This is a genomic window from Streptomyces sp. NPDC023541 (genome assembly GCF_055559995.1).
The window spans coordinates 30,011-86,639 of record NZ_JBVHJO010000007.1 but is presented as its reverse complement, the minus strand read 5'-3'; the positions used below and the strand labels follow the sequence as shown (position 1 = coordinate 86,639).

At 72.0% G+C, this 56,629-nt stretch carries 48 protein-coding genes, 1 tRNA gene, 1 pseudogene and 1 riboswitch (1 of these 51 only partly in view); of the genes and pseudogenes, 35 read left to right on the top strand and 15 right to left on the bottom strand.

The window, feature by feature from the left end:
* Both ACZ3X1_RS18960 and ACZ3X1_RS18955 read left to right on the top strand, forming a co-directional pair.
* Positions 1–519 carry the 3' portion of a SurA N-terminal domain-containing protein gene (locus ACZ3X1_RS18960; protein WP_362625433.1) on the top strand. 102 nt of this gene lie to the left of the window's left edge, so the window shows 519 of its 621 coding nt (coding positions 103–621); the start codon falls outside the window, past its left edge; its stop codon occupies positions 517–519.
* Positions 520–547: 28 nt separating this feature from the next.
* Positions 548–1,609 (top strand): nucleoside triphosphate pyrophosphohydrolase, encoded by a 1,062-nt coding sequence (locus tag ACZ3X1_RS18955; protein ID WP_467280347.1) that lies wholly within the window; start codon positions 548–550, stop codon positions 1,607–1,609.
* A gap of 57 nt (positions 1,610–1,666) precedes the next feature.
* Here ACZ3X1_RS18955 and ACZ3X1_RS18950 read toward each other — a convergent pair whose 3' ends face one another.
* Complete coding sequence (locus ACZ3X1_RS18950) at positions 1,667–2,857, bottom strand: globin domain-containing protein (RefSeq protein ID WP_467280346.1); 1,191 nt, start codon at positions 2,855–2,857, stop codon at positions 1,667–1,669.
* Positions 2,858–3,038: 181 nt separating this feature from the next.
* Here ACZ3X1_RS18950 and ACZ3X1_RS18945 point away from each other — a divergent pair, with 181 nt between their 5' ends.
* The 7 genes from ACZ3X1_RS18945 (at position 3,039) to ACZ3X1_RS18915 (ending at position 10,310) form a co-directional block, all read left to right on the top strand.
* Entirely contained in the window at positions 3,039–4,301 is a 1,263-nt protein-coding gene (locus ACZ3X1_RS18945; RefSeq protein ID WP_356813471.1) for a cytochrome P450 family protein, read from the top strand.
* A gap of 190 nt (positions 4,302–4,491) precedes the next feature.
* Positions 4,492–5,454 carry a transglycosylase family protein gene (locus ACZ3X1_RS18940; protein ID WP_467280345.1) on the top strand — a complete coding sequence of 321 codons (963 nt, stop codon included), beginning with the start codon at positions 4,492–4,494 and terminating at the stop codon, positions 5,452–5,454.
* A 280-nt stretch (positions 5,455–5,734) separates the two neighbouring features.
* Positions 5,735–5,906: riboswitch (cyclic di-AMP (ydaO/yuaA leader) on the top strand.
* Between the two features lie 3 nt (positions 5,907–5,909).
* Positions 5,910–6,614 carry a transglycosylase family protein gene (locus tag ACZ3X1_RS18935; protein ID WP_356813469.1) on the top strand — a complete coding sequence of 235 codons (705 nt, stop codon included), beginning with the start codon at positions 5,910–5,912 and terminating at the stop codon, positions 6,612–6,614.
* A gap of 272 nt (positions 6,615–6,886) precedes the next feature.
* On the top strand, positions 6,887–8,173 hold the full coding sequence (gene eno / locus ACZ3X1_RS18930; protein WP_031150828.1) for a phosphopyruvate hydratase: 1,287 nt from the start codon (positions 6,887–6,889) through the stop codon (positions 8,171–8,173).
* Positions 8,174–8,262: 89 nt separating this feature from the next.
* Positions 8,263–8,751 (top strand): FtsB family cell division protein, encoded by a 489-nt coding sequence (locus ACZ3X1_RS18925; protein WP_356813467.1) that lies wholly within the window; start codon positions 8,263–8,265, stop codon positions 8,749–8,751.
* 69 nt (positions 8,752–8,820) lie between these two features.
* Positions 8,821–9,360 carry a DUF501 domain-containing protein gene (locus ACZ3X1_RS18920; RefSeq protein WP_356813465.1) on the top strand — a complete coding sequence of 180 codons (540 nt, stop codon included), beginning with the start codon at positions 8,821–8,823 and terminating at the stop codon, positions 9,358–9,360.
* The gene (locus ACZ3X1_RS18915) at positions 9,357–10,310 is read left to right on the top strand and encodes a Ppx/GppA phosphatase family protein (RefSeq protein ID WP_467280344.1); all 954 of its coding nucleotides are present in this window, start codon (positions 9,357–9,359) and stop codon (positions 10,308–10,310) included. Before ACZ3X1_RS18920 ends, ACZ3X1_RS18915 begins: the two co-directional genes overlap by 4 nt.
* Positions 10,311–10,378: 68 nt before the next feature.
* Here the strand turns inward: ACZ3X1_RS18915 and ACZ3X1_RS18910 are convergent.
* Positions 10,379–10,498: pseudogene (locus tag ACZ3X1_RS18910) on the bottom strand (type II toxin-antitoxin system RelE family toxin); the annotation flags it as partial.
* Between the two features lie 521 nt (positions 10,499–11,019).
* Here ACZ3X1_RS18910 and ACZ3X1_RS18905 point away from each other — a divergent pair.
* Both ACZ3X1_RS18905 and ACZ3X1_RS18900 read left to right on the top strand, forming a co-directional pair.
* Positions 11,020–12,405 carry an NAD(P)/FAD-dependent oxidoreductase gene (locus tag ACZ3X1_RS18905; RefSeq protein WP_356813463.1) on the top strand — a complete coding sequence of 462 codons (1,386 nt, stop codon included), beginning with the start codon at positions 11,020–11,022 and terminating at the stop codon, positions 12,403–12,405.
* 146 nt (positions 12,406–12,551) lie between these two features.
* Entirely contained in the window at positions 12,552–13,940 is a 1,389-nt protein-coding gene (locus ACZ3X1_RS18900; RefSeq protein ID WP_467280343.1) for a class I SAM-dependent methyltransferase, read from the top strand.
* A gap of 88 nt (positions 13,941–14,028) precedes the next feature.
* Here ACZ3X1_RS18900 and ACZ3X1_RS18895 read toward each other — a convergent pair whose 3' ends face one another.
* On the bottom strand, positions 14,029–16,581 hold the full coding sequence (locus ACZ3X1_RS18895) for an ABC transporter permease (RefSeq protein WP_467280342.1): 2,553 nt from the start codon (positions 16,579–16,581) through the stop codon (positions 14,029–14,031).
* A gap of 58 nt (positions 16,582–16,639) precedes the next feature.
* Positions 16,640–17,404, bottom strand: coding sequence for an ABC transporter ATP-binding protein (locus tag ACZ3X1_RS18890; RefSeq protein ID WP_467280554.1), 765 nt, complete (start codon positions 17,402–17,404; stop codon positions 16,640–16,642).
* Between the two features lie 420 nt (positions 17,405–17,824).
* Here ACZ3X1_RS18890 and ACZ3X1_RS18885 point away from each other — a divergent pair.
* Together ACZ3X1_RS18885 and ACZ3X1_RS18880 are read left to right on the top strand one after the other, a co-directional pair.
* Positions 17,825–17,906: transfer RNA gene (locus tag ACZ3X1_RS18885), tRNA-Leu, on the top strand.
* Between the two features lie 170 nt (positions 17,907–18,076).
* Positions 18,077–18,925, top strand: coding sequence for a Bax inhibitor-1/YccA family protein (locus ACZ3X1_RS18880; RefSeq protein WP_356813460.1), 849 nt, complete (start codon positions 18,077–18,079; stop codon positions 18,923–18,925).
* 127 nt (positions 18,926–19,052) lie between these two features.
* Here ACZ3X1_RS18880 and ACZ3X1_RS18875 read toward each other — a convergent pair whose 3' ends face one another.
* A complete protein-coding gene (locus tag ACZ3X1_RS18875) occupies positions 19,053–19,283 on the bottom strand; it encodes a DUF4287 domain-containing protein (RefSeq protein ID WP_356813459.1) in 231 nt (76 codons plus the stop codon).
* Between the two features lie 101 nt (positions 19,284–19,384).
* Between ACZ3X1_RS18875 and ACZ3X1_RS18870 the strand changes: the two genes are divergently transcribed.
* The gene (locus tag ACZ3X1_RS18870) at positions 19,385–19,729 is read left to right on the top strand and encodes a hypothetical protein (protein WP_356813458.1); all 345 of its coding nucleotides are present in this window, start codon (positions 19,385–19,387) and stop codon (positions 19,727–19,729) included.
* Here the strand turns inward: ACZ3X1_RS18870 and ACZ3X1_RS18865 are convergent.
* The 3 genes from ACZ3X1_RS18865 to ACZ3X1_RS18855 all read right to left on the bottom strand — a co-directional run bounded on the left by ACZ3X1_RS18865 (position 19,713) and on the right by ACZ3X1_RS18855 (position 23,610).
* Complete coding sequence (locus ACZ3X1_RS18865; protein ID WP_356813496.1) at positions 19,713–20,528, bottom strand: hypothetical protein; 816 nt, start codon at positions 20,526–20,528, stop codon at positions 19,713–19,715. The two genes, ACZ3X1_RS18870 and ACZ3X1_RS18865, sit on opposite strands and share 17 nt — an antisense overlap.
* 534 nt (positions 20,529–21,062) lie before the next feature.
* Positions 21,063–22,283, bottom strand: a complete 1,221-nt coding sequence (locus tag ACZ3X1_RS18860; protein ID WP_356813457.1) for an acetyl-CoA C-acetyltransferase — start codon at positions 22,281–22,283, stop codon at positions 21,063–21,065.
* Positions 22,284–22,593: 310 nt separating this feature from the next.
* Positions 22,594–23,610 (bottom strand): SGNH/GDSL hydrolase family protein, encoded by a 1,017-nt coding sequence (locus ACZ3X1_RS18855; protein ID WP_390076513.1) that lies wholly within the window; start codon positions 23,608–23,610, stop codon positions 22,594–22,596.
* 128 nt (positions 23,611–23,738) lie between these two features.
* Here ACZ3X1_RS18855 and ACZ3X1_RS18850 point away from each other — a divergent pair, with 128 nt between their 5' ends.
* Entirely contained in the window at positions 23,739–25,124 is a 1,386-nt protein-coding gene (locus ACZ3X1_RS18850) for a cystathionine beta-synthase (RefSeq protein WP_356812536.1), read from the top strand.
* 361 nt (positions 25,125–25,485) lie between these two features.
* Here the strand turns inward: ACZ3X1_RS18850 and ACZ3X1_RS18845 are convergent, their stop codons facing one another.
* Positions 25,486–25,869 (bottom strand): hypothetical protein, encoded by a 384-nt coding sequence (locus ACZ3X1_RS18845; protein WP_390076514.1) that lies wholly within the window; start codon positions 25,867–25,869, stop codon positions 25,486–25,488.
* Positions 25,870–26,011: 142 nt separating this feature from the next.
* On the opposite strand from ACZ3X1_RS18845, the gene ACZ3X1_RS18840 reads away from it, so the two are divergent.
* On the top strand, positions 26,012–26,854 hold the full coding sequence (locus ACZ3X1_RS18840; RefSeq protein WP_356812492.1) for a MurR/RpiR family transcriptional regulator: 843 nt from the start codon (positions 26,012–26,014) through the stop codon (positions 26,852–26,854).
* A gap of 43 nt (positions 26,855–26,897) precedes the next feature.
* Here the strand turns inward: ACZ3X1_RS18840 and ACZ3X1_RS18835 are convergent, their stop codons facing one another.
* Entirely contained in the window at positions 26,898–28,250 is a 1,353-nt protein-coding gene (locus tag ACZ3X1_RS18835; protein WP_356812493.1) for a type III PLP-dependent enzyme domain-containing protein, read from the bottom strand.
* Between the two features lie 106 nt (positions 28,251–28,356).
* On the opposite strand from ACZ3X1_RS18835, the gene hutU reads away from it, so the two are divergent.
* The 8 genes from hutU (at position 28,357) to ACZ3X1_RS18795 (ending at position 38,211) form a co-directional block, all read left to right on the top strand.
* A complete protein-coding gene (hutU, locus tag ACZ3X1_RS18830) occupies positions 28,357–30,021 on the top strand; it encodes a urocanate hydratase (RefSeq protein WP_467280341.1) in 1,665 nt (554 codons plus the stop codon).
* 68 nt (positions 30,022–30,089) lie between these two features.
* Positions 30,090–31,280: an allantoate amidohydrolase gene (locus tag ACZ3X1_RS18825; protein WP_356812537.1), complete on the top strand. Its 1,191-nt coding sequence runs from the start codon at positions 30,090–30,092 to the stop codon at positions 31,278–31,280.
* The gene (locus ACZ3X1_RS18820) at positions 31,271–32,611 is read left to right on the top strand and encodes a formimidoylglutamate deiminase (protein ID WP_356812496.1); all 1,341 of its coding nucleotides are present in this window, start codon (positions 31,271–31,273) and stop codon (positions 32,609–32,611) included. Before ACZ3X1_RS18825 ends, ACZ3X1_RS18820 begins: the two co-directional genes overlap by 10 nt.
* 98 nt (positions 32,612–32,709) lie before the next feature.
* A complete protein-coding gene (gene hutI / locus ACZ3X1_RS18815; protein WP_467280340.1) occupies positions 32,710–33,888 on the top strand; it encodes an imidazolonepropionase in 1,179 nt (392 codons plus the stop codon).
* A 112-nt stretch (positions 33,889–34,000) separates the two neighbouring features.
* Complete coding sequence (locus tag ACZ3X1_RS18810; RefSeq protein WP_356812499.1) at positions 34,001–34,687, top strand: LPXTG cell wall anchor domain-containing protein; 687 nt, start codon at positions 34,001–34,003, stop codon at positions 34,685–34,687.
* Between the two features lie 16 nt (positions 34,688–34,703).
* Complete coding sequence (locus ACZ3X1_RS18805; RefSeq protein ID WP_467280339.1) at positions 34,704–35,738, top strand: COG1470 family protein; 1,035 nt, start codon at positions 34,704–34,706, stop codon at positions 35,736–35,738.
* Complete coding sequence (locus ACZ3X1_RS18800; RefSeq protein WP_356812501.1) at positions 35,735–36,916, top strand: hypothetical protein; 1,182 nt, start codon at positions 35,735–35,737, stop codon at positions 36,914–36,916. Before ACZ3X1_RS18805 ends, ACZ3X1_RS18800 begins: the two co-directional genes overlap by 4 nt.
* Positions 36,913–38,211, top strand: coding sequence for a hypothetical protein (locus ACZ3X1_RS18795; RefSeq protein ID WP_467280338.1), 1,299 nt, complete (start codon positions 36,913–36,915; stop codon positions 38,209–38,211). Before ACZ3X1_RS18800 ends, ACZ3X1_RS18795 begins: the two co-directional genes overlap by 4 nt.
* Positions 38,212–38,274: 63 nt before the next feature.
* Here the strand turns inward: ACZ3X1_RS18795 and ACZ3X1_RS18790 are convergent, their stop codons facing one another.
* Positions 38,275–39,795, bottom strand: a complete 1,521-nt coding sequence (locus ACZ3X1_RS18790) for a peptide MFS transporter (RefSeq protein WP_356812503.1) — start codon at positions 39,793–39,795, stop codon at positions 38,275–38,277.
* Between the two features lie 497 nt (positions 39,796–40,292).
* On the opposite strand from ACZ3X1_RS18790, the gene ACZ3X1_RS18785 reads away from it, so the two are divergent.
* Together ACZ3X1_RS18785 and ACZ3X1_RS18780 are read left to right on the top strand one after the other, a co-directional pair.
* Positions 40,293–40,970, top strand: coding sequence for a response regulator transcription factor (locus ACZ3X1_RS18785; RefSeq protein ID WP_030961403.1), 678 nt, complete (start codon positions 40,293–40,295; stop codon positions 40,968–40,970).
* A 169-nt stretch (positions 40,971–41,139) separates the two neighbouring features.
* Complete coding sequence (locus ACZ3X1_RS18780; RefSeq protein ID WP_356812504.1) at positions 41,140–42,405, top strand: ATP-binding protein; 1,266 nt, start codon at positions 41,140–41,142, stop codon at positions 42,403–42,405.
* A gap of 7 nt (positions 42,406–42,412) precedes the next feature.
* Here the strand turns inward: ACZ3X1_RS18780 and ACZ3X1_RS18775 are convergent, their stop codons facing one another.
* Entirely contained in the window at positions 42,413–42,913 is a 501-nt protein-coding gene (locus tag ACZ3X1_RS18775; RefSeq protein ID WP_390076524.1) for a GtrA family protein, read from the bottom strand.
* Between the two features lie 218 nt (positions 42,914–43,131).
* On the opposite strand from ACZ3X1_RS18775, the gene ACZ3X1_RS18770 reads away from it, so the two are divergent.
* From ACZ3X1_RS18770 to ACZ3X1_RS18755, 4 genes are all read left to right on the top strand, one after another.
* Positions 43,132–44,250 carry a 5-(carboxyamino)imidazole ribonucleotide synthase gene (locus ACZ3X1_RS18770; protein ID WP_467280553.1) on the top strand — a complete coding sequence of 373 codons (1,119 nt, stop codon included), beginning with the start codon at positions 43,132–43,134 and terminating at the stop codon, positions 44,248–44,250.
* On the top strand, positions 44,247–44,783 hold the full coding sequence (purE, locus tag ACZ3X1_RS18765) for a 5-(carboxyamino)imidazole ribonucleotide mutase (protein WP_356812506.1): 537 nt from the start codon (positions 44,247–44,249) through the stop codon (positions 44,781–44,783). The genes ACZ3X1_RS18770 and purE overlap by 4 nt, the downstream gene beginning before the upstream one ends.
* Positions 44,780–45,976 carry a dipeptidase gene (locus ACZ3X1_RS18760; RefSeq protein WP_356812507.1) on the top strand — a complete coding sequence of 399 codons (1,197 nt, stop codon included), beginning with the start codon at positions 44,780–44,782 and terminating at the stop codon, positions 45,974–45,976. Before purE ends, ACZ3X1_RS18760 begins: the two co-directional genes overlap by 4 nt.
* Positions 45,977–46,104: 128 nt before the next feature.
* Positions 46,105–47,172 (top strand): membrane dipeptidase, encoded by a 1,068-nt coding sequence (locus ACZ3X1_RS18755; protein ID WP_467280337.1) that lies wholly within the window; start codon positions 46,105–46,107, stop codon positions 47,170–47,172.
* Between the two features lie 94 nt (positions 47,173–47,266).
* On the opposite strand, the gene ACZ3X1_RS18750 is transcribed toward ACZ3X1_RS18755, so the two are convergent.
* Entirely contained in the window at positions 47,267–48,610 is a 1,344-nt protein-coding gene (locus ACZ3X1_RS18750) for a UDP-glucose dehydrogenase family protein (RefSeq protein WP_467280336.1), read from the bottom strand.
* A 213-nt stretch (positions 48,611–48,823) separates the two neighbouring features.
* On the opposite strand from ACZ3X1_RS18750, the gene ACZ3X1_RS18745 reads away from it, so the two are divergent.
* The 3 genes from ACZ3X1_RS18745 to manB all read left to right on the top strand — a co-directional run bounded on the left by ACZ3X1_RS18745 (position 48,824) and on the right by manB (position 51,793).
* A complete protein-coding gene (locus ACZ3X1_RS18745) occupies positions 48,824–49,996 on the top strand; it encodes an acyl-CoA dehydrogenase family protein (RefSeq protein ID WP_356812510.1) in 1,173 nt (390 codons plus the stop codon).
* A 61-nt stretch (positions 49,997–50,057) separates the two neighbouring features.
* Positions 50,058–50,561 carry a hypothetical protein gene (locus ACZ3X1_RS18740; protein WP_467280335.1) on the top strand — a complete coding sequence of 168 codons (504 nt, stop codon included), beginning with the start codon at positions 50,058–50,060 and terminating at the stop codon, positions 50,559–50,561.
* Positions 50,562–50,710: 149 nt separating this feature from the next.
* Positions 50,711–51,793 (top strand): mannose-1-phosphate guanylyltransferase, encoded by a 1,083-nt coding sequence (manB, locus tag ACZ3X1_RS18735; protein ID WP_467280334.1) that lies wholly within the window; start codon positions 50,711–50,713, stop codon positions 51,791–51,793.
* A 37-nt stretch (positions 51,794–51,830) separates the two neighbouring features.
* On the opposite strand, the gene ACZ3X1_RS18730 is transcribed toward manB, so the two are convergent.
* On the bottom strand, positions 51,831–53,126 hold the full coding sequence (locus ACZ3X1_RS18730) for an LCP family protein (RefSeq protein ID WP_356812513.1): 1,296 nt from the start codon (positions 53,124–53,126) through the stop codon (positions 51,831–51,833).
* A 106-nt stretch (positions 53,127–53,232) separates the two neighbouring features.
* On the opposite strand from ACZ3X1_RS18730, the gene ACZ3X1_RS18725 reads away from it, so the two are divergent.
* Entirely contained in the window at positions 53,233–53,769 is a 537-nt protein-coding gene (locus tag ACZ3X1_RS18725) for an acyl-CoA thioesterase (RefSeq protein WP_030659854.1), read from the top strand.
* A 53-nt stretch (positions 53,770–53,822) separates the two neighbouring features.
* Here ACZ3X1_RS18725 and ACZ3X1_RS18720 read toward each other — a convergent pair whose 3' ends face one another.
* The gene (locus ACZ3X1_RS18720; protein WP_436842059.1) at positions 53,823–55,319 is read right to left on the bottom strand and encodes an LCP family protein; all 1,497 of its coding nucleotides are present in this window, start codon (positions 55,317–55,319) and stop codon (positions 53,823–53,825) included.
* 187 nt (positions 55,320–55,506) lie between these two features.
* Between ACZ3X1_RS18720 and ACZ3X1_RS18715 the strand changes: the two genes are divergently transcribed.
* Entirely contained in the window at positions 55,507–56,532 is a 1,026-nt protein-coding gene (locus ACZ3X1_RS18715; RefSeq protein WP_356812514.1) for a glycosyltransferase family 2 protein, read from the top strand.
* The last annotated feature ends 97 nt before the right edge of the window (positions 56,533–56,629 follow it).

Sequence of the window (56,629 nt, the reverse complement as noted above, 5' to 3'; positions counted from 1 at the left end):
GTCGGCGGTGAACGGATCACCACCTCCGCGCTCCAGGCCCAGGTGGGCGACGTCCGCGCCGCACAGAACCGTTCCGAGCACGCCGCGACGCTCATCTCCAACACCCCGCAGCTGGACCGGATCAAGCTCGGCAAGATGATCCAGCTCCGGGTGCTGGAGCGGGCCGCGAAGGACGCGGGCATTTCGGTCACGACCAAGGAGGTCGAGGACGCCCGCAAGGCCCAGGAGGGCGGCAAGGGCGCGGCGGCTCTGGAGCAGGCGGCCCTCCAGGGCCGCGTCCCGCTCGCCGCCGGGCAGATCGACGAGGAGGTGCGCTTCCAGCTGCTGCTCGGCAAGCTGAGCGAGCGCTACGGCGAGGACAAGATCATCGAGCCGCTCGCCAAGGCCTCGCAGGCACTCCACATCGAGGTGAACCCGCGCTACGGGGCCTGGGACGCCCAGCAGGTCGGACTCGGCCCGGTGGAGACCTCCTGGATCACCCAGCGGACGCGCCCCGAGCAGGCACCCGCCGGAGCCTGACGTCCCGCGGCGGGGGTAGGTTCGGAGGGTGACCGACCACTCCCAGCCCACCGCCGCCCCCGAGCCCACCGGCCGTATCGTCCTGCTGACCACCAGCCACCGGGTCGCCCCCGGGGTGCTGTCCTGGCCGGCGTGGCAGACCCTGCACGCCGCGGACCGGGTGCTGTGCGCCGACCCCGGCCACCCGCAGCTGCCGTACCTGCGGGAGGCGGGCGTCGAGGTCGAGTACACGGCCCCGGACGCGCACGAGCTGGTCGAGGCCTGCGCCGGCGGCCGTACGGTCGTGGTGCTCCCGGCCGGGGAGGGCGACCGGCGGCTCACCGACGGGCTGGCCGGGCTGGCCGGCTCCGGCCGGGTCTCCATGCCCGACCTGGAACTGCTGCCCGGCTCGTACGACCTGCCGGGCGCGCGCCTGCTCGACCTGGTCCAGGTGATGGACCGGGTCCGGCGCGAGTGCCCGTGGACCTCCCGGCAGACCCACCGGGGCCTGGCCAAGTACGCGATCGAGGAGGCGTACGAGCTCGTCGAGGCGATCGAGGACGGCGACCGGGAGGAGCTGCGCGAGGAACTCGGCGACGTCCTGCTCCAGGTGGTCTTCCACGCCCGGATCGCCGAGGAGGGGGTCCCCGGCGGGGAGGACGAGAACGAGAACGAGGACGAGGACGACGGGGACGGCGACGGGGAGGGCCTCGGGGCCTTCTCCATCGACGACGTGGCCGGAGCCCTCGTGCAGAAGCTGATCCACCGGCACCCGCACGTCTTCGGCGACGCGGAGGCCGAGACCCCGGAGGACGTTCACGCGCACTGGCAGCGCACCAAGGCGGTCGAGAAGCGGCGCGAGTCGGTCACCGACGGGATCCCGGTGGGCCAGCCGGGCCTGGCGCTCGCTGCCAAGCTCGCGGGCCGGGTCCGTACGGGCGGGGTGGCCGTCGAGCTGCCCCGCGGCGACGGCATCGGCTACGAGCTGCTGCGACTGGCGGCGCGCGCCGAGGCGGAGGGGGTGGACCCCGAGACCGCGCTGCGTGCGGCGGCCCGCGTCTACCGCGACGCGATCCGGGCGGCCGAGGGCGTCGGAGCCGCCACGGAGTAGCCCTGCCACGGAGTGGCCCCGCACGGCGTGGCCCCGTACCCCTCCTCGGTTCCTACCTCAGTACTCCCTCGGGGCGCGGGCCGAGGGGTTGTGCCAGTGCGGGGCCGGGCGGTTCAGGAGCCACTCGGCGAAGCCCAGCGGGCGGCCGCCCTGTGCGGGGTCGGCGGCTCCGGCGGGCACGGAGTCGTGGAAGAGGCGGGAGGGGAGGGCGCCGAGCTCCTCCAGGAGCCGGGCGGTCTCGTCGATGAACTGCGCCGGCCCGCTGAGGTAGACGTCCTGGTCGGGCCACAGGCCACGGTTGCTCAGGGCGGTCGCGAGCCGCTCGGTGGCCTCGTTGCGGGGCCGGCCGGGGGCGGGCGTGATGTAGGTGACGTCGAGCCAGCCGCAGGAGGTGCCGTACGCGTCGATGAGCGGCCGGTCGTAGAGGTGCGCGCAGTCCCGGGCCACCACGAAGAGCCGTACGTCCTGATCGGGGGGCCGGTCCGCCAGTTCCTCCAGCATGGCCCGGATCGGGGCCCAGCCGGTGCCCGCGGCGATCAGGCTGACCGGTCGGTCGGAGCGGCGGAAGGTCAGGTGCCCGCCGGGGGCGCCGAGTCGCAGGACCTCGCCCGGCCGGGTCTCGCGGACCAGGGCGGTGCTGAGCCGCCCGTGGTCGATCCGGCTGACGTGCAGGTCGACGGTGCCGTCGGGGCGGGGGGCGTTGCCGATGGAGTAGGTGCGCCAGGTCCGGGGGACCCGGTCGCTGCTCACGCTCGTGTACTGGCCGGGGAGATAGGGGAAGGGGGCGTGCGGCCGCAGGGTGAGCACGCCGATGTCCTGCCCGTACTGGAGGTGGCGCACGACCTCCGCGTCCCACCACGGCGGGTCCTGGCTCGCGCCGGCCCCGGCGAGCATGGCGTCGGCGATCACCTGGTAGGCCTCGGTCCAGGCCTTCTCCACCTGCGGGGTCCAGGCTTCGCCGGAGGTCGCGGCGAGTGCGGCGAGCAGGCTGGAGCCGACGACCGCGTAGTGCTCGGGGCGGACCAGGAACTTGCGGTGGTCGCGGCCCAGGTCGCGCAGGTAGGGGCCGAGGGTCTCGTCGTCGTCGCCGAGACGGGATATGACGTGGGTGAGCGCCGCGAAGAGCCGGTCGCGCTGGCGTTCCATGTCCTCGGAGGAGACCGGGAAGAGGTCACGGACTCCGGGGTTGTGCCAGAACAGGTGTGAGTAGAAGAACTTGACCGCGTGCTCGGCCCGTCTCTCCACCACCGCGAAACTGCTTTTCAAGATCCTCACATCCACACGACCGAAAGTAGGAGTGCCGGACGGGGCGAGGTCAAGCGTTGTCCGATCTACGGACAGCCTCGACGAAGCAGTCATATGGGATGACCGGTCGGGTGGGCCGCGGCCCGCGCGGGTCCGCCCGTGCGCGGCGGCTACTGTCGGGGACATGCACGATCAGTCGTCCACTCCCTCCGTCGGCGCGGCGCCCGAACTCTTCACGTGGGAGTTCGCGACCGACCCCTACCCGGCTTACGCATGGCTGCGCGAGCACTCCCCGGTGCACCGCACGAAGCTCCCCAGCGGGGTCGAGGCATGGCTCGTCACCCGCTACGCGGACGCCCGCCAGGCCCTCGCCGACCAGCGGCTCAGCAAGAATCCGGCACACCACGCGGAGCCCGCGCACGCCAGGGGCAAGACCGGGATCCCGGGGGAGCGCAAGGCGGAGCTGATGACGCATCTGCTGAACATCGACCCGCCGGACCACACGCGGCTGCGGCGCCTGGTGTCGAAGGCGTTCACGCCGCGCAGGGTCGCCGAGTTCACCCCGCGGGTGCAGGCGCTCACCGATCATCTGATCGACGGGTTCGCGGGGAGGGGGGAGGCGGACCTCATCCACGAGTTCGCGTTCCCGCTCCCCATCTACGCCATCTGCGAGATGCTCGGGGTACCGCGCGAGGACCAGGACGACTTCCGTGACTGGGCCGGGATGATGATCCGCCACGGCGGCGGTCCGCGGGGCGGAGTCGCCCGGTCGGTGAAGCAGATGCGGACCTATCTCGGTGAGCTCATCCATCGCAAAAGGGATGACCTGGGCGACGATCTGATCTCCGACCTGATCCGGGCGAGCGACCACGGCGACCATCTGACGGAGGGTGAGGCCACCGCGATGGCCTTCATCCTGCTCTTCGCCGGTTTCGAGACGACCGTGAACCTCATCGGCAACGGCGTCCACTCCCTCTTCATGAACCCCGTCCAGCGCGAGCGCCTGCAGAGCTCCCTGGCCGCCGGGGAGAGCGGGCTGCTGGCCACCGGCGTCGAGGAACTCCTGCGCTACGACGGCCCCGTGGAGCTTGCGACGTGGCGGTTCGCCACCGAGCCGTTGACCCTCGGCGGCGAGCGCGTCGAGACCGGCGATCCCGTCCTGGTCGTCCTCGCGGCCGCCGACCGGGACCCCGAGCGGTTCACCGACCCGGACACCCTCGACCTCTCCCGGGCCGACAACCAGCACCTCGGGTACGGCCACGGCATCCACTACTGCCTGGGCGCGCCGCTGGCCCGGCTCGAAGGACAGACCGCGCTCGCGACCCTGCTGACGCGCCTGCCCGACCTGGAACTCGCCGTTCCGCCCCAAGACCTGCGCTGGCGTGGGGGGTTGATCATGCGAGGGCTTCGTACTCTTCCCGTTCGCTTCACGGCTCAAAACACTTGAGCGGGATCTGATCAAAAGTCAGATCCTGCTTGAACTTGTGACAATCGTTCGAAGGCCGCTAGGTTCTGCCGTTACCCCGCTGTTATGCGAAAGGTGATCCCTCATGCTCTCCGGGAACGGCCGTCACAGACGCCCCCGCCAGGTCCCCGCGCTGGTAGTCACAGCCGGAGTCACTGGCTCTGCGCTGGCCATGCCGCTGCTTGCCGCCACCAGTGCCACCGCTGCCGACACCGCCACCTGGGACAAGGTGGCCGAGTGCGAGAGCGGCGGCGCGTGGAGCGCCAACTTCGGCAGTGGCGCGTACGGCGGCCTCCAGTTCACCCAGGAGCAGTGGCAGAACGCCGGCGGTCTGGACTTCGCCGAGCGGGCCGACCTCGCGAGCCGCTCGCAGCAGATAGCGGTGGCCGAGCGCGTGCTGGCCTCCCAGGGCCCGCAGGCCTGGCCGCTGTGCGCGGCCTCCGCCGGACTGGACCGGCAGGGTCCGGCCGCGGTCGTCGACCCCGGCCTGCCCGGCAGCCCCACCGCGGTGGGACCCGCGCCGTCCCGCCCCGACGACACCGTGCCCTCCGCCAAGGGCGGCAAGCCGGCCACGGACTTCGGACTCTCGACCGCGGAGACCCCGAGCCCTTCGGGCACCCCCTTCCTGATCCCCGACGCGCCGTCCCTCGGACTGCCCGTCATGCCCGCGCCCGACGTTCCGACGACGCCCCCGGCCGACCCGGGCACCCCGGGCGCCCCGGTCCTCCCGACCGACCCGGCGACCCCGCCGGTGAGCCCCACCGACCCCACGGCCCCGGTCCTCCCGACGGACCCGACGGCTCCGACGGCGCCGACGACCCCGCCGGTCACCCCGGGTCCGTCCCCGACGGACCCGACGGCCCCCGCGGCACCGGCGGCCCCGGCGACCCCGGGCGCCACTCCGGCCGAGGGCAACGGCAAGCACCGCGGTGCGCCCTCCCCCGAGGAGGGCGCCCCGTCCGATGCCGCGCCGGACCCCGTCTACACCGTGCAGGCGGGCGACAGCCTGGCGACCATCGCGGTTGCCAAGGGCGTGAAGGGCGGCTGGAGCGGCCTCTACGAGGCCAACGAGCAGGTCATCGGCGAGGACGCCGATCTGATCAAGCCCGGGCAGAACCTGGATCTAACCACGTAATAAGGACAGTTGGTTCGCCCGGAAAGACCTTGATTGTCTGTTTTCGGCAAGTGAGACATGTGTCTCTTCCGGTCAACTGGCGTGTCCCGCCCGGGGCCTTGCGCAAACCCCGGTCTCACCTGCGCAAACACCTCTGCGGAGAGCGCAAGTAGGGCCCCTTTCTCCCCGATGTTCCTCGTTGAACATCGGGGAGAGCTGTGTCTACCTTCTGAATCGCTCGCCACCGCGAGCTCCTTCGACCGCATCGCCGAGTCCTGCCGGCGGACGGGGGGAACAGTCGTCGCGTAAAGCGCCGAAGGCAGGAGCGGGGGACCCAAGGTAGGCGCCGCGAGCGTCCGTTGAGAGACGGTCACGCAAGCGGCTTGGGGTTAAGCGGTGCGCTAGGTCGCGCCGCCGGGCACTCACAGGCCCGAACCCGACAGCTCACCTCGTAGGCGTCGGTGAGGAGAAACCTCATGCTGCTTTCCGGCAAGGGCAAGCACCGTCGCGCCTCCAAGGCCGTCCGCATCGTCACGCTCGCCGGTGTCGCCGGTGTGGCCGTCGCCGCCCCCCTGATGACCGCGGGCGCCGCCAGTGCCGCCACCGCGTCCGAGTGGGACAAGGTCGCGCAGTGCGAGTCCGGTGGCAACTGGGCCATCAACACGGGCAACGGCTACTACGGCGGACTGCAGTTCTCGTCCTCCACGTGGGCGGCGTTCGGCGGCAAGTCGTACGCCTCACAGGCCAACCAGGCCTCGAAGGCGCAGCAGATAGCCGTGGCCGAGAAGGTCCTGAAGAAGCAGGGCAAGGGCGCCTGGCCGCACTGCGGCAAGGGCCTGTCGAACTCCTCGTACACGGGCGGCTCCTCCGAGACCCCGGCCTCCACCAAGCCGAAGGCCGAGACGAAGAAGACCGAGACCAAGAAGACCGAGACCAAGGCCGCGCCGAAGAAGGACACCAAGCGCGCCGAGGCCCCGGTCACCCGCTCCGAGCGGACCGAGGCCCCTGCCGCGCCGAAGACCGGCAACGGCTCGTACGAGGTCAAGCCGGGCGACACCCTGGGCACCATCGCCGAGGCCAACGGCGTCAAGGGCGGCTGGCAGCAGCTGTTCGAGCTGAACAAGGACATCGTCTCGGACGCCGACCTGATCTTCCCGGGTCAGAAGCTGAAGCTCAGCTGACCGCTGCGGCAATAGCCGCAAAAGCGTACGCAACGCGCAGAATTCCCACCGCCCGGCGCCCTTCCCCCCACGCGCCGGGCGGCGGTGTGTGCGGCAGCGGAACCCCCGTCATGCGGGGCCCTATGTCCGGGAAGAGGGGTATTCGGGCCCTTTTTCGTCCCAGGACCCGGGCGGTCGGCAGGGTGAGTGCCCGGATCCGGTTAGGCTCTAGTCGGCCAGGCCGTCCCACGGCCTGACGCCACCGCACACCCAGCGTCACATCCCAGAAGGAGATGCTCGTGCCGTCCATCGACGTCGTCGTAGCCCGGGAAATCCTGGACTCCCGAGGCAACCCCACGGTCGAGGTCGAGGTGGGCCTCGACGACGGCAGCACCGGCCGTGCTGCCGTTCCGTCCGGCGCCTCCACCGGTGCCTTCGAGGCCATCGAGCTCCGTGACGGTGACCCCAACCGTTACTTCGGCAAGGGTGTCGAGAAGGCCGTCCTCGCCGTCATCGAGCAGATCGGCCCGGAGCTCGTCGGCTACGACGCCACCGAGCAGCGCCTGATCGACCAGGCCATGTTCGACCTGGACGCCACCGACAACAAGGGCTCGCTCGGCGCCAACGCCATCCTCGGCGTCTCGCTCGCCGTCGCCCACGCCGCGTCCGAGGCCTCGGACCTCCCGCTCTTCCGCTACCTCGGCGGTCCGAACGCGCACCTGCTGCCCGTTCCGATGATGAACATCCTCAACGGTGGGTCGCACGCCGACTCCAACGTCGACATCCAGGAGTTCATGATCGCCCCGATCGGCGCGGAGTCCTTCTCCGAGGCGCTGCGCTGGGGTGCCGAGGTCTACCACACCCTCAAGAAGGTCCTGCACACCAAGGGCCTGTCCACCGGTCTCGGCGACGAGGGCGGCTTCGCCCCGAACCTGGAGTCCAACCGCGCCGCGCTCGACCTCATCATCGAGGCCGTCAAGCAGGCCGGCTACACCCCGGGCAAGGACATCGCGCTCGCGCTCGACGTCGCCGCGTCCGAGTTCTACAAGGACGGCAAGTACGAGTTCGAGGGCCAGTCCCGCTCGGCCGCCGAGATGACCGACTACTACGCCGAGCTCGTCGAGGCGTACCCGCTCGTCTCCATCGAGGACCCGCTGTTCGAGGACGACTGGGCCGGCTGGAAGACCATCACCGACCGCCTGGGCGCCAAGGTCCAGATCGTCGGCGACGACCTCTTCGTCACCAACCCCGAGCGCCTGGCCCGCGGCATCGAGGAGGGCTCCGCGAACGCCCTCCTCGTGAAGGTGAACCAGATCGGCTCGCTGACCGAGACCCTCGACGCCGTCGAGATGGCCCAGCGCAACGGCTTCAAGTGCATGATGTCGCACCGCTCCGGCGAGACCGAGGACGTCACCATCGCCGACCTCGCCGTCGCCGTGAACTGCGGTCAGATCAAGACCGGCGCCCCGGCCCGCTCGGACCGCGTCGCCAAGTACAACCAGCTGCTGCGCATCGAGGAGATCCTCGACGACGCCGCGGTGTACGCGGGCCGCAGCGCCTTCCCGCGCTTCAAGGGCTAATCACGCTCTGCCTCCGTACGTCCCCGCACTCGGTCCCGTACCGTGTGCGGGGACGTATTGCGTAGTGCGTACAAAGGGGAGGCGGACCAATGGCCGGGAACCGGGATCGGTTCTCCACCTTCTCCACGGCGACGCGGCTCAAGCAGCTCGGTGAGCGGACCGCGGCCCACGTCTACCGCTCGCAGTCGCGTCGGCAGGTGCGCCGCAGCCGCCTCACCGGCAGGGCCGCGCTCCTGGTGCTCGTGCTCTGTACGCTGGTGGTCGCCCTCGCGTATCCGATGCGCCAGTACGTCTCCCAGCGCTCGGAGATCGCGGAGCAGCAGCGGGCCGCCGCCGCCGCGCGGGACCGCCTGGAGCGGCTCCGCGACGAGAAGGCCCGCTGGCAGGACGACGCGTACGCGGAGCAGCAGGCGCGCAAGCACCTGCACTTCCTGCGCCCGGGGGAGGTCGGCTACATCATGAGCGACCCCGGGTCCCAGCCCCCGGAGCCGCACCGGACCGGCCAGGCCGGGTCGGACCGCCCCTGGTACTCCAACGTCTGGGACGGCGTCGACAAGGCCGACCGCCCCGGCGAATGAGCACGGCGGTACCGGAGTACCGCAGTACCGCAGCACCCATCCACGAGAACGAAGAGACTTCCTCCAGGCATGCAGACGCCCCCGCCCCAGACCGACCGGACCGAGCCGACCGACGCGGACATCGAGGCGTTCGAGCAGCAGCTCGGCCGCCCGCCGCGCGGGCTGCGCGCCATCGCGCACCGCTGCCCCTGCGGTCAGCCCGACGTGGTGGAGACCGCGCCGCGGCTTCCCGACGGCACCCCCTTCCCGACGCTGTACTACTTGACGTGCCCGCGCGCGGCCTCCGCCATCGGCACGCTGGAGGCCAACGGCGTGATGAAGGAGATGCAGGCGCGGCTCGCCGAGGACCCGGAACTCGCCGCCGCCTACCGGGCCGCGCACGAGGACTACATCCGCCGCCGCGACGCCATCGAGGTGCTCCAGGGCTTCCCGAGCGCCGGCGGGATGCCGGACCGGGTCAAGTGCCTGCACGTGCTCGTCGGCCATTCCCTGGCCGCCGGCCCCGGGGTGAACCCGTTCGGCGACGAGGCCCTCGCGATGCTGCCGGAGTGGTGGGCCAAGGGCGCCTGCGTCACCCCGTGCGGCGAGAAGGCCGAGGAGTCCGAGTGACCCGGGTCGCGGCCATCGACTGCGGTACGAACTCCATCCGGCTGCTCGTGGCGGACTGCGACCCCGCTACGGGCGAGCTGACCGAGCTGGACCGGCGGATGATCGTCGTCCGGCTCGGCCAGGGCGTGGACAAGACCGGGCGCCTGGCCCCGGAGGCGCTGGAGCGCACCTTCGCCGCCTGCCGTGAATACGCGGCGGTCATCAAGGAGTTCGGCGCCGAGCGGGTGCGCTTCGTGGCGACGTCCGCCTCCCGCGACGCCGAGAACCGCGACGACTTCGTCCGTGGCGTCGTGGAGATCCTGGGCGTCGAGCCCGAGGTGATCTCCGGCGACCAGGAGGCCGAGTTCTCCTTCACCGGCGCCACCAAGGAGCTGACCGCGCACGAGCACCTGGAGCGGCCGTTCCTGGTGGTCGACATCGGCGGCGGCTCCACCGAGTTCGTGGTCGGCGACGACCACGTACGGGCCGCCCGCTCCGTGGACGTCGGCTGCGTCCGGATGACCGAGCGCCACCTGGTGGTGGACGGGGTCGTCACCGACCCGCCGACGCAGGAGCAGGTCGCCGCCGTCCGCGCCGACATCGAGGCCGCGCTGGACCTGGCGTCCGAGACGGTCCCGCTGGCCGAGGCGCGCACCCTGGTGGGACTGGCGGGCTCGGTGACCACCGTCGCCGGGATCGCCCTCGGCCTGCCCGAATACCGGTCGTCGGCGATCCACCACTCCCGGATCTCCTACGGGCAGGTCCGCGCGATCACCGAGCGGATGCTGACGGCCACGCACGCCGAGCGCGCGGCGATCCCCGTGATGCACCCGGGGCGGGTGGACGTGATCGGCGCGGGCGCGCTGGTCCTGCTGGCCGTCATGGAGCGCACGGGCGCCGAGGAGGTCGTCGTCTCAGAGCACGACATCCTCGACGGCATCGCCTGGAGCGCGGCGGCCGCCACCGCGTGACGGCCTGAAACGCCGGACGACGACGGCGTTCCGGGTCGCAGAACGGAGCGCCCCCGTCCTGGCCGCCGTCAGATGCCGCGGAGGACGTCGCGCCGATCGCCGACCTTGACGACGAGGACGACGAGCTCGCCGTCCAGGACCTGATGGGCGATCCGGTAGCCGTCCACGCGGAGCCGGTAGAGGCCGGCGCGGTTTGGTTGTGTACACGCGCCTGGCGAGGCCGGTGCCAGGGGATGGAAGGTCATCGCGCGTTCTGACCCCGTGGATCCCACACGCAGCACCTCCGGGACGGATGAACCGTGGGGTGCTGCGTGCGTTTCGGGCCTTCGCAACGGCCTTACGGGGGTCCGGGGTCGCCGCGCGCGGAAGAAGTTCGTGAAGTTCTTCACAAGGAAAAGTTCGCGATGGCGCACTGGAGGGCCGCTTCGGGCGGTTCCGGGGCTCCGCGGAGGCGTCGGGAGTGGGCGTTCGTGCGATGCGAGGAGGCCGACGAGTGGTGTCGGTAGGTATCCACGAACCCGGTGGTCTACTCCGGTTTCGGCCTTGGAGGCCAGTTCAGGACGGGTGAACAACGACTCCCGTAACCCCTTGGTTCCCGTTGCGCGTCATGACGTCCGTCACGTGGGCGGCGCAGTGTAGCAGAGGCCTCCCGAGTCCTTGTGAAGGGGCTCACGAGCAACACCCCATTGGGTGCTGGATACTCGTTCTCATGAGCACCACGGAGCGTCCCAGGATCCTCGTTGTAGGAGGTGGGTACGTAGGCCTGTACGCAGCCAAGCGCATCATGAAGAAGATGCGTTACGGCGAGGCGACCGTCACGGTCGTCGACCCGCGCTCGTACATGACCTACCAGCCCTTCCTCCCCGAAGTGGCCGCAGGCAGCATCTCGCCTCGGCACGTCGTCGTCCCGCTGCGACGCGTGCTGCCCAAGGCTGAGGTTCTCACCGGCCGGGTCACCAGCATCGACCAGGACCGCAAGGTCGCCGTCGTCACGCCGCTGGTCGGCGAGGCGTACGAGCTGCCCTTCGACTACCTGGTGATCGCCCTCGGTGCCGTCTCCCGCACCTTCCCGATCCCCGGCCTCGCCGAGCAGGGCATCGGCATGAAGGGTGTCGAGGAGGGCATCGGCCTGCGCAACCACGTACTCGAGCAGCTGGACAAGGCCGAGTCCACGACGGACGAGGACGTCCGCCGCAAGGCCCTCACCTTCGTCTTCGTCGGCGGCGGCTTCGCCGGCGCCGAGACGATCGGCGAGGTCGAGGACATGGCCCGCGACGCCGCGAAGTACTACTCCACGATCAAGCGCGAGGACATGCGCTTCATCCTGGTCGACGCGGCCGACAAGATCCTCCCCGAGGTCGGGCCCAAGCTCGGTACCTGGGGCAAGGAGCACCTCGAGTCCCGCGGCATCGAGATCTACCTCAACACCTCCATGGACTCCTGCGTGGACGGCCGCGTGGTGCTGAAGAACGGCCTCGAGGTCGACTCCAACACCATCGTGTGGACCGCCGGCGTCAAGCCGAACCCGGTCCTGGCCCGCTACGGCCTGCCGCTGGGCCCGCGCGGCCACGTCGACGCCCAGCCGACCCTCCAGGTCACGGGCACGGACTACATCTGGACCGCAGGCGACAACGCCCAGGTTCCGGACATGGCCGCCCGCAAGGCCGGCATCGAGAACGCCTGGTGCCCGCCGAACGCCCAGCACGCGCTGCGCCAGGCCAAGGTCCTCGGCGACAACGTCATCTCGGGCATGCGTGGCTTCCCGCAGACCGAGTACTCGCACTCCAACAAGGGTGCGGTGGCGGGCCTCGGCCTCCACAAGGGCGTCGCGATGATCGTCATGGGCAAGACGAAGATCAAGCTCAAGGGCCGGCTCGCCTGGTACATGCACCGTGGCTACCACGGCATGGCCATGCCGACCTGGAACCGCAAGATCCGCGTCTTCGCCGACTGGACCCTCGCCATGTTCCTCAAGCGCGAGGTCGTCTCCCTCGGTGCGCTGGAGACCCCGCGCGAGGAGTTCTACGAGGCCGCCAAGCCGGCGCCGGCTCCGGCCGCCGCCGCTGCCCCGGCCGAGAAGGCCAAGGCCTCCTGACCCTGCGTCGGGAACCCGGCCCTTGAGCCGGTAGAAGGTACGACCCCGAAGGGGCCGCCCGCCATCCGTGGTGCGGGCGGCCCCTTCGGCGTACCCGGGGCCGCGGATGGGTAGAGGGATGGGTCGGAACTTTGTGGAGGTGCGCCATGACCGACGCCGCTCCGCGGCTGGCCGCTCTTGCCGAGACCCTGCTGGGCGGCCCCCTGCCCGTGCGCATCCGCGCGTGGGACGGGAGCGAGGCCGGGCCGCCCGGCGGCCCCGTGCTCGTCGTCCGGGGCCGCCGTGCCCTGCGCCGGATGCTGTGGAAGCCCGGCGAACTGGGCCTGGCCCGGGCCTGGGTGGCCGGCGAACTGACCGTCGACGGCGATCTCTTCGAGGTGCTGGACCGGGTGGGCGGCCTGCTCTGGGAGCGTGACCGGGAACCCGTCCCCGCGCCCGCCCCCGCCCCGTCCCGCCTGGCCGCGCTGCGCACGCTCCTGCCCCGGCGCGCCTCGGCCGCCGCGGGCGCCGCCGCCGGCACCGCCGCGCTGCTGCGCGACGCGGAAGCGCGGGGCGCCGTACGGGACCTCGTCACCCTCGCCCGCCCGCTGCCGGCGCCCCCGCCGCCCGCGGAGGAGGCGCCCCGGCGCGGCGGCCCCCGGCACACCAGGGGCCGCGACCGGCAGGCCATCGGCCACCACTACGACGTCGGCAACGACTTCTACGAGCGGGTCCTCGGCCCCTCCATGGTGTACTCCTGCGCCTACTGGACCCCCGGCTCCACCCTGGAGCGGGCCCAGCGCGACAAGCTCGACCTGGTCTGCCGCAAACTCGCCCTGAAGCCCGGGGACAGGCTCCTCGACGTCGGCTGCGGCTGGGGCTCCATGGCCCTGCACGCGGCCCGCGAGTACGGCGCCCGCGTCACCGGGATCACGCTCTCGCGCGAACAGGCCCTGTACGGCCGCAAGAAGGCCGCGGACGAGGGCCTGGCCGACCTGGTCGAGATCCGGATCCAGGACTACCGGGACGTCAAGGACGGCCACTACGACGCCATTTCCTCCATCGGAATGGCCGAACACGTCGGAGCCGACCGCTACCGTGACTACGCCCGTACCCTGCACGGCCTGCTGCGCCCTGGCGGCCTGCTGCTCAACCACCAGATCGCCCGCCGGCCGGAGGCCGACGAAACGGCCTACAGGGTGGACGAGTTCATCGACGCGTACGTCTTCCCCGACGGCGAGCTCTCCCCGGTCGGCACCACGGTCGGCGAACTGGAACGGGCCGGCTTCGAGGTCCGCGACGTGGAGGCGCTGCGCGAGCACTACGCCCTGACCCTGCGGGCCTGGGTGGCACGGCTGGAGGAGCACTGGGACGAGGCCGTGGCCCTCACCTCGGCCGGCCGGGTCCGGGTCTGGCAGCTCTACATGGCCGCCTCCGCCCTCGGCTTCGAGCGGGGCCGCCTCGGGGTCAACCAGGTGCTCGCGGTGCGGCCCGCGGGCCGTGGGGACTCGGGGCTGCCGCTGCGGCTGCGCACCTGGGGCGCACAGGCGGGCTGATCGTTCCTGCGAGGGCGACGGGAAGGGCCCCGGGGCATGTCGCCCCGGGGCCCTTCCGTGTCCTTCCGCCGGTTTCCGCGCGGCGCTCCTACTCGGTCTTGATGGCGGTCAGCATGTTCAGGCGGGCGGCGCTGCGGGCCGGCCACATGGCGGCCAGGACGCCGACCACTGCGGCCAGCAGGAGGAAGATCCCGATCCGGTCCCACGGGAGGATCAGCTCGTAGCCGGGCATGGCCTTCGCCAGCGTGGAGCCGACGGCCCAGGCGAGGAAGATGCCGATGGCGACGCCGAGGACGGCCCCGAAGAGGGAGATCACCACGGCTTCGAGGCGGATCATGTTCTTGACCCGGCTGCGGTCGAGGCCGATGGCCCGCAGCATGCCGATCTCCTGGGTCCGCTCGAAGACGGACATGGCCAGCGTGTTGACCACGCCGAGCACCGAGATGACCAGCGCCATGCCGAGCAGGCCGTACATGATGTTCAGCATCGTGTTGATCATGCCGCCCATCTCGTTGCGCATGTCCTGCTGGGTGGCGACGGTGATGGCCGGGTTCTTGCCGAGGGCGTCGACGACCTTCTGCTGGGCGGCCTTGGAGGCCCCGCCGTCGACGTTGACGTACACCTCGGGGATGTACATCTCCTCGCTGTGCTCGCTGAGGACCTTGTCGTCGATGACGTAGGGGGAGAGCAGGCCCTCCATGTCCTTGAAGATCGCGCCGACCTTGACGGACGCTTCGCTGCCGTCGTCGTACTGCAGCTTGATCGGGCTGCCGACGGTGAAATTCTGCTTCTTGGCGGTCTTCTCGGCGACGGCGACCTCGCCCTTGCCGAGGCTGTCGAGCGAGCCGCTGAGGACCTCGACGTTGAGGAGCTGGCCGATGGTGGCCGGGTTGACGCCGGATGCGGCCCGGAAGTCACCGTCGACCAGGAAGTAGCCGGCCGTCTGCGGGGAGACCGCCTTGATGCCGGGGGCCTTGGCCAGCGTCTCGGCCACGGACTTGTCGAGGCTGCCAGCGTCGGAGGACATGGAGACCCGGTAGTCGGCCTTGAGCTTCTCGGTGCTCATGCGGTCGACGACCTTGCCGACGGTGATGCCGAGCACGGACAGCGTGGTGACGAGGGTCAGGCCGATCGCCAGGGAGGCGGCCGTGACGGCGGTGCGGCGCGGGTTGCGGACGGCGTTCTGGGCGGCCAGCTTGCCGGGGACGCCGAAGACCTTCTGCAGCAGCGGGCGGACCGCGCCGATGACCGGCTTGGAGAGCAGCGGCAGCAGCACGATCATGCCGATCAGCATGAAGAAGGCGCCGCCGCCCATGGTCATGCGGCCCGTGTCGCCGCCCTTGGACACGCCCAGGAAGACCAGGCCGATGCCGGCGAGGCTGATGACCGACCCGAGGATGTTGCGTACGAGCAGGGACTTCGAAGTGGCCGGCAGGTGGGCGCTGCCCATGGCGGCTACGGGTGCGATCCGGCCGGTGCGCCAGGCCGGCAGCACGGCGGCGACGGTGGTGACGACGACGCCGATGACGAGGGCGGCGACGACGGTGCCCGGGGCGATCACGGGGGCGCCGCCCGGCAGCTTGGCGCCGAGGGAGCCGATGACGGAGCGGATCCCGATCGCCAGGCCGATGCCGCCGAGCAGGCCGGCGGCGGCCGACAGGACGCCGACGACGAGGGCCTCCGTCAGCACGGAGCGCATGACCTGGCCGCGGTTGGCGCCGACGGCGCGCAGCAGCGCCAGCTCCTTGGTCCGCTGGGTGACCAGCATCGTGAAGGTGTTGTAGATCAGGAAGATGCCGACGAAGAGCGAGATGCCGGCGAAGACGAGCAGCATCGTGCTGAGGTTGCTGAGGCCCTTCTCGATCTGCTCGGCCTGCTCGTCGGCGAGCGCCGCGCCGGTCTGCGCCTTGGTCGTCTTGCCGTCGATCAGCGGCTTGATGTCGGCGAGCAGCTTGTCGGCGGAGGTGCCGTCCTTCGCGGCGACCGACAGCTCCTGGAAGTAGCCGGGCTTGAGGTAGAGCTCCTGGGCGACCTTGGTCTCGAACAGGACCAGGCTGCCGCCGGCCTGGACGGCGCCGTCCTCGGTCGTGAAGACGCCGGCGAGGGAGTACTCCTTGACCGGGCCGTTGGTGGCGACGCGGACCTTGTCGCCGACCTTGTAGCCGCCCTTGTCGGCGGTGGCCCTGTCGAGGGCGACCTCGTCGGCCCTGGCCGGGCCGGCGCCCTGGACGAAGGCGTAGCGCGGGTTCTTGCCGTCCTTGACGGGCATGTAGTTGGCGCCCTGGTTGGACCAGCCGGAGCCGATCAGCTTGCCGCTCTCGTCGCCGACGCCGGCGAAGCCGGAGACGCGCCCGGAGACGGAGTCGACGCCCGGGAGCGCCTTGATCTTGTCGAGGGTCGGCTGGCCGAGGCCGGGCTCGCCCTCCTTCTGGCCCTGCTCGTTGCGGCCCTGGCCGTACGAGGTGACCGAGACGGCGACACCGTCGTAGCTCTTGGCGGACTGGCCGGAGAGGGACTTCTTGAGGGTGTCGGTGAAGACGAGGGTGCCGGATACGAAGGCGACGCCGAGGGTGACGGCGAGCACCGTCATCAGCAGCCGGGCCTTGTGCGCGAGGACGTTGCGCAGGGCGGTACGGAACATGGGCGATCTCAGTCCTGGGGCTGGAAGTCTGGAGGAAGGGCCGGGGCGGGACCCGGGATCAGCTGGTGCGGCCCTTGGCGTCGAAGGCCTTCATGCGGTCCAGCACGCCGTCGGCGGAGGGGCGCAGCATCTCGTCGACGATGCGGCCGTCGGCCAGGAAGATGACCCGGTCGGCGTAGGAGGCGGCGACGGGGTCGTGGGTGACCATCACGACGGTCTGGCCGAGCTCGCGCACGGAGTTGCGCAGGAAGCCGAGGACCTCGGCGCCGGAGCGGGAGTCCAGGTTTCCGGTCGGCTCGTCGCCGAAGATGATCTCGGGGCGGGAGGCCAGGGCGCGGGCGACGGCCACGCGCTGCTGCTGGCCGCCGGAGAGCTGGGTGGGCCGGTGGCCGAGGCGGCCGGAGAGGCCGACCATGTCCACGACGGTGTCGAGCCACTGCTGGTCGGGCTTGCGGCCCGCGATGTCCATCGGGAGCGTGATGTTCTCCAGGGCCGTCAGCGTGGGCAGCAGGTTGAACGCCTGGAAGATGAAGCCGATCTTGTCCCGGCGCAGCTGGGTGAGCTGCTTGTCCTTCAGGGAGCCCAGCTCGGTCTCGCCGATGCGGACGGAGCCCGCGGAGAAGGTGTCCAGGCCGGCGACGCAGTGCATCAGGGTGGACTTGCCGGAGCCCGAGGGGCCCATGATCGCGGTGAACTGCCCCTGGCCGAAGTCCACGGAGACGTTGTCCAGGGCGACCACCTGGGTCTCGCCCTGGCCGTACACCTTGGAGAGGCCGGTGGCGCGGGCGGCCACGGCCTGGGCGGTGTGCGGGGCGTAGTTCATGGTGGTCACAGGACGGCTCCTCGGTCTGTTGTGCGGGGACCCCTCCATCTTCACCGCGGCCTTACCCGCCGCGGATCAGCCGCCGTGCCTGTTCCCGGGCCCACTCGAGACTGACGGCGGGCGGGCCCGCCTCCTCCTCTGGTATGACAGGAGCTCCGGCAGGAGATGACAGGAGCCCTGGTCGGCGGGCGGTGGCCCGGGGTGGCGCGAGGGGTGGCGCGGGCCGTCGAAATCCCGTCATTCCCGTACAGGTGGTGATCGACGTCCAGAACGGGCCGACCGTGCATTCTGGGGTCTGACGGACCCTCAAGCGCCAATAAAATCAGACAACATCGGATAGGTGGCCGGTCGGCGGCGAGTGTGTTCCGGATAGGCTCGGCGCAGCGTTCAAGGCTTTTTCCACGGGGGCCGCCACGCCCTGCCCGGATGGTGGAATGCAGACACGGCGAGCTTAAACCTCGCTGGCCTTCGGGCCGTGCCGGTTCAAGTCCGGCTCCGGGCACTCCGCAGCTCTGGCGAGGTACCCCTCGCGGCCGCGGCGGGACTCCCTCGTTTTATCCTCTGCGCTTCGCCATGCCTTCTCCTAAGATCCTCCTCCAGCAGTAGGGTGCTTTCTTTGCGAGCGCATTACTCTTGTTGCAAGGCCGCGCTCGGTGGCCACGGAGGAGTGAGATGAGGAGCAGTAACCCGGTCTTCTCGCGACGGGGGTTCAGCCGCGACAACGGTGGCTACGCGGGCTTTGACGCGCAGCACCAGCAGGCCGGGACCAACCCGTACGCGACGAACCCGTACGCGACCGACCCGACCACGGGTATGCCGCAGGCGCCGGCGCGCACCAACGCGATGACCATGGACGACGTCGTGAGCCGTACGGCCATGACGCTCGGCACGCTCATCGTGACGGCCACCCTCTCCTGGGTGCTGCTGCCCGTCGACCCGGCGAACCTCAACAAGTCGTACGCGATCGGCATCGGCGCCGCCCTGGTGGCGTTCGTCTTCGCGATGATCCAGTCGTTCAAGCAGAAGGCCGCCCCGGGCCTGATCCTGGCCTACGCGGCGTTCGAGGGCGTGTTCCTCGGCGTGATCAGCGCGGCCACCAGCACCTACTTCGGTGCCGGCGTGGTCATCCAGGCCGTGCTGGGCACGATGTGCGTCTTCGCCGCCGTGCTCTTCTCGTACAAGATGGGCTGGATCCGCGTCACCCGCCGCTTCTACGGCTTCGTGATGGCCGCGGCCCTGGGCTTCATCCTCCTCATGCTCGCGAACACCCTGTTCGCGGTCTTCGGCGGCGGTGACGGCCTCGGCTTCCGCAGCGGCGGCCTCGGCCTGCTGTTCGGCGCCATCGGCGTCATCCTCGGCGCCTGCTTCCTCGCCCTCGACTTCAAGCAGGTCGAGGACGGCGTGACGTACGGCGCCCCGCGCGAGGAGGCCTGGCTGGCGGCCTTCGGCCTCACCATGACCCTGGTGTGGATCTACATCGAGATGCTGCGCATCTTCCAGATCCTCTCGGGCGACGACTAGCAGGACCTGCGGGCCGCCAGGCCCGCCCGGTCCGGCACACGGCACGGGGAAGGCCCCGCGAGCACACCGCTCGCGGGGCCTTCCCGCGTCCAGGGGCCAGGGGGTGGCTTGTCGGGGCCAGGAGTGGTCAGCCGAACCTTCGTGCGGCCCGGCGCAGGTCGTACTCGTGGATGATCGCCTTGGCCTGGCCGTACGACAGCTCGTGCGCGCCGCGCAGCCAGCTGACCTTCTCCTCGAACCGGACGAGCGAGGGGCCTTCGTCGACGGTGCGGAGCCAGTAGGAGACCTCACGGCCGGTGGTCAGGGGGATTCTGTCGATCATGTTGCGGTGGGTCTGCTCGGAGAACTCTACGGACATGGGCGCCTCCGGAGGTTTTGCCGTGCTGTTCTCTTCACGCCACCGTGCCGGAGAGTTCGCCCATTGGCAATGGTGCCCGGGCGGCGCGTAGGGTCGGCCGGGTGCTTGACACTTCGCCCCTGAGCGCCGCCGTGGAACGTTTCGCCGACCGCCTGCGGGCCGCACCGCAGAGCCGCCTCCAGCAGGGAGCGGCCGCCGCCGCGCTGGACCTGGCCCGTGAGCTCTCCGTACGCGCCCAGCGGCTGGAGGAGCCCGGGCGGGCGCCGCGGGAGATGCCGGACGAGGGCCTCTTCGTCGTCGGCGACCAGGTGGCGGTGGCCGGCCGGGACCTCGCCGAGGCCCTGCGCGCCGGGGCCGGCGCCCCGGACACGGCGAAGGCCCCGTCCGAGATGCTGGACGAGGCCGTGTCGCTGGTGGAGCAGGCGGAGATCAGAGCGATGCGATGACGCGGTCCGCGAGGATGTAGACGTTGCTGTCGGGGTCCTCGGAGTCACCGCAGGAGAAGGTCAGCGCGTAGGCGCCGGAGATCCCCGAGCCGCCCAGCAGGACCGGCGCGGTGCCCGAGCGCAGCGCCTCGGCGAGGCGCTCCGCGGTCTCCCGGTGCCCCGGGGTCATGCAGAGCGTCGTGCCGTCCGTGAAGACGTACACGTCCAGCGTGCCCAGCGGGCCGGGACGGACGTCCGCGAGGGCCGTACGGGCCTCCGCGAGCTCTTCCAGACGGTTCACGGTGCGCTCGTGGTCGGCGCCGGGGTGCGAGGCCTGGGCCGGTACGAAATCGGGGTGCGAGGGGTGGCGCCGGCGGGCGGCGGCCAGTTCGGCCGAATCCTCCGGGTAGCCGGGCAGCTCGTCGAGGGCCTCCTCGCCCAGGACCGGCTCCAGGCCCACCAGGTCGGCCTGCCGGGGCAGGAAGACCGGGTTGTCCTCGCCGAGCCCGGACAGACCGCCCAGCAGCGACGGGGCGTCGGCGGCGTCACGGGCCTCCTGCGCCGCCCAGAAGGCGCGCGCCTCGGCCAGCTCGCGCTCGCGCTCCTCGGCCAGGGCCTCGGCCACGGCGGCTCGTATCTCCGCGGCGGGGGAATCGGCGGCGTGGCGGGCGTGCGGGACGGTCGTGCCACGGGCGTGGACCGGCACCGCCAGCTCACTGCGCAGGGCGGTGACCTGCTTGCGCAGACCGTGGACGGCGTGCAGAGCAGCAGCGCCCACAGCCGTGGCAGCGGCCGTGGTCAGCAGCAGGGCAAGAGACATGGCGCTCACTGACTAACTCCTGAGGTGATTCGATCCCCCGACTTCCTACATCAGAGTGTCCCGGCCTGGGAATGGCGTGCAGTGCATTACGTCACGAAATGGACAGGGCTTTCGTCACACCTTGCACCCCTGCGGCGGTGCTGACCTGCGTAAACACCGATCCCCCAGGACATAGGTCACATCCTGGGGGAGATTCGGTCACAGGTCGGCCGCGACGGGATTAGAACCGGCGTCAGCACGGGCCGAGGGTCCTTGCGGCGTCTGGCCCCACACTTGATCCAGTAACCGGACCCCTACTTTCGGCCACGTACGGGCGGGGGTTTCGACAGCTCGGCCGAGCCGCGCTGTTTGCCTGGTCGCGCTGAGCTTCGCCACCGCTGCGGGCAGGTGCCGGCGCTCGTTCCTCAGCCGGCCCCTACCCTCCGCTACGGCTCAGCTCAGCCGCGCTGTTTGCCTGGTCGCGCTGAGCTTCGCCACCGCTGCGGGCAGGTGCCGGCGCTCGTTCCTCAGCCGGCCCCTACCCTCCGCTACGGCTCAGCTCAGCCGCTCGATCACCATCGCCATGCCCTGGCCGCCGCCCACGCACATCGTCTCCAGACCGAACTGCTTGTCGTGGAACTGCAGGCTGTTGATCAGCGTGCCGGTCAGGCGGGCGCCGGTCATCCCGAAGGGGTGACCCACGGCGATGGCCCCGCCGTTGACGTTCAGCTTGTCGAGGGGGATCTCCAGGTCCCGGTACGACGGGATGACCTGGGCCGCGAAGGCCTCGTTGATCTCGAACAGGTCGATGTCGCCGACCGTCAGGCCGGCCCGCTTCAGGGCCTGCTTCGACGCCTCGACCGGGCCGAGGCCCATGATCTCGGGGGAGAGCCCGGTGACACCGGTGGAGACGATCCGGGCCAGCGGGGTCAGGCCCAGCTCGCGGGCCTTGGTGTCGCTCATGATGACCAGCGCGGCGGCGCCGTCGTTCAGCGGACAGCAGTTGCCGGCCGTCACCAGGCCGTCGGGGCGGAAGACGGGCTTCAGGCCCTGCACACCCTCCAGGGTCACGCCGGCGCGCGGACCGTCGTCGGTGGAGACGACCGTGCCGTCCGGGGTGGTGACGGGGGTGATCTCTCGGGCCCAGAAGCCGTTCTTGATGGCCTCCTCGGCCAGGTTCTGGGAGCGGACGCCGAACTCGTCCATGTCCTGGCGGGTCACGCCCTTGAGGCGGGCCAGGTTCTCCGCGGTCTGGCCCATCGCGATGTACGCGTCGGGGATCAGGCCGTCCTCGCGCGGGTCGTGCCACGACGAGCCCTCGCTCTGGGCGACGGCCGCAGTGCGGGCCTCCGCGTCGCCGAAGAGCGGGTTGTGGGTGTCCGGCAGGCCGTCCGAGGACCCCTTCACCGAACGCGAGACCATCTCGACGCCCGCGGAGATGAAGACGTCACCCTCGCCCGCCTTGATGGCGTGCAGGGCCATGCGGGAGGTCTGCAGCGACGAGGAGCAGTACCGGGTGATCGTGGCGCCCGGCAGGAAGTCCATGCCCATCTGGACGGCCACGATGCGCGCGAGGTTGTGGCCCTGCTCGCCGCCCGGCAGACCACAGCCGAGCATCAGGTCGTCGATGTCGCGCGGGTCCAGCTCGGGGACCTTGGCCAGGGCGGCCTGGATGATCGTCGCGGTCAGGTCGTCCGGGCGGACGTCCTTGAGGGACCCCTTGAAGGCGCGCCCGATGGGAGAGCGGGCGGTGGAAACGATGACGGCTTCGGGCATCGGGACTCCAAGGGGTGCGTCGTTGCGGGACCGCATGCGAAGTTACCGCCCCGTACGGTCGAGGTCACCGGCCTGAGGGTGTGATGCCGGTCGCTCCCACGGGCCCCGGCCGGCAGGGGCCCGCACCCCAAGGGTGCGCCACACCGGCCGGGCCCGGGCCACACCCCCCCGGTCTCGCCGATCGGGCCGGGCCCACGGCCACCAGCCCTGATCCGGCCGATCGACCCGACACACCGCTGGGCCGTGTCGTCAAAGTGCCGCCCGGCCGGCCCCGCCCTTCGGGCGGCCGACGCTACTTTGACGACCCTCCCTAGGGAGCGAGCTCCGCCGCGTCCGGGGCCGCGGGCGCCGGGTCCTCGCCCGGCACCCGCCGCCGGCGGCGGTGCTTGAGCAGCACCCACGGGCCGCGGGCCGCCGTGACCTCCGTACCCGCCTGGCCCGCGGCGGCCGACGCGGCCTTCGCCACCGGCAGCATGTCCTCGTCCCGCGACACGTCGAGCCGGTCCGACTCCGGCCACAGCGCCAGCGCCGCGCACAGGGTCGGCAGCATGGCCATGGCCGCCGTCGCATACCCCTCCGCCGACGGGTGGTAGGAATCCGGGCCGAACATCTCACGCGGGTTCGCGGCGAACTCCGGGCCCAGCAGGTCCCCCATCGAGACCGTACGGGCACCCAGCGCGACCACTCCTATGGTCTGCGCGGCGGCCAGCTGCCGTGACACGCGGCGCGCGAGCCAGCGCAGCGGCTGGTACACCGGCTCGATCGTGCCCAGGTCCGGACAGGTCCCCACGACCACCTCGGAGCCCGCCATGCGCAGCCGGCGCACCGCCGACGTCAGCAGCCGGACCGACTGGGTCGGCGGCATCCGGCGCGTCACGTCGTTCGCGCCGATCATGATCACGCAGACGTCCGGCGGGGGCGCGTCCCGGTCCAGCAGTAGCCCCACCTGGCGGTCCAGGTCGTCCGACATCGCACCCGACAGGGCCACGTTGCGCAGCTCCACCGGCCGCTCCGCGACCGCCGCCAGCCCCGAGGCCAGCAGCGCGGCCGGAGTCTGCCGGGCGCGCCGCACACCGAGCCCGGCGGCCGTGGAATCACCCAGCATGCCCAGCCGCAGCGGGCCAGGGTTTTGCTCCGGGCCGCTGAACTCGCTCCCGTACAGCCCGTCCGCGCGCGGCGGGTCAGGCAGCCCGGAGCCCACCGTGCGCTTGGCGAACTGCACCTCCGCCAGTACCAGCCCGACCGCGGCGGCCCCGACGAGTCCGATTCCGCCACCGCCGTACGCCGCCCCCGCCGCGATACGGCGGGCTGTTCGCGCCCTGGACACCTTTCAGGCCACCTCCTCGGTCCTCATTGACCCCTACCTGCCCCGTACACACGGTCGGCCAATCCCTTTCGGCATACCCTGGCCGTGCCTCCCGGAGAACCCGTGGAGTCCCCTCCTTGGAGAACATGGTGCAATTCCACGACTCGATGATCAGCCTCGTCGGCAACACCCCGCTGGTGAAGCTCAACCGTGTGACCGAAGGCCTGCAGGCCACCGTCCTTGCGAAGGTCGAGTACTTCAATCCCGGCGGATCCGTGAAGGACCGGATCGCCGTACGGATGATCGAGGCCGCCGAGCAGAGCGGAGCCCTCAAGCCCGGTGGCACCATCGTGGAGCCGACCAGCGGCAACACGGGTGTAGGACTCGCCATCGTGGCCCAGCAGAAGGGCTACAAGTGCATCTTCGTCTGCCCTGACAAGGTGTCCATGGACAAGATCAACGTGCTGCGCGCGTACGGCGCGGACGTGGTCGTCTGCCCGACCGCCGTCGACCCCGAGCACCCGGACTCGTACTACAACGTGTCCGACCGCCTCGTGCGCGAGACCCCCGGTGCCTGGAAGCCCGACCAGTACAGCAACCCGAACAACCCCCGTTCGCACTACGAGACCACCGGTCCGGAGCTGTGGGAGCAGACGGACGGGAAGATCACCCACTTCGTCGCCGGCGTCGGCACGGGCGGCACGATCTCCGGCACCGGCAACTACCTGAAGGAGGTCAGCGGCGGGAAGGTCAAGGTCATCGGCGCCGACCCCGAGGGCTCGGTGTACTCCGGCGGCTCCGGCCGCCCGTACCTCGTCGAGGGCGTCGGCGAGGACTTCTGGCCGACCGCCTACGACCCCAACGTCACCGACGAGATCATCGCGGTGTCCGACAAGGACTCCTTCCAGATGACCCGCCGGCTGGCCAAGGAGGAGGGCCTCCTCGTCGGCGGTTCCTGCGGCATGGCCGTCGTGGCCGCGCTGAAGGCCGCCGAGGGCCTCGGCCCGGACGACGTCGTCGTCGTCCTGCTGCCGGACAGCGGCCGCGGCTACATGAGCAAGATCTTCAGCGACGAGTGGATGGCGGGACACGGCTTCCTGGAGGAGGCCGGGCCGGCCGCCCGCATCGGCGACGTGCTGGACGACAAGGAGGGCGGCATCCCCTCCCTCGTCCACATGCACCCCGAGGAGACCGTCGGCGAGGCCATCGAGGTCCTGCGCGAGTACGGCGTCTCCCAGATGCCGATCGTCAAGCCGGGCGCCGGCCACCCCGACGTGATGGCCGCCGAGGTCATCGGCTCGGTGGTGGAGAAGGAGCTGCTCGCGGCGCTGTTCGCGCAGCGCGCCTCGCTCTCCGACCCGCTGGAGAAGCACATGAGCTCGCCGCTGCCGCAGGTCGGCTCGGGCGAGCCGGTGTCCGAGCTGATGGCGGTGCTCGGCGAGGCCGACGCGGCGATCGTGCTGGTCGAGGGCAAGCCCACCGGTGTGGTGAGCCGGCAGGACCTCCTCGCCTTCCTGGCGAAGACCGCGAAGTAACCGGCGTTTTCCGGCCGTCGCGCAAACGGTACGGGCCGGACACGTGACAGCAGCACGGCCTTAACACGGCTCCGGCACAGTGGTGGTCGTCGGCAGGGAAACCGGGAGACCGGACCCGGCCGGCACCACCGACGGTGTTCGCGCACGTCCGGAGCGGCTCCCGGACACGCGGACACCACGGACGCGGACGGCCCTGACCCGGCCGTGTCCTCCGCGGGGACCGCCGTCGTCCCGCCCCTCGCCCGCCGAGGGTGCGGCGGTCCCCGCGCCAGAATTCCGGGGCTCGGTTCGCCTCAGAGCCGGCCGGTCGATCCAGCCCCGCCGGCGTTCGAGCCGCGGGGCAGCGGTCGGGCGGCGGCAGTCAGTCGAGGGGATCCGGCCGGGTGCGCCGCAGGCGAGCGGCGTGGACGAAGTTCACCCCCAGCACGCCCACCCAGGCCACCACCAGCCCCTTGAAGCCCGTCTGCGCGGCGCCGACGGCCGAGAGCGGCACCGCCAGGACCAGGGTGATGACCGCGAAGCCGAAGCGTTCGCCGAAGTTCCCCTCCGGCGGTCCGGCGGCCGCGTACGGGCTCTCGCCGCGGGCATGGGCCAGCCGTTCCTCGGCGAGTCTGCGCCGCAGCTGGGTGTCGACCTTCTCGACGAACGAGTCCACCAGCGCGGCCTCGTACTCCGGGCCCAGCTCGCGCCGGGCCTTCAGCGTCGCGTCGAGTTCCTTCTTGAGATCTTGGGCGTGGGCGTCCATGCCCTCACCGTAGGAAGCGCCGCAGGCCCCGGCACTGGGGCTGGCCCCCCTATCCGCATCGCGGGCACCGGCTTGCCCCGCTGCATAACCGCATGCAGAGTGCTCCGTGACTGAATAGACCACCGGGACGGAGGGGGACGGCATGAGCGACAGCCCGGCGGCGCGGCTCCAGGCGCTGTTCGAGGGGCACCGGCTGACGCCGACCCAGCGGCGGATCGCGCACTGCATGGTGCGCGGGGCGGCACAGGTGCCTTTCCTGTCGAGCGTCGAGCTCGCCGACCTGGCCGGGGTGAGCCAGCCGTCGGTGACCCGGTTCGCCGTGGCGCTCGGCTTCGACGGCTATCCGGCACTGCGCAGGCACCTGCGCGAGGTGGCTCCGGCCGAGCGGGCCGCCGCCGTGCAGGAGGACTCGTACAACGAGTACCAGCAGGCGGTGCTCGGCGAGATCGAGAATCTGCGGCAGCTGGCCGAGATGCTCGCCGACCCCGCGCCGGTCGAGGAGGCGGGGCGGCTGCTCGCCGCCTCGACCCCGCTGCCCGTGCTCGGGCTGCGGGCGGCGTCCTCGCAGGCGCGCGGCTTCGCGTACTTCGCGGCCAAGGTGCACCCGGACGTACGGCTCCTCGACGAGGGCGGCTCGATGATGGAGGACCGCATCGACGCGGCCCTCTACGAGGGCGCCACCGCGCTGCTGTGCTTCGCGCTGCCCCGGCACCCCCGGGAGGTCGTCGACACCCTGGAACGTGCGCGGAAGGCCGGCCTGACCGTGGTGACGGTCGCGGACTCGGCCTTCGCCCCGGTGGCCCGCCACTCCGACCTCCTGATCCCCGCCCCGGTCGGCACCGGGCTGGCCTTCGACACGGCGTGCGCGCCGATGCTGCTGGGCCGGGTGCTGCTGGAGGCGATGGCGGACGCGCTGCCGGACGCCCAGGCCCGCCTGGAGGCCTTCGACACCCGCGCCGCGGCCCGCGGCCTGTTCGTGGAGTGAGCCCCGCCGCCGGCTGAGCCCCCGCGACGACGCCGAGCCCCCGCTACAGCAGGGCGTCGCCCAGGGTGCCGCCCGCCTCCGCCACGATGTCGGCGAGGGTCTGCGCGGGCCTGGCGAGGCTGAAGCGGACCCCGCCCCGCGGGGTCACCGTGAAGCCGTGGACCGCCGGGCGGGGCAGGCTGTTGTAGCCGTAGTGGGCCGTGAAGAAGTACGCGCCGGTGTCCGGTACGCCGATCAGGTCGCCGGGGGATAGCAGCGGCAGCTCGCGGGCCGCGGCGAGCAGGTCCCCCGCGAAGCAGGCCGGGCCCGCGACGTCCTGGGCCACCGGGGCGCCGGCCTTCGGGGCGCCCTTCGCGTCGTACGGCAGGATCCGCACCGGCCAGGCGGCCGGCGCGTAGGCGGTGCGGGTCGCCAGCTGGACGCCGGCGTGCGTGAGCGCGATCGGCCGGGAGCCGCTGCTCTTGGTGTACTCGACCCGGGCCAGCACGAGCCCGTGCTTGGCCAGCAGGGACCGGCCGAATTCGGTGACCAGGCCGTACGAGCCGTCGAAGAGCGCCGGGACGGCCCCGCGCAGGGCGCGGACGTACTGGGCGTACGTCGGGGTCGCCTCGTCCGAGGCGAAGTTGACCGGCAGGCCGCCGCCGATGTCGAGGGTGTCGATCCGGCGGTGCCCGGCCGCCGCGTTGATCTCCTCGGCCAGGGCGTGCAGCTCCCGTACGCCCTGCGCGATCAGCTCCAGGGGGACGCCCTGCGAGCCCGAGTGGATGTGCAGGCGGGTCAGCCACGGCCGGTCCAGGCAGGCCCGTACGAGCCATTCGCGCGCCCCGGGGTCGCGCAGGGCGACGCCGAACTTCGAGGTGGACGTCGCCGTGGACAGCGCGTCGATGGCGCCCGCGCCCGTCTGCGGGTTGATCCGGACGCCGATCGGGGACGCGGTCGGCGCCCCGGCGACGAGTCGGTCGAGGCGTTCCAGCTCCTGCCGGTTGTCGGCGTTGACGGCGATCCCCAGCGCCAGCGCCTCGCGCAGCTCGGCCGTCGTCTTGGCGGGGGAGTCCAGGACCGTCAGGGCCGCGGGCACCCCCGCCGCCCGGGCCAGTGCCAGCTCGCCCGGGCTGGCCACCTCGCAGCCGAGCCCGGCCGCGGCGAGCAGCCGCAGCACCGGGACCAGCGGGGCGGCCTTCACGGCGAAGGCGTGCAGGACGGGCGTGCCGGGTGCCAGGGCGTCCGCGAAGGCGGCCGTCAGGGCGGCCGCGGAGGCCCGGATCCCGTCGGTGTCCAGCAGGCAGACCAGGGGCTCCGCGGAGTCCGTCCCGCCGACCAGTCCCTGTTCGACGGCGGCCCGTACGACCAGATCCCGGCGCTCGGCGGCGCCCTCGCCCTCCGTGTCTGCGGCCATGTCCGCCATCCCATCACCCGACGGGGCCGCCCGCAGCTGTTGACTGAACCTATTCAGGACGAGAGGATGTGAATGGAAACATCAACATCGGAGGAGGCACCCCGCCATGTCAGGACCCCGCCCCGTACGCGCCGCGCGCGGCACCGAGCTCAGCGCCCTGGGATGGCAGCAGGAGGCCGCGCTGCGGATGCTCCAGAACAACCTCGACCCCGAGGTGGCCGAGCACCCCGACAAGCTCGTCGTCTACGGCGGCACCGGCAAGGCCGCCCGTGACTGGCGCTCGTACGACGCCATGGTCCGCACCCTGCAGACGCTCAAGCAGGACGAGACCATGCTGGTCCAGTCCGGCCGCCCGGTCGGCGTCATGCAGACCCACGAGTGGGCCCCGCGCGTGCTGCTCGCCAACTCCAACCTGGTCGGCGACTGGGCCAACTGGGAGGAGTTCCGCCGCCTGGAGCACCTCGGCCTGACCATGTACGGCCAGATGACCGCCGGTTCGTGGATCTACATCGGCACGCAGGGCATCCTCCAGGGCACCTACGAGACCTTCGCGGCCGTCGCGGCCAAGAAGTTCGGCGGCACCCTCGCCGGCACGATCACCCTCACCGCCGGCCTCGGCGGCATGGGCGGCGCCCAGCCGCTGGCCGTCACCATGAACGACGGCGTCGCGATCTGCATCGACGTCGACCCGCGCGCCATCGACCGCCGCATCGAGCACCGCTACCTCGACGTCAAGGCCGACAGCCTGCGCCACGCCCTCCAGCTGGCCGTCGAGGCCCGTGACGCCCGCAAGCCGCTCTCCATCGGCCTCCTCGGCAATGCCGCCGAGCTGCTCCCGCAGATGCTCGCCGAGGGCGCCCCGATCGACATCGTGACGGACCAGACTTCAGCGCACGACCCGCTGGCGTACCTGCCCGTCGGTGTCGACTTCGACGACATGGCCTCCTACGCCGCCAAGGACCCGGCCGGCTTCACCACCCGGGCCCGCGAGTCCATGGCCAAGCACGTCGAGGCCATGGTCGGCTTCATGGACGCCGGCGCCGAGGTCTTCGACTACGGCAACTCCATCCGCGGCGAGGCCCAGCTGGCCGGCTACGACCGGGCCTTCGCCTTCCCCGGCTTCGTGCCGGCCTACATCCGCCCGCTCTTCTGCGAGGGCAAGGGCCCCTTCCGCTGGGCCGCCCTGTCCGGCGAGGCCTCGGACATCCACAAGACCGACAAGGCGATGCTCGAACTCTTCCCGGAGAACGAGTCCCTGCACCGCTGGATCAAGATGGCCGGCGAGCGCGTCCACTTCCAGGGCCTGCCCGCGCGCATCTGCTGGCTCGGCTACGGCGAGCGCGACAAGGCCGGCGAGCGCTTCAACGAGATGGTGGCCGACGGCACCCTCGCCGCGCCGCTGGTCATCGGCCGCGACCACCTCGACTGCGGCTCGGTGGCTTCCCCGTACCGCGAGACCGAGGCCATGCTCGACGGCTCCGACGCCATCGCCGACTGGCCGCTGCTCAACGCCATGGTCAACGTCGCCTCCGGCGCATCCTGGGTCTCCATCCACCACGGCGGCGGCGTCGGCATGGGCCGCTCCATCCACGCGGGCCAGGTCACCGTCGCCGACGGCACCCCGCTGGCCGGCGAGAAGATCCGCCGCGTCCTCACCAACGACCCGGGCATGGGCGTCATCCGCCACGTCGACGCCGGCTACGACATCGCCGAGACCGTCGCCGACGAGCGCGGCGTCCGCGTCCCGATGCGCGAGGGCGACGACGCGTGAGCGGGGCCCGGTTCACGCCCGCGGCCGGTTCGGCCGCGGGCCCCGGCGGGACGCCGTCGTTCCACGAGATGTGGGCCGAGCTGGCGCCCGTCGGCCGCAACGCCGACACCGGCGGCTACCGCCGCTACGCCTGGAGCGGGGCCGACGCGGACTGCCGGACGTGGTTCCAGGAGCAGGCCGAGGCGCGCGGGCTCACGTACGAGACCGACCGCAACGGCAACCAGTGGGCCTGGCTCGGCGACCCCCTCGCCGGGGACGCCGTGGTCACCGGCTCACACCTGGACTCCGTCCCCGACGGCGGCGCCTTCGACGGCCCGCTCGGCGTGGTGTCCTCCTTCGCGGCCCTGGACGAGCTGCGCAGGAGGGGCGCGCAGTTCTCCAGGCCGCTGGCCATCACCAACTTCGGTGACGAGGAAGGCGCCCGCTTCGGGCTCGCCTGCGTCGGCTCCCGGCTCACCGCCGGCCGGCTGACGAAGGAGAAGGCCCACGAGCTGCGCGACGCCGACGGCGTCTCCCTGCCGCAGGCCATGGAGGCCGCCGGCTACGACCCCGAGGCCATCGGGGCCGACCCCGAACGCCTGGGCCGCATCGGCGCCTTCGTCGAGCTGCACGTGGAACAGGGCCGGGCCCTGGACCTGTCCGGGGACCGGGTCGGCATCGCCTCCGCGATCTGGCCCCACGGACGCTGGCGGTTCGACTTCCGCGGCGAGGCCAACCACGCCGGCACCACCCGGCTGGTCGACCGGCGCGACCCGATGCTCACCTACGCGGCGACCGTGCTCGCGGCCCGCAGCGAGGCGGCCCTCGCCGGTGCCGTCGCCACCTTCGGGAAGATCTCCGTCGAGCCCAACGGCGTCAACGCCATCCCCTCGCTCGTGCGCGGCTGGCTCGACTCCCGGGCCGCCGACCAGGCCACCCTCGACACGGTCGTCACCGCCATCGAGAAGGCCGCCCGAGAGCGCGCCGACCAGGACGGCATCGACCTCGGCATCGTCCGTGAGTCCTTCACCCCGGTCGTGGAGTTCGAGCACGCCCTGCGCGACGAGATGAACCGGATCCTGGGCGGTTCGGTCCCCGTCCTAGGAACCGGGGCGGGACACGACGCCGGAATCCTCTCCGCCGCCGTCCCGACCGCGATGCTGTTCGTACGGAACCCGACCGGCGTCTCCCACTCCCCTCGGGAGTTCGCCGCCGAGGACGACTGCGTGGCCGGCGTCCTCGCCCTCGCCGACGTACTGGAAGGCCTGGCATGTCGCTGACGACGTACTGGCTGGAGCACGCCTGGCTCGGCACCCATGTCGAGCCGGGCGTCGCCCTCGACGTCACCGAAGACGGGCGGATCGCCGCCCTGCGCACCGGCGCCGACACCCCGCCGCCCGGCGCGGAGGTCCTGCGCGGCCTGACCCTGCCGGGCCTGGCCAACGCGCACAGCCACGCCTTCCACCGGGCGCTGCGCGGGGCCGTCCAGGTCGGCTCCGGCACCTTCTGGACCTGGCGCGAGCTCATGTACCGGGCCGCCCAGAACCTCACCCCCGACAACTACTTCGCGCTCGCCCGCGCGGTGTACGCCGAGATGGCCCTGGCGGGCATCACGAACGTCGGCGAGTTCCACTACGTCCACCACGCGCCCGGCGGCACCCCGTACGCCGACCCCAACGCCATGGGCGAGGCCCTGATCGAGGCGGCCGCCGCGGCCGGGATCCGGATCACCCTCCTGGACACCGCCTACCTCTCGTCCGGCTTCGGCGAGGCGCCCAACGCCCACCAGCAGCGCTTCTCGGACGGCAGCGCCGACGCCTGGGCCGAACGCGTCAGCGCGCTCAAGCCCCGCGAGCACGCCCTGATCGGCGCCGCCGTGCACTCGGTGCGGGCCGTGCCCGCGGACCAGCTGGCCACCGTCGCCCGCTGGGCCGAGGAGCGCCGGGCGCCCCTGCACGTGCACCTGTCCGAGCAGACCGCGGAGAACGACGCCTGCCAGGCCGCCCACGGCCGCACCCCGACGCAGCTGCTGGCCGACCACGGGGTGCTCGGCCCGCGCACCACCGGCGTCCACAACACGCACCTCACGGACTCCGACATCGCCCTGCTCGGCGGCACCGGCACCGGCACCTGCATGTGCCCCACCACCGAGCGCGACCTCGCCGACGGCATCGGCCCGGCCACCCGGCTCCAGCAGGCGGGCAGCCCGCTGTCGCTGGGCAGCGACAGCCACGCCGTCATCGACCTGCTCGAAGAGGCGCGCGCGATGGAACTGAACGAGCGGCTGCGCAGCCGTACGCGGGGCCACTGGACGGCGAACGCGCTGCTCACCGCCGCCACCGGTGACGGGCATACGGCGCTCGGCCTGGTCGACGCGGGCCGCCTGGAGGCCGGCGCGCTCGCGGACTTCACCACCGTCGCCCTGGACTCCGTCCGCACGGCCGGCCCCCTGCCGCGGCTCGGCGCCGAAACGGCCGTCTTCGCCGCCACCGCCGCGGACGTCCGCCACACGGTGGTCGCCGGCCGGCACATCGTCCGCGACGGCCACCACACCCTGGTCGCCGACGTCCCGTCCGCCCTGTCCGAGTCCATCGCGGCCCTGCGCGCCTGACCGTGCCGCCTGCGGCTGCCCTTCCCCCATCCCGCCCCTTCCCGAAACCGGGCTCTGCGCGGGGTCTGGGGCGGAGCCCCAGGAAACCGAGAGGAACCATGACCACCACGGCCATCACCAACATCGGCAGCCTGGTCACCAACGACCCGGCCCTCGGCGACGGCTCGCCGCTCGGCCTGATCGAGAACGCGGCCGTCGTCATCGACGGCGGCGAGATCGCCTGGGTCGGCCCCGCCGACAAGGCTCCGGCCGCCGACGAGAGCTTCGATGCGCAGGGCCGGGCCTTGATCCCCGGCTTCGTCGACTCGCACTCGCACCTCGTCTTCGCCGGCGACCGCACCCAGGAGTTCAACGCCAGGATGTCCGGCCGCGCCTACTCCGCCGGCGGCATCCGCACCACCGTGGCCGCCACCCGCGCCGCCTCCGACGCCCAGCTGGAGGCGAACCTCGTCCGCCACCTCGACGAGGCCCGCCGCCAGGGCACCACCACCTTCGAGACCAAGTCCGGCTACGGCCTCACCGTCGCCGACGAGGCCCGCGCCCTGCGCATCGCCGCCGCGCACACCGACGAGGTCACCTACCTCGGCGCGCACATCGTCTCCCCGGACTACGCCGAGGACCCGGCCGGCTACGTCGCCCTCGTCACCGGCGAGATGCTGAGCGCCTGCGCCCCGTACGCCCGCTGGGTCGACGTCTTCTGCGAGAAGGGCGCCTTCGACGGCGACCAGGCCCGCGCGATCCTCACCGCCGGCGCCGCGGCCGGGCTGATCCCGCGCGTCCACGCCAACCAGCTCTCCTACGGCCCCGGCGTCCAGCTCGCCGTCGAGCTGGAGGCCGCCTCCGCCGACCACTGCACCCACCTCACCGACGCCGACGTCGACGCCCTCGCCCAGGCGGCGGACACCACGGCCGCCACCCTGCTGCCCGGCGCCGAGTTCTCCACCCGCGCCCAGTGGCCCGACGCCCGGCGCCTGATCGACGCGGGCGCGACCGTCGCGCTGTCCACCGACTGCAATCCGGGCTCCTCCTACACGAGTTCCATGCCGTTCTGCATCGCGCTGGCCGTCCGCGACATGCGGATGACCCCCGACGAGGCCCTCTGGTCGGCCACGGCCGGCGGCGCCCGCGCCCTGCGCCGCACGGACATCGGCACCGTGACTCCGGGAGCCCGCGCCGACCTGGCCCTGCTGGACGCCCCCAGCCACGTCCACCTGGCCTACCGGCCGGGCGTACCGCTCGTCTCCGCGGTGTGGAGCAAGGGCGTCCGCGCCTACTGACGAACGGTCAATTCGGGCCTGTCCTTTGTCTTCCCTCCGTAAGGCCCCGGGCGTACCTTGAGCCACCGATCTGATGTGTCGTCAGCTAGTTGTGGCCGAGGGGAAGACGAAGGTGTCCGACCGCAAACGCTCCACCGCGCTCGCGCTGGCCTCCGCGCTGGCCGGATCGGCGGTGCTGCTCGCCGCCCCCACCGCCCACGCCGCGGTCGTCGACGTGGCCTACGACTGCAAGACCCCGATCGGGGACAAGTCGGCCGTGTCGCCCATCGACATCAAGGCCGTCAAGGAGGGCGACGGCTACAAGCTGACGATGTCCTTCCAGAAGGGCGTCTCCTCCAGCCCCATCGAGCTCGGCAAGGGCGCCATGAGCCCCGGCGCCGTCATCGTGGTCGGCGGCGCCGAGAAGGTGTCCGTACCGGTCTCCGGCCCGTCCAACCCCGAGGCCGTGCCGCCCGACACCCCCATCAAGATCACCGATCTCTCGGGCACCTACACGCCCAAGAAGAGCGGCAAGGTCACCTTCACCGCCGGCGTGCTCACCATCAAGGCGATGGGCACCACGACCACCTGCACCCCCGGCAACAACCCGGGGCCCTCGCTGGAACTGGACGTCACCGCGGCCGGCGGGACCGGCGGAGCAGGCGCGCGGCCCGGCGGCGACGCACCGCCCGACACCCTCCCGCAGACCGGGCCGACCGACTCCGCCCTCGCCCTCGGCACCCTCGGCGGCACCGTGATGCTCACCGGCGCGGCCGGCGTGCTCTGGCTGACCCGGCGCGGCCGGCGGGCCCGGTCCTGAACGGAGCGCTCCGGCCATGCCCGTGCTCCACACCCTCAGGCGCGCCGCCCGCCGCCTCCTGTTCCTCCTGGTCCTGCCGGCGGCGGCCGCGCTGCACACGCTCCCCGCGGCTCCCGCCGCCGCCGACGAACCGGGCTGGACCGCCGAGCCCGCCGCCGGAACGGCCGCGGCCCGGCCCGGCGGCGCCCGCCCGTACTTCTACCTGGAGGGCGCCCCGGCCACCGTGCTGGAGGACCGCCTCGCCCTGACCAACACCACCGACCAGGAGCGCACCGTCACCCTCCGCGGGGCCGACGCGCACGACACCGCCGACGGCGCCCTCCCGGCCCGCCCGGCCGCTTCCGGCGCTTCCGGCGGCGCCGGTTCGTGGTTCAGCTTCGGTGCCGGAGCCACCGTGAAGATCCCGCCCCGCACCCGCGCGGTGGTCCCCTTCACCGTCACCGTGCCGCCCGCGTCCCCACCCGGCGACCACCCGGCTGCCCTCATCGCCGCCGAAGCGGGCCGGGAGGTGGGCGTACGGGTCCACCTGCGGGTCAGCGGCCCCAGCCTGGCGGCCCTCACCGTCGAGGACGTCTCCGTACGGGGCCGGGGCGGGGCCGCGGTCGTCGCCTACACCCTGGTCAACCGCGGCAACGTCACCCTCGCGCCCGAGCTGGGCATCCGCGCCGACGGCGTCCTCGGCGAGGTCATGGGCCTGGGCCCGCGCGCCGTGCCCGTCGAACTGCTCCCCGGCCGGCGGGTCGAGCTGACCGAACCCTGGCCCGGCGCCCCGGTCCTCGACCGGGTCCGCGTCACCGTCACCGTGACCGCCCCCGGCGGGGCCCGGGCCGTCGCGGGCGCCTCCGCCTGGTTCGTGCCGTGGCGGGCCGCCGGCTGGACGGGCCTCGGCCTGCTCGCCCTCGGCGGGACCGCACGGGCCGCGCTGTTCCTCGTACGCGGCCGGAGCCCGTGGCGGCGGCCGGCGGACGGCGCGGCACCGGGCGGACCGTCCGGGAAGCCCGGAGCGACGAGCCCGGCACCGGAACACGAACTGACGGGAGCCTCCAGGTGAGCGCCATGGCCGGCGGCAGGATCGACGTCAAGACCGGTGCCAGGGCCGGCGGCGGGTTGGGCGGCGGGTTCGGCGGCGGGTTGGGCGGCGCCGTCCGGGCTCTCCTGGTGGGGCTGGCGGCCTGCGCCCTCGCACTCCTGCCCGCGGTCCCGTCCGCCGCGGACGAGGGCAAAGCCACCGTGGCGCTCTCCCTCCAGGAGGCCGCCAAGGGCACCGAGCTCACCGTCACGGGCGCCGGCTGGCGGCCCAGGACCCTGGTGATGCTGCTGGTGTGCGGCCAGAACATGATCGGCGGCACCAACAGCTGCGCCAACGCGGACGGGGCGGCCGTCTCCGTCGCCGAGGACGGGCGCTTCGCGGGCCGGCTGCCGGTGGTGGCACCGCCGAAACCCTGCCCCTGCATCGTCAACGTCACCTCCGTCAACGGCGACCGGTCCACCGTCACGGCCACCCTGAAGATCACCGACCATCCGGTGGCCGAACTGCCCGCCGAATCCGGCACCGGCCGCCTCGCGATGCTCACCGGGGTCCGGCTGGAAGGGGACGACGGCGTGCTGACCTGGTTCGGCGCCCCGCCCGGCCGGAAGTTCAAGGTCACCGTCGGGAACCTCGGCACGGCCCCCGTCAAGGACCCCGTCTTCCAGCTCGGCACCGCCCACGGCGTGTTCGCCCCGCTGTGGGAGGAGGCCCGGTGGAAGGGGACCATCCCGCCCGGCGGCAAGGCGGAGGTCGCGCTCGACGTCACCCTCCCCGCGGGCGCCCACGGCGACTACACGATCTCCCTCAAGTACGGCGAGACCGTCGTGGCCACCCAGCCCTGGGGTGTGGCCCGCCCGTACGGGGTCCTGCTGTTCTGGGGCCTGCTCCTGCTGGTGATCCCGGCCGCGGTCTTCCGTACCGGCATGGCCGTCGTCGACAAGGTCCGGCCGCGCACGGCCCACGGCGCCGGACGCCACCGCGGCACACGGCCCGCCGATGCCGCGGCCGCCGTGACGGCCCGGCTGCCCGGGCTCCCCGCCGCGCGCCCGGCCGCGCCGGCCCGCGCCGAGCGGCCGGCGGATCCCCCTGAGACCACCACGGCGGTCCTGCCGTGGTTCACCCCGGACAGCGCGCCGGAGAGAGCACCACAGACGTCCGCACCGTCTGAGAACCGTTCGACGACGAAGGGACCATCGTGAAGAACCGACGGAGGGTGAGCGCGGCCCTGGTCGCGCTGCTGCTCGGCGGCGCGGGCCTCGCCATCACGGCTCCTACCGCCCAGGCCGCCGAGACCACGTTCAAGGTCAAGTGCGTGCCGCCGGCCGGCGGTGGGTCCCCGGTGGAGGGGGAGACCACCGCCAAGGTCACCGCGCCGGCCACGGCCAAGGTCGGCGACGAGGTCGACGTGTCCTGGGAGACGGTCAAGCCGGCCTCGAACAACACGGACCTGATGGACATCCCGGCGGACTCCGTCCAGCCCACCGGCTGGATCACCGTCGGCGGCGGGGGCGGAGAGCTGAAGGTCGTCGGGGAGAAGAAGAACCCGCCGATCCCCAAGAAGGCCCCCATGCAGATGTCCACGATGAAGGGCAAGCTGAAGCTCACCAAGGCCGGCAGGATCAGCCTCACCCCCGGCAAGTACGACGTCGCCGTCACCTTCCCCTTCGGCACCTTCGTCACCAAGTGCGCGCCGGTCGGCGAGGTCAAGGGCGGCGCCGTCATCGACGTGTCGGGCGGCTCCAGCGGCGGTACCACCACGGGCGGTACGACGACGGGCGGCACCACGACGGGCGGCACCACGACCGGCGGTTCCACCACGGGCGGTTCCACCGCCTCGGGCGGCAGCGGCGGCGGGGGCGGCCAGACCGACTTCCCGGGCAAGGCGGTCCAGGTGACCTTCGACTGCGGCGCGGTCGTCCCTGGAGGCATCAAGACCCCGGTCACGATCAACGCCAAGAAGAACGGCGGCAGCTACGACCTCACCGTCAAGACCGCCAAGGGCGCGATGGCGGCGCCCATGGCGCTGCCCGCAGGAGCCCTCAAGCCCTCGATGGACGTGAAGCTCGGCGGCGCGGACAGCGGCACGGTCAAGGTCTCCGGACCCGCCAACGCCGAGCCGATCCCGGACAAGGCCCCGGTCAGCCTCAGCGACATGACCGGCACCTACAAGCCCGGCACGTCCGGGAAGGTGACGCTCAGCCCGGACCAGCTGACGATCGACGTCACGATGGCGCCCGGCTCCACGCCGATCAACGTCCCCTGCGAGGCGACGAGCAGCGGCGTCTCGCTGGAACTGGACACCACCGCCCAGCCGGGCGGCTCCGGCTCCTCGACCGGCACCACCGGCAGCACCACCTCGGGCGGCCTCGCCGAGACCGGCGCGCAGGACGAGGGCGGCATCAAGGCCCTCGCCCTCGTCGCCGGCACGGTGATCCTGCTCGGCGGCGCGGTGTTCACCTTCACCCCGTGGCGCCGTCTGCGCGGCACCCGCTGACACGGAGACGGCCCGGCACACCTTGCGGTGTGCCGGGCCGTCTCTCCGCCGGAGCGGGACGGGTCAGTTCATGCCGCCCATCAGCGCGTTGACCTTCTTGCGGTACATGAAGATCGCGACACCGGCGAGCACGGCGGCGAACGCCTGGAAGAGGATCACGCCGACACCGTTCAGCTGGACATCGGCCAGGCCGAGCAGACCGGTGACGCAGTCACCGGCGGTGACGGCCAGGAACCAGACGCCCATCATCTGGGAGCCGTACTTCTGCGGCGCCATCTTCGTGGTGACCGACAGGCCGACCGGGGAGAGGCACAGCTCGGCGAGCGTGTGCATCAGGAAGATGAGCACCAGCCACCACATGGTGACCTTGGTGTCGTTGCCGGCGGTCTGGCTGAGCGGGATGGCGAAGACGAAGAACGAGGCGCCCACGATGACCAGGGCCGCCGAGAACTTCACGATGGTGCTGGGCTCGCGGTTGCGGCGGGCCAGCGCCACCCACGCGGCGGCGAAGACCGGGGCCAGGGCCACCACGAAGAGCGGGTTGAGCGACTGGAAGATGGTGGTCGGGACTTCCCAGCCGAGCAGGCTGCGCTCGGAGTTCTTGTCACCGAACAGCGAGAGGGTCGAACCGCCCTGGTCGTAGATCATCCAGAAGACGGCGGCGGCCACGAAGAACCAGATGTAGGCGCTCATCCGGGTCTGCTCGCCGGCGGTGAGGTCCTTGTCCCGCTTGATACGGGTGAGGACGGCGACCGGAATGATCAGACCGGCGATCGTGATCGGGTACAGCGCCCACTTGATGGTGAACATGTCCGCAGCGACCACGGCGCCGTAGAAGACGGCGACGACGGCCAGGACGGCGAGGGCCTTGGTGATCACGGCCTTGCGCTCGGCGGCGCTCAGCGGGTTCGGGACCAGGCTGCTCTTCGGGCTCAGGGTGCGGCCGGCGAGAAGGAAGACGGCCAGGCCGATGCCCATGCCGACGGCGGCGAGCGCGAAGCCGAGGTGCCAGTTCACGAGCTCGCCGACCATGCCGATGCCGACCGGGGCGAGGAGGGCACCCACGTTGATGCCGATGTAGAAGATCGTGAAGCCACTGTCACGGCGCGGGTCGTCCGCGTCCTTGTACAGGTGGCCGACCATCGTGGAGATGTTGGCCTTCAGCAGACCGGAGCCCACCGCGACCAGCAGCAGACCCATGAAGAAGGCGAGCTGGCCGGGGACGGCCAGCGCCACGTGACCCGCCATGATGACGAAGCTGGCGATGGCGACCGTCTTGCGGGCGCCCCAGACGCGGTCGCCGAACCAGCCGCCGGGCATGGCCATCAGGTAGACCATGGCCACGTAGACGGAGTAGATCGCCGTCGCCGTCGCCGCGGTGAAGCCGAGGCCACCGCCCTGGCTCCCGGTCGCGGCGTCGACGCCGCCGGAGACCAAGTACAGAACGAGAAGCGCACGCATGCCGTAGTAGGAGAAGCGCTCCCACATCTCGGTCATGAACAGCGTGGCCAGGCCGATCGGGTGGCCGAGGACGGTCTTCTCGTGAGCGGGGCTCGGTGAGGCCGTCGTCAGGCTGGAAGCCATGGTCGATCCTTGCTTGCTCGGGACGCTTCGGCTTCGTGAGCCCATCCGCGCCCGGTGGGGGGTGGCCGGCACCGGCGGACGGACCTCCCACCCCACGCCTGGGGGTCTCGCCCCCGTCGTACCGGGAGTGAAGGGACATCCGTAACCGGGATCCGCGCCCACCCGCGCCATCACGCGAGGGGCCCGGCCAACAGGTCATCCACTGTCGCCAAGGCCGGCCGGGTCAGTCCTCGACAAGGCTGCCCGTCCGGTTCCGGACAGAAATAGAGACCTATGCGCTGTTTTTCGGCACAAAGGTCCCTGAGGTATTGCATCAGGCGTCTCGCCACCATACGACACGACACTGCGGCATATGAAAGGACTTGAGAGATGGATCACAAGGCGAGTCGGGAACCGTTCGACCATATTCGAAGGCGCTCAGGGGTCCATAAAGCCAGATCGGAAGGGGTCTGCGGGCAGGCCTCTCGATGCAGTCGCCTCGGACTACCATCACCCACATGACGCGTGTACTGCTCGCCGAGGACGACGCATCCATCTCGGAGCCCCTGGCCCGCGCCCTGCGCCGGGAGGGGTACGAGGTCGAGGTCCGGGAGGACGGCCCCACCGCCCTGGACGCGGGACTCCAGGGCGGCGTCGACCTCGTCGTCCTGGACCTGGGCCTTCCGGGCATGGACGGACTCGAAGTGGCCCGCCGGCTGCGCGCCGAGGGCCACGGCTTCCCGATCCTGGTCCTCACCGCCCGCGCCGACGAGGTCGACACGGTCGTCGGCCTGGACGCGGGCGCCGACGACTACGTGACCAAGCCCTTCCGCCTCGCCGAACTCCTGGCCCGGGTCCGGGCCCTGCTCCGGCGCGGCGCCACCGAGGCCGCCCAGCCCCCCGCCACCCACGGCGTCCGGATCGACGTCGAGTCGCACCGCGCCTGGATGGGCGAGGAGGAGCTCCAGCTCACCGCCAAGGAGTTCGACCTGCTACGCGTCCTGGTGCGCGACGCAGGCCGGGTCGTCACCCGCGACCAGCTCATGCGTGAGGTCTGGGACACCACCTGGTGGTCCTCCACCAAGACCCTCGACATGCACATCTCCTGGCTGCGCAAGAAGCTGGGCGACGACGCCGCCAACCCGCGCTACATCGCCACCGTCCGAGGCGTCGGCTTCCGCTTCGAGAAGAGCTGACCTCCAGGGCCTTCCTTCCGGGTCAGGCCGGGCTCGCGCGCTCCGGTGCGCCCGCCGCGTCGGCGCCGGCCGCCAACGCTCCGCGTCGTCTCCCCCCTCCGCCTTGCGATCGAGCGCACCGGACCCCGCTCCCTGATCCGGCCCGACCCCGGAAGAAAGGCCCTGGCCCATGCGCCGCCGCCTCATCCAGTCCACGCTCGCCGTGGTGCTCGTGGTGATCGCCGTCTTCGGAGTCTCCCTCGTCATCGTGGAGACCCGGACCATCACCAGCAGCGCCCAGGACCGGGTCGAGTCCGAGGCGCTGCGCCTGGTGAGCGTCGTCGAGGCGAACGTCCTGGAGAAGAAGCCGACCGACCCCGTCGCCCTCGCCGAACAGCTCGACGCCGGCCACTACGCCCGGATCACGATCCCCGGGCAGCCGACCGTCGAGGTCGGCGCGTCGATCCCCGACAGCGTCGTACGCGGCACCGCCCGCGGCGAGCAGGGCGAGACCGTCGTCGTGGAGGAGGCCCGCTCCACCGTCACCAGGGAGGTCGTACGGACCCTGGCCGTGGTCGGAGCGGTGGCCCTGCTGGCCGTCGTGGCGGCCGTACTGCTCGCCGTACGGCAGGCGAACCGGCTGGCCTCCCCGCTCACCGACCTCGCCGAGACCGCCGAGCGGCTCGGCTCGGGCGACCCGCGGCCCCGGCACAAGCGGTACGGGGTTCCCGAGCTGGACCGGGTCGCCGACGTGCTGGACTCCAGCGCCGAACGGATCGGCCGGATGCTCACCGCCGAGCGGCGCCTCGCCGCCGACGCCTCCCACCAGCTGCGCACCCCGCTCACGGCGCTGTCGATGCGCCTGGAGGAGATCGCGGTCACCGACGACCTGGAGACCGTACGGGAAGAGGCGACGATCGCCCTGACCCAGGTGGAGCGGCTCACGGACGTGGTGCAGCGGCTGCTCACGAACTCGCGGGACCCCCGTACGGGCTCCGCCGTCCCCTTCGACCTCGACGAGGTCGTCAAGCAGCAGGTGGAGGAGTGGCGGCCGGCCTACCGCAGCGCCGGCCGGGCCATCGTGCGCTCCGGGAAGCAGGGCGTACGGGCCGTCGGCACCCCCGGCGCGGTCTCCCAGGTGCTGGCCACCCTCGTGGAGAACGCCCTGATGCACGGCGGCGGCACCGTCGCCCTGCGCACCAGGGTGATCGGCAACCAGGCGGTGCTGGAGGTCACGGACGAGGGGCCGGGCGTCCCGCCGGACCTCGGCAACCGGATCTTCGAGCGGGCCATCAGCGGCCGGAACTCGACCGGGATCGGCCTCGCGGTCGCCCGGGACCTCGCGGAGGCGGACGGTGGCCGTCTGGAGCTGCTGCAGACGCAGCCCCCGGTGTTCGCGCTGTTCCTGAGCCGCACGGCCCCGCAGCCGGCCGAGCCGGAGAAGACCGTCCGCTAGACAGCCCTTAGTTGTTCGCCGGTTCCGGCTCCGGCCCCGGCACCGGCTCGGCGGCCACGGGCGGGGCGACCGGCGGCAGGGCCTTGAAGACCCAGGTCCGGTACGACCAGAAGCGGAAGACGGTGGCCGTGCCGATGCCGATGAACTTGAAGACGTTGCTCGCGAGCGGCCCGTCCCAGCCGAAGCCGTAGGTCGCGGTGTAGAGCACGCCGTTCTCGATGACCAGGCCGATCACGCTGAAGCCGGCGAAGAGGGCCATCTCGCGGGTGCGGCCGCTCTGGGCGCGGTCCCGGTAGGCGAAGTAGCGGAAGCCGAGGTAGTTCGTGGCGATGGCCACGATCGTGGCCATCACGCTCGCACGGACCACCTGGAGATCGGTGGTGTTGCGGATCAGGTTGAAGACCCCCAGGTTGACCAGGACACCCAGGCCGCCGACCGCCCCGAACTTGGCGACCTCTCGCACGAGGCCGCGTACGCGTTCGAGGACAGATCCGCCCTGCGTGCTCATCAGTAGGCCAGTCCTGTCGGTCACCGCCCCCTCACGGGGCGTTCGGTGTTCTCCGTCAACCCACCCATGCTAAGTCTCCCCCCAGTACTCCGTCTGTGCCTTCCGGCGCCCTGCGACGCACGGCACACCGGGGGTCCGGCCCCACACCTCCCAGGGTCAGGTCCGGATGGCCGAATACCGGCGGATACCCTGGAGGAGTGACGTTCCCGGTAGTCGGCATGGTCGGCGGCGGTCAGCTCGCCCGCATGACCCACGAGGCGGGTATCCCCCTCGGCATCAGATTCAAGCTCCTCAGTGACACACCACAGGACTCGGCGGCCCAGGTCGTGAGCGATGTCGTCATCGGCGACTATCGCGACCTGGAGACCCTGCGCGCCTTCGCGCGCGGCTGTGACGTGATCACCTTCGACCACGAGCATGTACCCACCGAGCACCTGCGGGCCCTGGAAGCGGACGGCATCCCCGTCCGCCCGGGGCCCGACGCTTTGGTACACGCCCAGGACAAGGGGGTGATGCGCGCCAAGCTCGACGAGATCGGCGCGCCCAGCCCCCGCCACCGGATCGTGAGCGATCCGGACGACGTGACCGCCTTCGCGGACGAGGTGGGCGGGTTCCCCGTCATCCTCAAGACCGTGCGCGGCGGCTACGACGGCAAGGGGGTGTGGTTCGTCCGCACCCCGCAGGACGCCGAGGCCCCGTTCAAGGCGGGCGTCCCGGTCCTCGCCGAGGAGAAGGTGGACTTCGTCCGCGAACTCGCGGCGAACATCGTGCGCTCCCCGCACGGGCAGGCGGTCGCCTATCCCGTCGTCGAGTCCCGCCAGGTGGACGGGGTCTGCGACACGGTGATCGCTCCCGCCCCGAACCTCTCCGAGGAGCTGGCCGGCGAGGCCCAGACCCTCGCCCTGCGCATCGCGCAGGAACTCGGCGTGACCGGCCACCTGGCCGTGGAGCTGTTCGAGACCACCGACGGCCGGATCCTGGTCAACGAACTGGCGATGCGCCCGCACAACAGCGGTCACTGGACCCAGGACGGGGCCGTGACCTCCCAGTTCGCCAACCACGTGCGCGCGGTCCTGGACCTCCCGCTGGGCGACCCGCGCCCCCGCGCCAAGTGGACGGTCATGGCGAACGTGCTGGGCGGGGACTACCCCGACATGTACGCGGCCTACCTGCACTGCATGGCCCACGACCCCCAGCTGAAGATCCACATGTACGGCAAGGACGTGAAACACGGTCGCAAGGTCGGCCACGTCAACACCTACGGCGACGACCTGGACGATGTGCTGGAGCGCGCACGCCACGCTGCCGACTACCTCAGAGGAACGGTCACGCAATGAGCACCACCGCCGCAGGTCCTGTCATCGGCATCGTCATGGGGTCCGACTCGGACTGGCCCGTGATGGAGGCCGCCGCCCAGGCCCTCGACGAGTTCGAGATCCCCTACGAGGTCGACGTCGTCTCCGCCCACCGGATGCCGCGCGAGATGATCGAGTACGGGGAGCGGGCCGCCGGCCGCGGCCTGAAGGCGATCATCGCGGGCGCGGGCGGAGCCGCCCACCTGCCCGGCATGCTCGCCTCGGTCACCCCGCTGCCGGTCATCGGCGTGCCCGTGCCGCTGAAGTACCTCGACGGCATGGACTCCCTGCTGTCGATCGTCCAGATGCCGGCGGGGGTTCCCGTCGCCACCGTCTCGGTCGCCGGGGCGCGCAACGCCGGCCTGCTGGCCGTACGGATGCTGGCCGCCCACGACACGGAGCTGCTGGCCCGGATGCGCGACTTCCAGCAGGAGCTGAACGACCAGGCCACGGAGAAGGGCAAGCGGCTGCGCACCAAGGTCGCGAACGCGGAGTCCTTCGGGTTCGGCAAGTGAGTGCGGCGCAGCGTCTGGCGGAGGCGCGCGAGCTGCTGGCCGAGCACCCCGTCGCGGACGGTCACAACGACCTGCCCTGGGCGCTGCGCCAGCAGGTGCGCTACGACCTGGCGCGACGGGACATCGCGGGCGACCAGTCCGCCCACCTGCACACCGACATCCCCCGGCTGCGCGCCGGGGGTGTCGGGGCGCAGTTCTGGTCCGTGTACGTGCGCTCGGACTACGCGGGTGACGAGGCGGTCAGTGCCACCCTGGAGCAGATCGACGCCGTCGGACAGCTGATCGACCGCTACCCCGGCGACCTCGTGCGGGCACTGACGGCGGACGACATGGAGGAGGCCCGCGCCACCGGCCGGATCGCCTCGCTGATGGGCGCCGAGGGCGGCCACTCCATCAACAACTCGCTCGCCACGCTGCGTGCCCTGCACCGGCTGGGCGTGCGGTACATGACGCTCACGCACAACGACAACATCGACTGGGCGGACTCGGCGACCGACGAGCCCCGGCACGGCGGCCTGACCGGCTTCGGCCGCGAGGTCGTCCGCGAGATGAACCGGGTCGGCATGCTGGTGGACCTCTCGCACGTCGCCGCGACGACGATGCGGGACGCCCTCGCCGTCTCGGTCGCGCCGGTGGTCTTCTCGCACTCCTCGGCGCGGGCGGTCTGCGACCACCCGCGCAACATCCCCGACGACGTGCTGGCGCTGCTGCCCGCCAACGGCGGCGTGGCGATGGCCACCTTCGTACCGAAGTTCATCCTTCCGGCTGCCGTCGAATGGACCCTGGCCGCGGACGAGAACCTGCGGGCGCACGGCTTCCACCACCTCGACACCACCCCCGAGGCGATGGCCCTGCACCGGGCGTTCGAGGAGGCCCGCCCCCGGCCGGTGGCCACCGCCGCCACGGTGGCCGACCACCTGGACCACATGCGGGAGGTGGCCGGGGTCGACCACATCGGCATCGGCGGCGACTACGACGGCACGGCCTTCACCCCGTCCGGGCTGGACGACGTGGCCGGCTACCCGAACCTGGTCGCGGAGCTCCTGGCCCGCGGCTGGTCCAGGGCCGACCTGGCGAAGCTGACCTGGTCGAACGCGGTACGCGCGCTGCGCGACGCCGAAGCGGTGGCGCGCGAGGTGTCGGCGACCCGGGGCCCGTCGAACGCGGTGATCGAGGTCCTGCCGGGCCGATGAGCCGGTGGGCGTGGTGACCGGTTGTGGCCCGCGGGTCACCCGAACGCCACACCTGCCGGGCGTCCGCGCCGCCCCACGTGGCACGGTGGCTGCATCTCCATGCTGCCGCCGAGACCGGAGCGAATGCCATGGCCGACCTGCAGGACGAACCCCACTCCGTGGGCATCGGGGCCGAGGACCTCCCGGCCCCCGCCGGAGCCGAGACGACGGCGAGCGTCCTCGACAGGGCCGCCGCGCTGCTGTCCGTCCACCCTGTTGCCGACGGGTGCAACACCTTGGTCTGGACCCTGCGCCAGAGCCCGTACCACGACATCGACACCCCCGAGGCGGGCGTCGACACCGACATCCCGCGCCTGCGCGCCGGCGGGGTGGGGGCCCAGTTCTGGTCCCTGCTCGTGCCGCCGCAGGGCCGGCCGGGCCCGGACGAGGCCGACGACCGGGTGGTCTCCGACACCCTGGAACAGATCGACGCCGCGCTGACCCTGGTGCGCCGCTACCCCGACAGCCTCCGCCTCGCGCTCAGCGCGGACGACATGGCGGACGCCCGCAACCGCGGCCGGATCGCCTCGTTCCTCGGTCCCGTGCCGGGCCGCGCGCTGGCCGGTTCCCTGGGCGCGCTGCGCGCCTTCCACGCACTGGGCGTACGGATCCTCGCGCCCGCGGGAGCGCCCTGGGCGCAGGAGACGCTGACGGCCTTCGGCCACGAGGTGGTGCACGAGGCGAACCGGCTGGCGATCCTCCTGGACCTCTCGGGCTGCGGACCGGCGGCCGCCTGCCGGCTCGCGGGCGCCTCGAAGGCCCCGGTGATCATCTCGAACACGGCGGCCGCCGCGCTGAACCCGCATCCGGAGAACGTGCCCGACGAGGTGCTCCTCGCCGTGCGCGAGGCGAACGGCCTGGTGATGGTCACCTTCGACAGCGCGCGCACCGGGGACTCCCTGCACGCGGTGGCGGACCACCTGGACCACGTACGGGCGGTCGCGGGCCCGGAGGGCGTCGGACTCGGCGCGGCCTTCGGCACCGAGCCGCCGGTCATGCGCCCGACCGGCCTGACCGACCCGTCGGGCTACCCGCGGCTGATCGCGGAACTCCTGGACCGCGGCTGGCCCGAATCCGATGTCGCCCTGCTGACCTGGGGCAACGCCCAGCGCGTGATCCGCGACGCGGAATTCACCGCCCGCCGCAACCCCCGCTGACCCGCTGGCCCGGCCCAGCAGCGCCGGCGTGCGAGGCGCGGGGCCCGGGGCGGAGCCCCGGGGCCTTCCGGACGGCCGGGCAACCCCGCAGGGGTCAGGCCCGGGGCCGCCCCATCGCCCGGTACGTCCAGCCGGCGGCACGCCACCGCACCGGATCCAGTGCGTTGCGGCCGTCCAGCACGAGCCGGTCGGTCACGACGGAGGCGAGCGCCGCCGGGTCGAGGTCGCGGAACTCGCGCCACTCGGTGAGGTGGAGGACCACCTCCGCGCCGCGGGCCGCCGCGAGCGCGGAGTCCGCGTACCTGAGGGTCGGGAAGACCTGCCGGGCGTTGTCCATGCCCTTGGGGTCGTAGACGGTGACCTGGCCGCCCTGCAGGTGGATCTGACCGGCCACGTTCAGCGCGGGGGAGTCGCGGACGTCGTCCGAGTCCGGCTTGAAGGTGGCGCCGAGCACGGCGACCCGCTTGCCGAGGAAGGACCCGCCCACGGCCTCGCGGGCCAGCTCGACCATGTGACCGCGCCGCCGCATGTTGATGGAGTCGACCTCGCGCAGGAACGTCAGCGCCTGGTCCGCGCCCAGCTCGCCGGCGCGCGCCATGAAGGCCCGGATGTCCTTCGGCAGGCAGCCGCCGCCGAAGCCGATGCCGGCCCGCAGGAACTTCGCGCCGATCCGCTCGTCGTAGCCGATGGCCTCCGCCAGCTTGACCACGTCACCGCCGGCGGCCTCGCACACCTCCGCCATCGCGTTGATGAAGGAGATCTTGGTGGCGAGGAAGGAGTTGGCGGCGGTCTTGACCAGCTCGGAGGTCGGGAAGTCCGTGACGACCAGCGGGGACCCCTCGGACATGGGGGTCTCGTACACCTCGCGCAGCAGCTTCTCGCCGCGCTCGCCCTGGACGCCGATCACGATCCGGTCGGGGTGCAGGGTGTCCTGCACCGCGAAGCCCTCCCGCAGGAACTCCGGGTTCCAGGCCAGCTCCACGTCCCCGCCCGCCGGGGCCAGCTCCGCCAGCTTCTCCGCCAGCCGCTGCGCCGAGCCCACCGGCACCGTGGACTTGCCGACGACCAGCACCGGCCGCGTCAGGTGCGGGGCCAGCGAGGACATCGCGGCGTCGACGTAGGACATGTCGCAGGCGTACTCGCCGTGCTTCTGCGGGGTGTTCACGCAGACGAAGTGGACGTCGCCGAAGGCGCCGACCTCCTCGTAGGAGGTCGTGAACCGCAGCCGCCCGGTCGAGCCCGGCAGCCCGGCCACGTGCTTGGCCAGCAGCTCCTCCAGCCCGGGCTCGTACATCGGCACCCGGCCCGCGGCCAGCATCTCGATCTTCTCCGGCACGACGTCCAGGCCGAGCACCTCGAAGCCCAGCTCGGCCATCGCCGCGGCGTGGGTCGCGCCGAGGTAGCCGGTGCCGATCACAGTGATCCTGAGGGGGGCCATGGGTGCTCCAGAGGTGCGGGGCCGTTTGCGGCCACTGAGCATAGTCGGGCCGATCGGCGGGGACGGTCTCCAGGAGCGCCCCGGCAGCACCGTCTCTGTCACGCAGCTCACGTGGCTCGTCCATATCGCCATCCGTGACCGGGACACTAAGCTTGGGTTACTTAACGGTAGTTAGCATCACGTATCGCGTGTCACCCTGGGGAGTGAGAGATCTTGGCGGGTTCTGCCGACTTCGACCTGTACCGCCCGGCCGAGGAGCACGACATGCTCCGCGAGTCGGTCCGCTCGCTCGCCGAGGCGAAGATCCTGCCGTTCGCAGCCGCCGTCGACGAGGAGTCCCGCTTCCCGCAGGAGGCCCTCGACGCGCTGGTCGCCAACGACCTGCACGCCGTACACGTGCCCGAGACGTACGGCGGCGCGGGCGCCGACGCCCTGGCCACCGTGATCGTGATCGAGGAAGTGGCCCGCGTCTGCGCCTCCTCCTCCCTGATCCCGGCCGTGAACAAGCTCGGCTCCCTCCCGGTGATCCTCTCCGGCTCCGAGGAGCTCAAGGCCAAGTACCTCGGCCCGCTCGCCAAGGGCGACGCGATGTTCTCCTACGCGCTCTCCGAGCCGGACGCGGGCTCCGACGCCGCCGGCATGAAGACCCGCGCCGTGCGCGACGGCGACTTCTGGGTGCTCAACGGCGTCAAGCGCTGGATCACCAACGCGGGCGTCTCCGAGTACTACACGGTCATGGCCGTCACCGACCCGGAGAAGCGCTCCAAGGGCATCAGCGCCTTCGTCGTCGAGAAGGGCGACGAGGGCGTGTCCTTCGGGGCCCCGGAGAAGAAGCTCGGCATCAAGGGCTCCCCGACCCGCGAGGTCTACCTCGACAACGTGCGGATCCCCGCCGACCGCATGATCGGCGCCGAGGGCACCGGCTTCGCCACCGCGATGAAGACCCTCGACCACACCCGCATCACGATCGCCGCCCAGGCGCTCGGCATCGCGCAGGGCGCCCTGGACTACGCCAAGGGCTACGTCCAGGAGCGCAAGCAGTTCGGCAAGCCGATCGGCGACTTCCAGGGCGTGCAGTTCATGCTCGCGGACATGGCCATGAAGATCGAGGCCGCCCGCCAGCTGACGTACGCGGCCGCCGCCAAGTCCGAGCGCGTCTCCGCCGGAGGCGACAAGGAGGACCTGACCTTCTTCGGCGCCGCGGCCAAGTGCTTCGCCTCCGACGTGGCCATGGAGGTCACCACGGACGCCGTCCAGCTCCTCGGCGGCTACGGCTACACCCGTGACTACCCGGTGGAGCGCATGATGCGCGACGCCAAGATCACGCAGATCTACGAGGGCACGAACCAGGTCCAGCGGATCGTCATGGCCCGCAACCTGCCGTAGCCGCAAGGCTCCGGCCCGCGCGATCCAGGACGACCCCCGGCCGCGGCCGGGGGTCGTCCCGGTGGCATCCCCTGGCCCCGGCTCCGCCGTGGGACGCATGGCGGCCCTGGTCCACGTGGCCGAGCACCACGGCTTCGAGTACGGGCAGTCGATCGGGACCGGGCACAAGAAGACGCTCGTCCTGATCCGGATGTACCGGAAGGGGTCCCTGCAGCCCCTGCCCGGCGCGCGGGACGCGGTCGCCCGGACCAAGGACCGGATCATGTTCGACGTCCTGTCCTCCCACGCCGCGGACAAGCCCCGCAAGACGCCGGGCCACGGCATGCGCGCGGTCCTGGCCCTCGTCCTGCTCGCCTCCGGCAAACCGCTCGTCGCGCTCGTCGGCGGCGGGATGCTCGCGGAGTTCCTGACCGGCGCGTTCAAGTGGGGCGAGATCCGCCGACAGCAGATCACCGCCCGGCTCACCGGCGCCGCCTTCGTGCCGGTACGGGACGGTTCGGGTCGGCAGGGCTTCCTGCTGCCCGGACAGCAACTACCCGGCCACGCCGAGCCGTTCGCCGCCTGAAGCGCGAACACCCGGTCATTGCATGACATACCGACCGCCGCGCCCGTACGGTGCGCGCGCCGGTCGACACATCCGGCACGGGCCTTGGGGCGCCCCCGGATGGGCTAAATTTGGACCTTCGTACGCCGTAATCGGTTGGGGAGAACGCAATGACGGAAGCGATCCTGCTGGTCGGCGGACAGGGGACGCGGCTGCGTCCCGTGACGGTGAACACGCCCAAGCCCATGGTGCCCACGGCTGGCGTCCCGTTCCTCGCCCACCAGATAGCCAGGGCCGCCGCCGCCGGCGTCACGCACATCGTCATGGCCACCTGCTACCTCGCCGAGGTCTTCGAGCCCTACTTCGGGGACGGTTCCGACTTCGGCCTCAGCCTCGAATACGTGGTGGAGGACGAGCCCCTGGGGACCGGCGGCGCCATCCGCAACGCCGGGCGGCGCCTGACCGGCGGCCCCGACTCCTCCGTCCTGGTCTTCAACGGCGACATCCTCACCGGCCTGGACATCCGCGGCCTGGTGGACGCCCACGAGGCGGCTGACGCCGACGTCTCCCTGCACCTGGTGCGGGTCGAGGACCCGCGCGCCTTCGGCCTCGTCCCCACCGACCCCGACGGGCGGGTGCTCGCCTTCACCGAGAAGCCGCAGACGCCCGAAGAGATCATCACCGACCAGATCAACGCCGGCTGCTACGTCTTCCGCCGCAGCGTCATCGACTCCATCCCGGCCGGCCGCCCCGTCTCCGTCGAGCGCGAGACCTTCCCCGGCCTGCTCGCCTCCGGGGCCACGCTCCACGGGGTCACCGAGAACACCTACTGGATGGACCTCGGCAAGCCCGAGTCCATCATCCAGGCCTCCGCCGACCTCGTCCGCGGTGTCGTCCCCTCCCCGGCCGTACCGGGCCGCCGCGGCGAGTCCCTGGTCCTGCCGGGCGCGCAGGTCGCCGCCGGAGCCAAGCTGTCGGGCGGCACCGTCGTGGGCGCCGGAGCACGGATCGAGGCCGGCGCGGTCGTCCAGGGCTCCATCGTGCTCGACGACGCGGTCATCGGCCCGGACGCGCAGGTGAACGCCAGCCTGATCGGCGCCCGCGCCGCCGTGGGCGCGCGGACCGTGCTCGACGGCACCGTCGTCGGCGACGGCGCCGTCGTGGGCGCCGACAACGAACTGCGCGCGGGCGCCCGGGTGTGGTGCGGGGCCGAGCTGCCCGCCGCCGCCATCCGCTTCTCCCCGGACGCCTGACGGCCGGTCCGGGGAGGCGGGGCGGCACCCCCCGCGGTCAGTTGCCGCGGACGGTGACCTTCTCGTCGTTCTGGATCTGCTTCACCAACTGCTGCACCTTCGCCTTGTCCCAGACGAGGTTGCCGCCGCGCTGCCCGGAGATCGGCATGTTCATCGACACGCCGTCACCACCGTTGACCCCCTTCATCGCGAAGAACATCTGACCCATGTCGTACAGGCCCATGTCCTTGTCCACGATGAGGGTGTCCAGGCCCGCACCCAGCATCGGGTAGAGCGCGAACGGGTTGAGGATCGTCGACGGCGTCGCGGCCTGGTTGGCGAGCGCCGACAGGAACTTCTGCTGGTTCTTCGTCCGCTGGAGGTCCGACTCGGCGAAGGCGTAGCGGGTCCGTACGAAGGCCAGCGACTGCTCGCCGTTCAGCGTCTGCCTGCCCGCCTTGAAGTCGGCGCCCGACTTCTCGTCCTTGAAGCCCTCCTCGATGTCGAGCTCCACCCCGCCCAGCGCGTCCACGATGTTCGCGAAGCCGGCGAAGCCGATCTCCGCGTAGTGGTCGATGCGCAAGCCCGTGTTGTGCTCCACCGTGCGCACCAGCAGCTCGGGGCCGTCCTCCGCGTACGCCGCGTTGAGCTTGACCCGCCGCCCCTGTGCGGGGAACTTCTTGCCGGACTGGGAGCCGACGAAGGAGGGGATCTCCACGTCCGAGTCGCGCGGCAGCGAGATCATGGTGTTCCCGCTGGAGCACTTCGCCAGGATCATCATCGAGTCGGTCCGCTTGCCCTCGGCCGAGCCCGTGTGGAGTTTCTTCTTCTCCTCGTCCGACATGCCCTCACGGCTGTCCGAGCCCACGATCAGGTACGTCGTGCAGTCGCCCTCCTTCGGCCGTTCGACGACCTTGGAGAGGTCCACCTCGCGGCGCACCTTGGAGTCGGCCCAGAAGTAGGTGGAGACGGACGTCACAAGCAGCGCGGAGACCAGCACGATCGAGCCGACCTTGATGCGCTTGCGCCAGTCCGGGGCCGGGCCGGACGCCCGCCCGGGGCCGCCGGGGCCCGACGGCCCGCCGGGACCGCCCGGCCGGCCCGGGACACCGCCGGAGGGCGAGCCGTACACCTGGCCGGTGTTGTAGCCGCTGTCGTAACCGCCGTACGTGTCGTGGCCGCCCGCCTGCTGCGGAGGGACGCCGGGTGCGGGCACGGGCCCGGCCGGGCGCTGCGGCCGCGGCGGCTGCTGGGGCTGCCGCTGGATGTGCCGCATCCGCTGCACACCTTCGGGCTGCGGACGCGCGCTGCCGCGTCCGTAGGCGTCGTCACGACCTTCTGGCCAGTCATTCATGCGCCCAAGGATGCCTGCCGGGGCGGCGCCTGCGACAGCCCGGGGGAGGTTCCGTACCTGTGCTGTTGCAGAGCTGATGCCTGCGCGATCCATCTAAGGTGTCCGTATGACACAGATACCGGGCGAGCTGCCCGGGAAGCCGACCGCCGCCTCCCGGACGACCCTCAGCCACATCATGACCGCCAACGACACCAACCTCCTGGGCACGGTGCACGGTGGCGTCATCATGAAGCTGGTCGACGACGCCGCCGGCGCCGTGGCGGGCCGTCACTCCGGCGGTCCGGCCGTCACCGCCTCCATGGACGAGATGGCCTTCCTCGCGCCCGTGCGCGTGGGCGACCTCGTCCACGTGAAGGCCCAGTGCAACTGGACCGGCCGCTCCTCCATGGAGATCGGCGTACGCGTCCTCGCCGAGCGGTGGAACGAGTCCACCCCCGCCACCCAGGTCGGCAGCGCCTACCTCGTCTTCGCGGCCGTGGACGCCGACGGCAAGCCCCGCCAGGTCCCGCCCGTGCTCCCCGAGACGGAGCAGGACGAGCGGCGCTACCAGGAGGCCCAGATCCGCCGCACCCACCGGCTCGCCCGCCGCCAGGCCATCATGGCCCTGCGCGAGGAGCGCGCCGCCCAGGGCTTCGACGACTGAGACGGCGCCCGCGCGGGGCCGCCCGTACGGCTCGGGAGAGCCGGTACGGGCCCTCAGTTGCCGCAGACCACCTGGTCGCCGCCGACGACACCGAAGGCGCCCGGGTACGGGTCCTCCGCGCGCACCGGCACCACCTTGCGGTAGTCGGCGCCGGCGATCACCGTGACCGTCCGGCCCTGCCCCGCGACCGCCCGCAGCTCACTGCCGGGCAGCGCGGTCGCCACCGACCGCGCCGAGCGGTCCCAGCGCGGGTCGTACGTGATCACCGTGCGCTTCACGTCGCGGCCGGCGCCGTTGCCCGGGGTCCCCGTGGTGTCGAAACCGGTGGCGCGCAGTGCGCTGTCCACGCGCCCGCCCAGCCCGTCGATCCGCGTCCCGTTCTCCACCTGGACCCGGACCTGTGGCGGCGGCACGTCCACGGGCACCGCCGCGGGCCGGCCGGCGGCATCCTTCCCCGGCCGCGCCGGGGCCAGCGGCCGGTCCTCGCGCAGCGCCTCGAAGAGCTTGGCCGCCTTCGGCTCGTCCCACTTCACGGTGGACCCGATGCCCTTCACCCGGAAGGAGGGGCTGCCGATGGGCACCGAGGCGAACTCGGAGGAGGAGGGGGTGAAGTCCCGCATCGCCTGCCCGAGCGCCAGCATCTGCTCCGAGCCGAAGCCCTTGTCGGCGCGGACCGAGCCCAGCAGGGTGGAACTGAGCTCCTTGAACTTGACGGGATTCAGCAGCACCCCGCCGCCGGTCGCCTGTTTGATCAGGGCTGCGACGAACCGCTGCTGGCGCTGCATCCGGCCGAGGTCGGAGGCGCCGTCGACGTGGCGCGAGCGTACGTACTGCAGGGCCTGGCCGCCGGTCAGCCGGTGGGTGCCGGGCAGCAGGTCGAGGCCGGTGTTGGGGTCGCGCATGGTCTTGGCGGTGCAGATCTCCACCCCGCCCATGGCGTCGACCGTCTTCATGAAGCTGGTGAAGTCGACCTCCAGGTAGTGGTCGATCTTCACCCGGGTCATGTTCTCGACCGTCCGCACGGTGAGGTTGGGCCCGCCCTCCGCGTACGCCGCGTTCAGCCGCACCGGGTGGGCCTTGTGCGCCTTGCCGGTGACCTGGTCGCGGTGAGCGGGCACCTCGGCGTAGCTGTCGCGGGGCAGGCTGACGACGCTCGCCCGCTCCTTGTCCGCCGACAGGTGCACCAGCATGATCGTGTCCGTGCAGTGGCACGGCGCCCCGCCTAGGCGGTACTCGCGCTTGTCCTCGGGGCTGATCTTGTCCCGGCCGTCGGTGCCCACGAGCAGGAAGTTGACGCCGTGTCCGGCCTGCGGGCGGTTCTTCATGTCCTTGAACGGGTCCACCCGCTCGATCCCGGTGTCCAGACCGGTCATCACGGCGTGCCCGACGGCACCGGATCCCAGCACCGCCACGGACAGCCCGGCCGCCAGCCGCACCCCCCACCGGGGCCGGCCCTCCCGGCGCCGGGACCGACCGCCGGCACCGCCGCGCCGTGCGCGCGGCGGCTCGGGCGGCCGGGCGGGACGGGTGGGTCGGTGCGGCTGGGGCACGGCGGACACCTCCGCGGGACAGCAGGGATACCGGTCACGGCCGGGCCGGGTCCTGAGTACTCAGCCCGCTGATTCGACAGAACAGTAGGCCCATACGATCAGCAGCTGTCCCTACCGATCACTCGGCGCGCACCCGGTTCCCCCGTACGCGGTAACGTGACACCGATACCCGACCTTGAAGGACCACATGCCCGCCCAGCAGCCCGCAGTCTCGGTGATCATGCCGGTGCTCAATGAGGAGCACTACCTCCGCGAGTCCGTCCGCCACATCCTGGAACAGGAGTATGCGGGCGAGATGGAGGTGGTGATCGCACTCGGGCCGTCCACGGACCGCACCGACGAGATCGCCGCCGAACTCGTCGCCGAGGATCCCCGAGTCCACACCGTCCCGAATCCCACCGGCCGGACCCCGGCGGCGCTCAACGCCGCCATCAAGGCCTCGCGTCACCCGATCGTGGTACGCGTCGACGGCCACGGCATGCTCTCCCCGAACTACATCGCCACCGCCGTCCGCCTCCTGGAGGAGACCGGTGCGCAGAACGTCGGCGGGATCATGCACGCCGAAGGCGAGAACGCCTGGGAAGAGGCCGTCGCCGCCGCGATGACCTCGAAGATCGGCGTCGGCAACGCCCCCTTCCACACCGGCGGCCAGGCCGGCCCGGCCGAGACCGTCTACCTCGGCGTCTTCCGCCGTGAGGCGCTGGAACGGCAGGGCGGCTACAACGAGGAGTTCATCCGCGCCCAGGACTGGGAGCTGAACTTCCGCATCCGCGAAGCCGGCGGGCTGATCTGGTTCTCGCCCGAGCTGCGGGTCCAGTACCGACCGCGACGCTCCGTCAAGGCCCTGGCCAAGCAGTACAAGGACTACGGCCGGTGGCGGCACGTGGTGGCCCGCTACCACTCGGGCTCCATCAACATGCGCTACCTGGCCCCGCCGACCCTGGTCTGCGCGATCGCCGCGGGCGTGGTCGTGGGCGTGACCGTCAGCCCGTTCGGCTTCGCCGTCCCGGCCGGCTACCTCGCGGCGATCGCCGCGGGCTCCGTCCCGGCGGGCAAGGGGCTGCCGCTGAAGGCCCGGGCGCAGATCCCCGTCGCCCTGGCGACCATGCACCTGTCCTGGGGCTTCGGCTTCCTGACCAGCCCGCGCGCCCTGGCGGACAAGCTCATCGCGAGCCGCCGCCCGGCCGTGCTGCCCGGCGTCCCGCAGGCCTGAGAGGTACGAAGGGGCCCGGCGCGGGGGGGGGGGGGGGCGCCCCCCCCCCCGGGGGGGCCCCCCCGGGGGGGGGCAGAGCCGCGGACGCCGGCGGGAG

Excerpts from the sequence above, each read along its gene's own strand:
- ACZ3X1_RS18790 (WP_356812503.1), bottom strand. The coding sequence starts at position 39,795 with ATGGCTTCCAGCCTGACGACGGCCTCACCGAGCCCCGCTCACGAGAAG.
- ACZ3X1_RS18750 (WP_467280336.1), bottom strand. The coding sequence starts at position 48,610 with ATGGCCCCCCTCAGGATCACTGTGATCGGCACCGGCTACCTCGGCGCG.
- purE (WP_356812506.1), top strand. The coding sequence starts at position 44,247 with ATGAGCACCACCGCCGCAGGTCCTGTCATCGGCATCGTCATGGGGTCC.
- ACZ3X1_RS18945 (WP_356813471.1), top strand. The coding sequence starts at position 3,039 with ATGCACGATCAGTCGTCCACTCCCTCCGTCGGCGCGGCGCCCGAACTC.
- ACZ3X1_RS18755 (WP_467280337.1), top strand. The coding sequence starts at position 46,105 with ATGGCCGACCTGCAGGACGAACCCCACTCCGTGGGCATCGGGGCCGAG.
- hutU (WP_467280341.1), top strand. The coding sequence starts at position 28,357 with ATGTCAGGACCCCGCCCCGTACGCGCCGCGCGCGGCACCGAGCTCAGC.
- ACZ3X1_RS18895 (WP_467280342.1), bottom strand. The coding sequence starts at position 16,581 with ATGTTCCGTACCGCCCTGCGCAACGTCCTCGCGCACAAGGCCCGGCTG.
- eno (WP_031150828.1), top strand. The coding sequence starts at position 6,887 with ATGCTCGTGCCGTCCATCGACGTCGTCGTAGCCCGGGAAATCCTGGAC.
- hutI (WP_467280340.1), top strand. The coding sequence starts at position 32,710 with ATGACCACCACGGCCATCACCAACATCGGCAGCCTGGTCACCAACGAC.
- ACZ3X1_RS18805 (WP_467280339.1), top strand. The coding sequence starts at position 34,704 with ATGCCCGTGCTCCACACCCTCAGGCGCGCCGCCCGCCGCCTCCTGTTC.
- ACZ3X1_RS18925 (WP_356813467.1), top strand. The coding sequence starts at position 8,263 with ATGGCCGGGAACCGGGATCGGTTCTCCACCTTCTCCACGGCGACGCGG.
- ACZ3X1_RS18770 (WP_467280553.1), top strand. The coding sequence starts at position 43,132 with ATGGTCGGCGGCGGTCAGCTCGCCCGCATGACCCACGAGGCGGGTATC.
- ACZ3X1_RS18880 (WP_356813460.1), top strand. The coding sequence starts at position 18,077 with ATGAGGAGCAGTAACCCGGTCTTCTCGCGACGGGGGTTCAGCCGCGAC.
- ACZ3X1_RS18845 (WP_390076514.1), bottom strand. The coding sequence starts at position 25,869 with ATGGACGCCCACGCCCAAGATCTCAAGAAGGAACTCGACGCGACGCTG.
- ACZ3X1_RS18875 (WP_356813459.1), bottom strand. The coding sequence starts at position 19,283 with ATGTCCGTAGAGTTCTCCGAGCAGACCCACCGCAACATGATCGACAGA.
- ACZ3X1_RS18935 (WP_356813469.1), top strand. The coding sequence starts at position 5,910 with ATGCTGCTTTCCGGCAAGGGCAAGCACCGTCGCGCCTCCAAGGCCGTC.
- ACZ3X1_RS18890 (WP_467280554.1), bottom strand. The coding sequence starts at position 17,404 with ATGAACTACGCCCCGCACACCGCCCAGGCCGTGGCCGCCCGCGCCACC.
- ACZ3X1_RS18900 (WP_467280343.1), top strand. The coding sequence starts at position 12,552 with ATGACCGACGCCGCTCCGCGGCTGGCCGCTCTTGCCGAGACCCTGCTG.
- ACZ3X1_RS18730 (WP_356812513.1), bottom strand. The coding sequence starts at position 53,126 with ATGAATGACTGGCCAGAAGGTCGTGACGACGCCTACGGACGCGGCAGC.
- ACZ3X1_RS18825 (WP_356812537.1), top strand. The coding sequence starts at position 30,090 with ATGTGGGCCGAGCTGGCGCCCGTCGGCCGCAACGCCGACACCGGCGGC.
- ACZ3X1_RS18725 (WP_030659854.1), top strand. The coding sequence starts at position 53,233 with ATGACACAGATACCGGGCGAGCTGCCCGGGAAGCCGACCGCCGCCTCC.
- ACZ3X1_RS18785 (WP_030961403.1), top strand. The coding sequence starts at position 40,293 with ATGACGCGTGTACTGCTCGCCGAGGACGACGCATCCATCTCGGAGCCC.
- ACZ3X1_RS18905 (WP_356813463.1), top strand. The coding sequence starts at position 11,020 with ATGAGCACCACGGAGCGTCCCAGGATCCTCGTTGTAGGAGGTGGGTAC.
- ACZ3X1_RS18865 (WP_356813496.1), bottom strand. The coding sequence starts at position 20,528 with ATGTCTCTTGCCCTGCTGCTGACCACGGCCGCTGCCACGGCTGTGGGC.
- ACZ3X1_RS18820 (WP_356812496.1), top strand. The coding sequence starts at position 31,271 with ATGTCGCTGACGACGTACTGGCTGGAGCACGCCTGGCTCGGCACCCAT.
- ACZ3X1_RS18940 (WP_467280345.1), top strand. The coding sequence starts at position 4,492 with ATGCCGCTGCTTGCCGCCACCAGTGCCACCGCTGCCGACACCGCCACC.
- ACZ3X1_RS18715 (WP_356812514.1), top strand. The coding sequence starts at position 55,507 with ATGCCCGCCCAGCAGCCCGCAGTCTCGGTGATCATGCCGGTGCTCAAT.
- ACZ3X1_RS18835 (WP_356812493.1), bottom strand. The coding sequence starts at position 28,250 with ATGGCCGCAGACACGGAGGGCGAGGGCGCCGCCGAGCGCCGGGATCTG.
- ACZ3X1_RS18840 (WP_356812492.1), top strand. The coding sequence starts at position 26,012 with ATGAGCGACAGCCCGGCGGCGCGGCTCCAGGCGCTGTTCGAGGGGCAC.
- manB (WP_467280334.1), top strand. The coding sequence starts at position 50,711 with ATGACGGAAGCGATCCTGCTGGTCGGCGGACAGGGGACGCGGCTGCGT.
- ACZ3X1_RS18775 (WP_390076524.1), bottom strand. The coding sequence starts at position 42,913 with ATGAGCACGCAGGGCGGATCTGTCCTCGAACGCGTACGCGGCCTCGTG.
- ACZ3X1_RS18780 (WP_356812504.1), top strand. The coding sequence starts at position 41,140 with ATGCGCCGCCGCCTCATCCAGTCCACGCTCGCCGTGGTGCTCGTGGTG.
- ACZ3X1_RS18920 (WP_356813465.1), top strand. The coding sequence starts at position 8,821 with ATGCAGACGCCCCCGCCCCAGACCGACCGGACCGAGCCGACCGACGCG.
- ACZ3X1_RS18860 (WP_356813457.1), bottom strand. The coding sequence starts at position 22,283 with ATGCCCGAAGCCGTCATCGTTTCCACCGCCCGCTCTCCCATCGGGCGC.